Origin of the sequence: Mesorhizobium sp. M8A.F.Ca.ET.057.01.1.1 (assembly GCF_003952565.1) — a bacterium.
Lineage (GTDB): Bacteria > Pseudomonadota > Alphaproteobacteria > Rhizobiales > Rhizobiaceae > Mesorhizobium.
In genome coordinates, this window is the sequence record NZ_CP034454.1 from 5,921,915 (window position 1) to 5,979,585 (window position 57,671).

48 protein-coding genes, 4 pseudogenes and 1 riboswitch (2 of these 53 running past the window's edge) are annotated in these 57,671 nt (G+C 64.1%); of the genes and pseudogenes, 39 read left to right on the forward strand and 13 right to left on the reverse strand.

Annotated features, from left to right (window positions below):
* The 9 genes and pseudogenes from EJ077_RS28070 to EJ077_RS28110 form a co-directional block, all read left to right on the forward strand.
* Nucleotides 1-1,160 carry the 3' portion of an ABC transporter substrate-binding protein gene (locus EJ077_RS28070; RefSeq protein ID WP_208697959.1) on the forward strand. It extends 427 nt beyond the left edge of the window, so only the last 1,160 of its 1,587 coding nucleotides appear in the window; its start codon lies beyond the left edge, outside the window; the stop codon is at nt 1,158-1,160.
* A gap of 16 nt (nt 1,161-1,176) precedes the next feature.
* Entirely contained in the window at nt 1,177-2,136 is a 960-nt protein-coding gene (locus EJ077_RS28075) for an ABC transporter permease (RefSeq protein WP_208697961.1), read from the forward strand.
* A gap of 10 nt (nt 2,137-2,146) precedes the next feature.
* Complete coding sequence (locus EJ077_RS28080; protein WP_208697963.1) at nt 2,147-2,971, forward strand: ABC transporter permease; 825 nt, start codon at nt 2,147-2,149, stop codon at nt 2,969-2,971.
* Nucleotides 2,971-4,624 (forward strand): annotated as a pseudogene (locus EJ077_RS28085) (ABC transporter ATP-binding protein). The gene EJ077_RS28080 and the pseudogene EJ077_RS28085 overlap by 1 nt, the downstream one beginning before the upstream one ends.
* A 120-nt stretch (nt 4,625-4,744) precedes the next feature.
* A pseudogene (locus EJ077_RS28090) lies at nt 4,745-6,333 on the forward strand (ABC transporter substrate-binding protein).
* 83 nt (nt 6,334-6,416) lie between these two features.
* On the forward strand, nt 6,417-7,256 hold the full coding sequence (locus EJ077_RS28095) for an alkaline phosphatase family protein (protein WP_245458570.1): 840 nt from the start codon (nt 6,417-6,419) through the stop codon (nt 7,254-7,256).
* A 255-nt stretch (nt 7,257-7,511) separates the two neighbouring features.
* Entirely contained in the window at nt 7,512-8,078 is a 567-nt protein-coding gene (locus tag EJ077_RS28100; RefSeq protein WP_208697966.1) for a sigma-70 family RNA polymerase sigma factor, read from the forward strand.
* Nucleotides 8,075-8,743: an anti-sigma factor gene (locus EJ077_RS28105; RefSeq protein WP_208697969.1), complete on the forward strand. Its 669-nt coding sequence runs from the start codon at nt 8,075-8,077 to the stop codon at nt 8,741-8,743. Before EJ077_RS28100 ends, EJ077_RS28105 begins: the two co-directional genes overlap by 4 nt.
* A 163-nt stretch (nt 8,744-8,906) precedes the next feature.
* Complete coding sequence (locus EJ077_RS28110; RefSeq protein WP_208697971.1) at nt 8,907-10,295, forward strand: S8 family serine peptidase; 1,389 nt, start codon at nt 8,907-8,909, stop codon at nt 10,293-10,295.
* An 11-nt stretch (nt 10,296-10,306) separates the two neighbouring features.
* Here the strand turns inward: EJ077_RS28110 and EJ077_RS28115 are convergent, their stop codons facing one another.
* Together EJ077_RS28115 and EJ077_RS28120 are read right to left on the reverse strand one after the other, a co-directional pair.
* The gene (locus tag EJ077_RS28115) at nt 10,307-10,801 is read right to left on the reverse strand and encodes a hypothetical protein (protein ID WP_208697973.1); all 495 of its coding nucleotides are present in this window, start codon (nt 10,799-10,801) and stop codon (nt 10,307-10,309) included.
* A 23-nt stretch (nt 10,802-10,824) separates the two neighbouring features.
* Nucleotides 10,825-11,643 (reverse strand): class I SAM-dependent methyltransferase, encoded by an 819-nt coding sequence (locus EJ077_RS28120; protein WP_208697974.1) that lies wholly within the window; start codon nt 11,641-11,643, stop codon nt 10,825-10,827.
* Between the two features lie 79 nt (nt 11,644-11,722).
* On the opposite strand from EJ077_RS28120, the gene EJ077_RS28125 reads away from it, so the two are divergent.
* Complete coding sequence (locus EJ077_RS28125) at nt 11,723-12,631, forward strand: LysR family transcriptional regulator (RefSeq protein WP_208697975.1); 909 nt, start codon at nt 11,723-11,725, stop codon at nt 12,629-12,631.
* Here the strand turns inward: EJ077_RS28125 and EJ077_RS28130 are convergent.
* Nucleotides 12,628-13,650, reverse strand: a complete 1,023-nt coding sequence (locus EJ077_RS28130; RefSeq protein WP_208697976.1) for a substrate-binding domain-containing protein — start codon at nt 13,648-13,650, stop codon at nt 12,628-12,630. The two genes, EJ077_RS28125 and EJ077_RS28130, sit on opposite strands and share 4 nt — an antisense overlap.
* 363 nt (nt 13,651-14,013) lie before the next feature.
* Here EJ077_RS28130 and EJ077_RS28135 point away from each other — a divergent pair.
* The 5 genes and pseudogenes from EJ077_RS28135 to EJ077_RS28155 all read left to right on the forward strand — a co-directional run bounded on the left by EJ077_RS28135 (nt 14,014) and on the right by EJ077_RS28155 (nt 20,519).
* Nucleotides 14,014-15,368: pseudogene (locus EJ077_RS28135) on the forward strand (ABC transporter substrate-binding protein).
* Between the two features lie 170 nt (nt 15,369-15,538).
* Nucleotides 15,539-16,552: a carbohydrate ABC transporter permease gene (locus tag EJ077_RS28140; RefSeq protein ID WP_208697977.1), complete on the forward strand. Its 1,014-nt coding sequence runs from the start codon at nt 15,539-15,541 to the stop codon at nt 16,550-16,552.
* A gap of 1 nt (nt 16,553) precedes the next feature.
* Entirely contained in the window at nt 16,554-17,708 is a 1,155-nt protein-coding gene (locus EJ077_RS28145; RefSeq protein WP_208697978.1) for a carbohydrate ABC transporter permease, read from the forward strand.
* A gap of 4 nt (nt 17,709-17,712) precedes the next feature.
* Nucleotides 17,713-19,377, forward strand: coding sequence for an alpha-glucosidase (locus tag EJ077_RS28150; protein ID WP_208697980.1), 1,665 nt, complete (start codon nt 17,713-17,715; stop codon nt 19,375-19,377).
* A 29-nt stretch (nt 19,378-19,406) separates the two neighbouring features.
* Complete coding sequence (locus tag EJ077_RS28155; protein WP_208697982.1) at nt 19,407-20,519, forward strand: ABC transporter ATP-binding protein; 1,113 nt, start codon at nt 19,407-19,409, stop codon at nt 20,517-20,519.
* 80 nt (nt 20,520-20,599) lie between these two features.
* Here EJ077_RS28155 and EJ077_RS28160 read toward each other — a convergent pair whose 3' ends face one another.
* The 3 genes from EJ077_RS28160 to EJ077_RS28170 all read right to left on the reverse strand — a co-directional run bounded on the left by EJ077_RS28160 (nt 20,600) and on the right by EJ077_RS28170 (nt 21,393).
* Nucleotides 20,600-20,848: a DUF680 domain-containing protein gene (locus EJ077_RS28160; protein WP_208697984.1), complete on the reverse strand. Its 249-nt coding sequence runs from the start codon at nt 20,846-20,848 to the stop codon at nt 20,600-20,602.
* A 65-nt stretch (nt 20,849-20,913) separates the two neighbouring features.
* Nucleotides 20,914-21,120, reverse strand: a complete 207-nt coding sequence (locus EJ077_RS28165) for a DUF680 domain-containing protein (RefSeq protein ID WP_208697986.1) — start codon at nt 21,118-21,120, stop codon at nt 20,914-20,916.
* A gap of 72 nt (nt 21,121-21,192) precedes the next feature.
* Nucleotides 21,193-21,393, reverse strand: coding sequence for a DUF680 domain-containing protein (locus EJ077_RS28170; RefSeq protein WP_208697988.1), 201 nt, complete (start codon nt 21,391-21,393; stop codon nt 21,193-21,195).
* A 493-nt stretch (nt 21,394-21,886) separates the two neighbouring features.
* Nucleotides 21,887-22,089: riboswitch (cobalamin riboswitch) on the forward strand.
* Between the two features lie 114 nt (nt 22,090-22,203).
* On the opposite strand from EJ077_RS28170, the gene EJ077_RS28175 reads away from it, so the two are divergent.
* The 9 genes from EJ077_RS28175 to EJ077_RS28215 all read left to right on the forward strand — a co-directional run bounded on the left by EJ077_RS28175 (nt 22,204) and on the right by EJ077_RS28215 (nt 31,702).
* Nucleotides 22,204-23,451 carry an aromatic ring-hydroxylating oxygenase subunit alpha gene (locus EJ077_RS28175; protein ID WP_208697990.1) on the forward strand — a complete coding sequence of 416 codons (1,248 nt, stop codon included), beginning with the start codon at nt 22,204-22,206 and terminating at the stop codon, nt 23,449-23,451.
* Nucleotides 23,452-23,528: 77 nt separating this feature from the next.
* A complete protein-coding gene (locus EJ077_RS28180; protein WP_208697992.1) occupies nt 23,529-24,626 on the forward strand; it encodes a hybrid-cluster NAD(P)-dependent oxidoreductase in 1,098 nt (365 codons plus the stop codon).
* 140 nt (nt 24,627-24,766) lie between these two features.
* The gene (locus EJ077_RS28185; RefSeq protein WP_208697994.1) at nt 24,767-25,198 is read left to right on the forward strand and encodes a PqqD family protein; all 432 of its coding nucleotides are present in this window, start codon (nt 24,767-24,769) and stop codon (nt 25,196-25,198) included.
* Nucleotides 25,199-25,231: 33 nt separating this feature from the next.
* Nucleotides 25,232-26,263, forward strand: a complete 1,032-nt coding sequence (locus tag EJ077_RS28190; protein WP_245458571.1) for a serine kinase — start codon at nt 25,232-25,234, stop codon at nt 26,261-26,263.
* Nucleotides 26,264-26,276: 13 nt separating this feature from the next.
* Nucleotides 26,277-27,029 (forward strand): glycosyltransferase family 2 protein, encoded by a 753-nt coding sequence (locus EJ077_RS28195; protein WP_208697996.1) that lies wholly within the window; start codon nt 26,277-26,279, stop codon nt 27,027-27,029.
* Between the two features lie 55 nt (nt 27,030-27,084).
* Entirely contained in the window at nt 27,085-27,837 is a 753-nt protein-coding gene (locus EJ077_RS28200; protein ID WP_208697998.1) for a glycosyltransferase family 2 protein, read from the forward strand.
* Entirely contained in the window at nt 27,837-28,514 is a 678-nt protein-coding gene (locus EJ077_RS28205; RefSeq protein WP_208698000.1) for a glycosyltransferase family 2 protein, read from the forward strand. Before EJ077_RS28200 ends, EJ077_RS28205 begins: the two co-directional genes overlap by 1 nt.
* Nucleotides 28,514-29,983 (forward strand): nucleotidyltransferase family protein, encoded by a 1,470-nt coding sequence (locus EJ077_RS28210; RefSeq protein ID WP_208698002.1) that lies wholly within the window; start codon nt 28,514-28,516, stop codon nt 29,981-29,983. The genes EJ077_RS28205 and EJ077_RS28210 overlap by 1 nt, the downstream gene beginning before the upstream one ends.
* Nucleotides 29,984-30,139: 156 nt before the next feature.
* Nucleotides 30,140-31,702, forward strand: a complete 1,563-nt coding sequence (locus EJ077_RS28215) for a hypothetical protein (protein ID WP_208698004.1) — start codon at nt 30,140-30,142, stop codon at nt 31,700-31,702.
* 35 nt (nt 31,703-31,737) lie between these two features.
* On the opposite strand, the gene EJ077_RS28220 is transcribed toward EJ077_RS28215, so the two are convergent.
* The 4 genes and pseudogenes from EJ077_RS28220 to EJ077_RS28235 all read right to left on the reverse strand — a co-directional run bounded on the left by EJ077_RS28220 (nt 31,738) and on the right by EJ077_RS28235 (nt 35,955).
* Nucleotides 31,738-32,961 carry a glycosyltransferase family 87 protein gene (locus EJ077_RS28220; protein WP_208698006.1) on the reverse strand — a complete coding sequence of 408 codons (1,224 nt, stop codon included), beginning with the start codon at nt 32,959-32,961 and terminating at the stop codon, nt 31,738-31,740.
* A 55-nt stretch (nt 32,962-33,016) separates the two neighbouring features.
* On the reverse strand, nt 33,017-33,646 hold the full coding sequence (locus EJ077_RS28225) for an alpha-ketoglutarate-dependent dioxygenase AlkB family protein (protein ID WP_208698008.1): 630 nt from the start codon (nt 33,644-33,646) through the stop codon (nt 33,017-33,019).
* A 181-nt stretch (nt 33,647-33,827) separates the two neighbouring features.
* Nucleotides 33,828-34,253, reverse strand: a pseudogene (gene arfB / locus EJ077_RS28230) (alternative ribosome rescue aminoacyl-tRNA hydrolase ArfB); the annotation flags it as partial.
* Between the two features lie 91 nt (nt 34,254-34,344).
* Entirely contained in the window at nt 34,345-35,955 is a 1,611-nt protein-coding gene (locus EJ077_RS28235; RefSeq protein WP_208698010.1) for a phosphoenolpyruvate carboxykinase, read from the reverse strand.
* Nucleotides 35,956-36,298: 343 nt separating this feature from the next.
* Here EJ077_RS28235 and EJ077_RS28240 point away from each other — a divergent pair, with 343 nt between their 5' ends.
* From EJ077_RS28240 to EJ077_RS28310, 15 genes are all read left to right on the forward strand, one after another.
* Nucleotides 36,299-37,000, forward strand: a complete 702-nt coding sequence (locus EJ077_RS28240; RefSeq protein WP_010912942.1) for a response regulator transcription factor — start codon at nt 36,299-36,301, stop codon at nt 36,998-37,000.
* Between the two features lie 24 nt (nt 37,001-37,024).
* Entirely contained in the window at nt 37,025-38,809 is a 1,785-nt protein-coding gene (locus EJ077_RS28245; protein ID WP_127275653.1) for a sensor histidine kinase, read from the forward strand.
* A 19-nt stretch (nt 38,810-38,828) separates the two neighbouring features.
* Entirely contained in the window at nt 38,829-39,290 is a 462-nt protein-coding gene (locus EJ077_RS28250) for an HPr kinase/phosphorylase (RefSeq protein WP_208698012.1), read from the forward strand.
* Between the two features lie 164 nt (nt 39,291-39,454).
* Nucleotides 39,455-39,856 carry a PTS sugar transporter subunit IIA gene (locus tag EJ077_RS28255; protein WP_010912939.1) on the forward strand — a complete coding sequence of 134 codons (402 nt, stop codon included), beginning with the start codon at nt 39,455-39,457 and terminating at the stop codon, nt 39,854-39,856.
* Entirely contained in the window at nt 39,853-40,149 is a 297-nt protein-coding gene (locus EJ077_RS28260) for an HPr family phosphocarrier protein (RefSeq protein ID WP_127275650.1), read from the forward strand. Before EJ077_RS28255 ends, EJ077_RS28260 begins: the two co-directional genes overlap by 4 nt.
* 172 nt (nt 40,150-40,321) lie before the next feature.
* The gene (gene ahcY / locus EJ077_RS28265) at nt 40,322-41,722 is read left to right on the forward strand and encodes an adenosylhomocysteinase (RefSeq protein WP_208698014.1); all 1,401 of its coding nucleotides are present in this window, start codon (nt 40,322-40,324) and stop codon (nt 41,720-41,722) included.
* A gap of 188 nt (nt 41,723-41,910) precedes the next feature.
* Nucleotides 41,911-44,466, forward strand: a complete 2,556-nt coding sequence (locus tag EJ077_RS28270; protein WP_208698017.1) for a sensor histidine kinase — start codon at nt 41,911-41,913, stop codon at nt 44,464-44,466.
* Nucleotides 44,467-44,474: 8 nt separating this feature from the next.
* Entirely contained in the window at nt 44,475-45,986 is a 1,512-nt protein-coding gene (gene tsaE / locus EJ077_RS28275; RefSeq protein ID WP_208698019.1) for a tRNA (adenosine(37)-N6)-threonylcarbamoyltransferase complex ATPase subunit type 1 TsaE, read from the forward strand.
* Nucleotides 45,987-45,988: 2 nt separating this feature from the next.
* Nucleotides 45,989-46,711: a nucleotidyltransferase family protein gene (locus EJ077_RS28280; RefSeq protein WP_208703149.1), complete on the forward strand. Its 723-nt coding sequence runs from the start codon at nt 45,989-45,991 to the stop codon at nt 46,709-46,711.
* Nucleotides 46,708-49,842 carry a double-strand break repair protein AddB gene (addB, locus tag EJ077_RS28285; protein WP_208698021.1) on the forward strand — a complete coding sequence of 1,045 codons (3,135 nt, stop codon included), beginning with the start codon at nt 46,708-46,710 and terminating at the stop codon, nt 49,840-49,842. Before EJ077_RS28280 ends, addB begins: the two co-directional genes overlap by 4 nt.
* Nucleotides 49,839-53,345, forward strand: coding sequence for a double-strand break repair helicase AddA (gene addA / locus EJ077_RS28290; RefSeq protein ID WP_208698023.1), 3,507 nt, complete (start codon nt 49,839-49,841; stop codon nt 53,343-53,345). Before addB ends, addA begins: the two co-directional genes overlap by 4 nt.
* A 74-nt stretch (nt 53,346-53,419) precedes the next feature.
* Entirely contained in the window at nt 53,420-53,743 is a 324-nt protein-coding gene (gene trxA, locus EJ077_RS28295; RefSeq protein WP_015314366.1) for a thioredoxin, read from the forward strand.
* A 135-nt stretch (nt 53,744-53,878) separates the two neighbouring features.
* The gene (locus EJ077_RS28300; RefSeq protein WP_127873332.1) at nt 53,879-54,160 is read left to right on the forward strand and encodes a cupin domain-containing protein; all 282 of its coding nucleotides are present in this window, start codon (nt 53,879-53,881) and stop codon (nt 54,158-54,160) included.
* 132 nt (nt 54,161-54,292) lie between these two features.
* Nucleotides 54,293-54,541, forward strand: coding sequence for a plasmid stabilization protein (locus EJ077_RS28305; protein ID WP_127280589.1), 249 nt, complete (start codon nt 54,293-54,295; stop codon nt 54,539-54,541).
* On the forward strand, nt 54,538-54,951 hold the full coding sequence (locus tag EJ077_RS28310) for a type II toxin-antitoxin system VapC family toxin (RefSeq protein WP_208698025.1): 414 nt from the start codon (nt 54,538-54,540) through the stop codon (nt 54,949-54,951). The genes EJ077_RS28305 and EJ077_RS28310 overlap by 4 nt, the downstream gene beginning before the upstream one ends.
* 28 nt (nt 54,952-54,979) lie before the next feature.
* Here EJ077_RS28310 and EJ077_RS28315 read toward each other — a convergent pair whose 3' ends face one another.
* The 3 genes from EJ077_RS28315 to trpA all read right to left on the reverse strand — a co-directional run.
* Complete coding sequence (locus EJ077_RS28315) at nt 54,980-56,305, reverse strand: bifunctional folylpolyglutamate synthase/dihydrofolate synthase (RefSeq protein WP_208698027.1); 1,326 nt, start codon at nt 56,303-56,305, stop codon at nt 54,980-54,982.
* 368 nt (nt 56,306-56,673) lie between these two features.
* The gene (accD, locus tag EJ077_RS28320) at nt 56,674-57,600 is read right to left on the reverse strand and encodes an acetyl-CoA carboxylase, carboxyltransferase subunit beta (protein ID WP_208698029.1); all 927 of its coding nucleotides are present in this window, start codon (nt 57,598-57,600) and stop codon (nt 56,674-56,676) included.
* A gap of 48 nt (nt 57,601-57,648) precedes the next feature.
* A protein-coding gene (gene trpA / locus EJ077_RS28325; RefSeq protein ID WP_208698031.1) for a tryptophan synthase subunit alpha crosses the window boundary here: on the reverse strand, nt 57,649-57,671 show its 3' portion. Its footprint extends 817 nt past the window's final position; the window shows 23 of its 840 coding nt (coding positions 818-840); its start codon lies off the right edge, out of view; it ends in the stop codon at nt 57,649-57,651.

Consider the following 57,671-nt stretch of genomic DNA (forward strand, 5'->3'; position numbering starts at 1 on the left):
ATTCGGACGAGAAATCGAAATCCGGCGCGCTCGGCTACATGAAGGGCATCGACACCATCAAGGCCAACGGCAAGGAAGTCGTGCTGACGCTCAAAGAGGCCAATGCCGACCTTCCGTACCTGCTCAGCGACTATCACCTGATCGTCCAGCCGAACGGCGGCAAGGATAAGCCCGATGCGGGCATCTCGGCCGGCCCGTACGTGGTCAAGACCAACGAGCCCGGCGTTCGCCACGGCGGAGAGCGCTTCGCCAATTACTGGCAGGGCGACAAGATGGGCCATGCCGACCAGATCGAGGTCATCGTCATCAACGACGCGACGGCGCGCACGGCAGCGCTGCAGGGCGGCCAGGTCAACATGATCAACCGCGTCGAGCCGAAGATCGTCGACCTGATCAAGCGCGTTCCGGGCGTGACCATCCGCAACCACGCCGGCCCCGGCCACTACGTGTTCATCATGCATTGCAACACGGCGCCGTTCGACAACAACGACCTCCGGATGGCGCTGAAGCTGGCGATCGACCGCGAGGAGATGCTGACCAAGGTGCTGCGCGGCTATGGCTCGCTCGGCAACGACTTCCCGATCAACGCGTCCTATCCGCTGTTCAGCGAGATCGAGCAGCGCAAGTACGATCCCGACAAGGCCAAATTCCACTACAAGAAGTCGGGTCATGACGGCACCGTGCTGCTCAGGACCTCTGACGTCGCCTTCCCGGGCGCGGTCGATGCCTCCCAGCTCTTCCAGCAGAGCGCGGCCAAGGCCGGCATCAAGATCGAGCTCAAGCGCGAGCCCGGCGATGGCTACTGGAACGAGGTCTGGAACAAGCAGCCCTTCTGCGCTTCCTATTGGGGCGGCCGCTCGACGCAGGACCAAATGTACTCGACCGCCTACCTGTCGACCGCCGACTGGAACGACACGCGTTTCAAGCGCCCGGATTTCGACAAGATGGTGCTGGCGGCGCGCGCCGAACTCGACGAGGCCAAGCGCAAGCAGATGTACCACGACATGGCTGTCATGGTGCGCGACGAAGGCGGCCTGATCCTGCCGATGTTCAACCAGTTCATCGACGCCACCGGAGCCAAGGTCGATGGCTGGGTGGACGATCCGCATCAGGAGCTGATGAACGGCTACGCCCTGGCGAAGTGCTGGCTGCAGGCCTGAGTCCGGCTTTGCAGAGATGTCTTCACCCATCCTGAAACTAATCGCCCAGCGCATCGCGCTGGGCGTCCTCCTACTGTTGGCCATCTCGGTCCTGATCTTCGCCGGCACCCAAATCCTGCCCGGCGACGTCGCGCAGGCCATTCTGGGACAATCGGCGACACCGGAGTCGCTCGCCAACCTGCGCGAGCAGCTTGGGCTGAACGACCCCGCCTATATCAGGTACTTCCATTGGCTCGGCGGCGTCTTGACCGGGGACCTCGGCACAGCGATGTCGAGCGGGCAAGATATCGCGACCTCGATCAAGGGCCGGCTGTGGAACACGCTGTTCCTCGCCTTCTGGGCGGCGATCGTGGCCGTGCCGCTGGCAATTATCCTGGGTCTGATCGCCGTGCGCTACCGCAATGGCTGGGTCGACAAGCTGATCTCCGGGCTGGCGCTCGCCTCGACCTCGTTCCCGGAATTCTTCATCGGCTATCTCCTGGTCTATTTCTTCGCCGTGAAATGGCAAATCTTCCCCGCCATCTCGACCGTCTACGAAGGCATGCCTTTCGGCGAACGCATGCAAGCCATCGCACTGCCGGCCACGGCGCTGACGCTGGTGGTGCTAGCGCATATGATGCGCATGACGCGGGCGGCGATTCTCAACGTCATGCAGTCGGCCTATGTCGAAACGGCGGAACTCAAGGGGCTTTCGGCCTTCTCCGTCATCCGCAGGCATGCCTTTCCGAACGCCATCGCGCCGATCATCAATGTCGTCATGCTGAACCTCGCCTATCTCATCGTCGGCGTCGTCGTGGTCGAGGTGATATTCGTCTATCCCGGCATGGGACAGTATCTGGTCGACCACGTCACCAAGCGCGACGTGCCGGTGGTGCAGGCGGTCGGCCTGATCTTCGCCGCCGTTTACATCAGCCTCAACATCATCGCGGACATTGCGGCGATCGTCGCCAATCCGCGTCTCAGACATCCAAAGTGAGGGGGCGGGCATGCTCGATATAAAACGCATCCCCATTCCCGCTCTGATCGGCCTGGTGTTGACCGCCCTGTTCGTGCTGGCGGCGATCTTCGCACCCTGGATTTCGCCACATGACAATGCCGAGATCGTCGGCGACGTCTGGGAACCGATGTCGGCGGCGCATTGGCTTGGCACCGACAATCTCGGCCGCGATCTGTTGTCGCGCATGATCTACGGTGCCCGGATCACCCTGTTCATCGCCGTGCTGGCCACCGCGCTGTCGTTTTCGCTCGGCGCCATACTGGGCTTTTCGGCGGCGGTGTTCGGCGGATGGTTCGACACGATCCTGTCGCGCCTCGTCGATCTTCTGATGTCGATCCCGACACTGATCATGGCCCTGGTCGTGCTCTCCGTGCTGCCGACGAACCTGGTGACGCTGATCCTGGTGATGGGCATTCTCGATTCGACGCGCGTCTATCGCCTGGCGCGCGCGGTCGCCGTCGACATCAACGTCATGGACTATGTCGAAGCCGCCAAGCTGCGCGGCGAAGGCAGCGCCTGGATCATCTTCCGCGAGATCCTGCCCAACGCGCTGTCGCCTCTGGTGTCCGAGCTCGGTCTGCGCTTCATCTACGCCGTGCTGTTCCTGTCGACGCTGTCCTTTCTCGGTCTCGGCGTGCAACCGCCAGACGCCGACTGGGGCGGCATGGTCAAGGAGAACAAGGACGGCATCGTCTTCGGCATCGCCGCCGCGCTCATTCCCGCGGCCGCGATCGCGGCCCTGGCAATCTCGGTCAATCTTGTTGCCGACTGGGTACTGAACCGCACGACGAGCCTGAAGGGAGGACGCGGCTGATGGCAGACGACAAGGCAAAGTCCACCCCTCTGCTCGACATCCGCAATTTGCGCATCGAGGCGACGGTCTATCCGCCTGGTGAGGCGCCGAAGACCATCACGCTGGTCCACGACGTGTCGCTGACGCTGGAGAAGGGCAAGGTGCTCGGCCTGATCGGCGAATCCGGCGCCGGCAAGTCGACGATCGGCCTGTCGTCGATGGGCTATGGCCGTGGCGGCGTGCGCATCACCGGCGGCGAAGTCATTCTCAACGGCCGCGACATCCTGAAAGGCGGCAAGGACGGATTCCGCAAGCTGCGCGGCCGCGAGGTCTGCTATGTCGCGCAATCGGCGGCAGCCGCTTTCAATCCGGCGCACAGGCTGATGGACCAGGTGGTGGAAGCCACGCTGCTGCATGGCACGGCAACCCGCGCGGAGGCCGAGAAGCGGGCTGTCGCGCTGTTCAAGAAGCTCAGCCTGCCCAATCCGGAAACCATCGGCGAACGCTTTCCGCACCAGGTGTCGGGCGGCCAGCTGCAACGCGTCATGACAGCGATGGCGCTGTGCTCCGAACCCGACCTGATCGTCTTCGACGAACCGACCACCGCACTCGACGTGACGACACAGATCGACGTTCTGGCTGCCATCAAGGACGCCATTCGCGACACCCATGTGGCGGCGCTCTACATCACCCACGACCTTGCCGTCGTTGCCCAGGTCTCGGACGAGATCATGGTGCTGCGCCACGGCCGGCTGGTCGAATGGGGGGCACCCGCCAGATCATCAAGGAGCCCCGCCAGGAATACACCAACGCGCTGGTTTCGGTGCACGAGATAGAGCATGCCGAACAGAATCCGGGCGCGACGCCGTTTCTGTCGGTCAAGAACGTAACCGCCGCCTATGGCGGCGGCCAGGTCAAAGTGCTCAAGAACGTTTCGGTCGACATCTATCCGGGCCAGACGCTGGCCGTGGTTGGCGAGTCCGGTTCCGGCAAGTCGACGCTGGCGCGCGCCATCACCGGCCTGTTGCCACCCGAGCAGGGCAATGTGACCTTCGACGGGCGCCCGCTGGCCAACCGGCTTGCCGACCGGCCAAAGGAGGATCTGCGCCAATTGCAGATGATCTACCAGATGGCCGACGTGGCGATGAACCCGCGCCAGACCGTCGGCACCATCATCGGCCGGCCGCTGGAATTCTATTTCGGCATCCGCGGCAGAGAACGCGACCGGCGCGTCGCCGAGCTTCTCGACGAGATCGAGATGGGCAAGGGCTTCGTCGACCGCTATCCGGCCGAGCTTTCGGGGGCCAGAAGCAGCGCGTCTGCATCGCCCGCTCGCTCGCCGCCAAGCCGAAGTTGATCATCTGCGACGAGGTGACATCGGCTCTCGACCCGTTGGTGGCCAACGGCATCCTCAAGCTGCTGCTCAACCTGCAGCAGCACGAAAAGGTGGCCTACCTGTTCATCACCCACGATCTGGCGACGGTGAAGTCGATCGCCGATTCGATCGCGGTGATGTATCGCGGCGAAGTGGTGCGCTACGGCTCCAAGAGCAAGGTGCTCACACCGCCCTTCGACGCCTATACCGACCTGTTGTTGTCGTCCGTTCCGGAAATGGAGATCGGCTGGCTGGAAAAGGCGATCAAGGGGCGGCGCATGGCCAGCGCGGGGAACTAGCCAGCCAGTTGCCGCCAGCGTGGGGAGATGGCGGCCGTCATCCGCATGCAACACTAGGGCGCCACACGTCCTTCGGACGGGCGCCACCGGTGTGACGTTGTTTTCAACAAGGGGTAGGACATGAAGACTGAACTCGACCATCTCGCTGAACTCGCTGGCCAGGGCCGGATATCGCGTCGCGACTTTCTTGGCCGCACAGCGGCGCTTGGCGTGTCCGCCGCGCTGGCAACAACGCTGGCCGGGAAAGCCTTCGCGCAGAGTCCGGTCAAGGGCGGCATCCTCAAGGCCGGCCTGCAGGGCGGTGAATCGACCAACAGCCTCGACCCGGCGCTGAACCTCAGCCAGGTCACCTACAATTTCGGCAAGCAGTGGGGCGAGTTCCTCGTCCGTCTGACGCCGGAAGGTGGCGTGGAAAACCGCATCGCCGAAGAGATCGGAGCCTCGGCCGACGCCAAGACCTGGACGATCAAGGTGCGTGACGGCATCGAGTTCCACAATGGCAAGACCGTTACGGCGGAAGACGTTGCCGCCACGCTGGAGCGCCACGCCGACGAGAAATCGAAGTCCGGTGCGTTGGGCGTGCTGAAGAACATCAAGGCGATCAAGCCGAATGGCAAGGAAGTGGTCGTCACGCTCGGCGATGCGGACGCCGATTTCCCCTATCTGATGGCCGACTACCACCTCGTCATCCAGCCGAATGGCGGCAAGGACAACCCCAATGCCGGCATCAGCGCCGGTCCCTACAAGGTGACTGTCAACCAGCCGGGCGTACGCCATGGCGGCGAGCGTTTCGCCAATTACTGGCGCGGCGACAAGGCCGGCCATGCCGACCAGATCGAAATCGTCGTCATCAACGACGCCACGGCACGGCTTGCGGCGCTGCAGGGGGCCAGGTTCACCTCATCAACCGGGTCGAGCCGAAAGTGGTCGATCTGGTCAAGCGCATCGCCGGCGTCACCATCGAGAACGTGTCAGGGCGCGGCTACTACCCGTTCAACATGTTCTGCGACACGGCTCCCTTCGACAACAACGACCTGCGCATGGCGCTGAAGCTTGCCATGGACCGCGACGAGTTGTTGGAGAAGATCCTGCGCGGCTACGGCTCGGTCGGCAACGATTTCCCGATCAACGAAGCCTATCCGCTGTTTTCCGCCGACATCGAGCAGCGCAAGTTCGATCCGGAAAAGGCCGCGGCCGCCTACAAGAAGTCGGGCCATAGCGGCTCCATCCTGCTGCGTACCTCCGACGTCGCCTTTCCGGGCGCCGTCGATGCGGCCCAACTCTATCAGCAGAGCGCGGCCAAGGCCGGCATCAAGATCGAGATCAAGCGTGAGCCCGGCGACGGCTACTGGTCCGAAGTCTGGAACAAGCAGCCCTTCTCGCTTTCCTACTGGGGCGGGCGCCCGACGCAGGACCAGATGTATTCCACCGGCTACGTCTCGACCGCCGACTGGAACGACACGCGCTTCAAGCGGCCGGAGTTCGACAAGATGCTGTTCACGGCCCGTGCCGAGCTCGACCAGGCCAAGCGCAAGGCGATCTATCACGACATGGCCGTGTTGATGCGCGACGAGGGCGGGTTGATCGTGCCCTTCTTCAACCAGTTCATCGACGCCGCCGCCACCAACAAGATCAGCGGCTTCGTCAAGAACCCGAACGGCGAAATGATGGACGGCTACGCGCTGGGCGAGTGCTGGCTGAACGCCTGACATCCCTCTCATAGTGAAAAGCGCCGCGTGTCCTGACGACACGCGGCGCACTCGTTTCAACAGGCAATCGCATGGAGCAGCCCGTGGCGATCCAATCCAAGCTTCTGCTGGTCATCCTCGACGGCGTTCCCTACCGGAACTGGCGTCGGCTGATGGGCAATCTCGAAGGCTGGGTGCAGTCGGGCGAGGCGCGGGTGTGGAAAATGCGCTCGGTGCTGCCGTCGACCTCGGCCTGCTGCTATGCCTCGATCCACACCGGCGTGTCGCCGCAGGTGCACGGCATCCTGTCCAACGAGAACCGCTTCCGCGTCGGGCAGCCCGACATTTTCTCGGAAGTCAGCAAGGCCGGCGGCAAGACAGGTGCCGTCACCCATTCCTACTGGTCCGAATTCTTCCGCTCCTACCCGTTCGACCTCGTCGAGGACATGGAATATGACGAGCCCGGTGGGCCGATCACGCATGGCCGCTTCCACACCATGACCGGCTACAATCTCAAGAACCAGATGACGCCGAGCGATGTCGACCTGTTCGCGACGCTGACCATGCTCACCCGGCGCCATGGCATCGACTACGGCATCCTGCACACCTGCACGCTGGACTCGATGGGCCATCGTTTCGGCCATGACTGCCACGAGATGGACCATGCCTGCTACGCCATGGACGGCATGCTGGCGGCCTTCCTGCCAGGCTGGATCGAGGCCGGCTACGAGGTCATGGTCACCGCCGACCACGGCCAGACCGACCGTGGCCACCACGGCGGCCATGACGACGAGATGCAGGATTTCGCGCTCTATTATTTCGGCGCCGGCAAGGGACCGCAGGCCGACACGCTGCTCGACCAGTTGCAACTGGCGCCAACGGTTTTGAGCCGGCTTGGCGTGCCGGTACCGGCGACGATGAAGGCAAAGGCTTTTCTCACCTGATCGAGTGGCTGGCCGCCGCCCCTCATCCGCCTGCCGGGCCTGTCCTCCGCTATCGCTCCGGGCGTTCGTTTTTCGAAAAGCCAAGCGGTTGGCTTCTCGTCCGCTACGCGGACCATGCCCCCGTAAACGGGGAGAAGGGTTGCTCTGGCAACCGCCCCGCTCTTCGGTTAGCCTTCGAAAATTCCTTGGCGGAGGATGAACCTTTTTGGACCGATCGGCGACAGAGCAGACAGGAGCCAGGCGGCTCAACCGGCCATGACGGCGACGGCGGAGACCGATCGCGCGCTTGTCGACCGGGTCGCGAAGGGCGACCGGGCTGCCGTGCGGCTCCTGTTCATGCGTCACCACGCGCGGATCTACCGCTTCGTGGCGCGCCAGACGGGATCGGAAATGATGGCTGACGATATCGCGAACGAGGTGTTCCTCGAACTGTGGCGCCAGGCGCCGGGCTTCGAAGGGCGCTCCGAGGTCTCGACATGGCTGCTCGGCATCGCTCGCTTCAAGGCGCTCTCGCTGCTGCGCAAGAAGAAGGAAGACTGGATCGACGACGAGGCCGCCGCCGCGGTGCCCGACAGCGCCGATACGCCCGAGGTCGTCACCATGAAGGAGGACAAGGCCGCCGCCTTGCGCCGCCTCATAGACGCCCTGCCCGAGGAGCACCGCACGGTGATCGACCTCGCCTATTATCAAGGGCAATCGGTGACCGAGATCGCGCAGGTGCTCGACATCCCGGTCGCGACCGTCAAGACCCGGATGTTCTACGCCCGCAAGAAACTCGGCGAAGCCCTGAAGGCCGCCGGTTACGACAGGGGGTGGCCATGAGCGCCGCTGAAAAGATGTCGCGCCGCGACGAAATGGAAACGTTGCTGCCGTTCTACCTGAACGGTTCGCTCGAAGGTTCGGATCTGGAAGCCATCGAGGAATGGCTGGCCAACGATCCCGCGGCAATTGCCGCGCTTGGCGAGGCGGAAGCCGAGTTCTCCGGCACGGCGGCGGCCAACGAGGCGATCCGTCCACCGGCCGATGCGCTCAGCCGCTTCGCCAAGGCGCTGGACGCGGAGGCAGGGCCGGCTCGGTCGCCGGCAAGCGCGTCCTGGCTGGCGCAGGCCTGGGCCCGCTTCATGTCGGTGCCAGTTGGCGTCGCCTGGGCGACGGCCGCGGTCCTGCTGGCCTTGATCGCCGTGCAATCGCTGGTGCAGCCAGGCGGCAAGGGCGGCAATTTCGAGATCGCCGGCACTGAAGACGATCTGGCGAAGATGCCGTTCGCCCTGGTCAAGTTCAAGCCGGACGCCAGGATGGCCGATATTGCCGTCTTCCTCGACGCAAACAAGCTCAAGATCATCGGTGGGCCGACCGCCGACGGCGTCTTCAGGCTCGCCATTCCGGCGACGACCGCCGCCGCCTACGAGAAGGCGCGCGGCCTTATTGCCGCCCAGCCTTTCGCTGAGACTGTGATCGAGGGAAGGAAACCGGCTGATGGCGGCTGAGGCGGTCATTCGATTTGTGGCAATGCCAGAGCGGTTCACCGTTTCGCGAAAACGATGGACCGCTCTATCTTCTTGTTTTGACGCAATTCCCAAGGGAAAGCGCTTTGCGCTTTTCCCGAGAAAACCGCTACGCACTTTTCTTGGAATTGCTTTGGCGGCGGCGATGACAATCGCCGCCGTGCCTGCGTCGGCGCAGACCAACGCCACCAATCCCGACCGGGCGAAAATCGATTGTAGCGACGAGGCCAATGCGACGGCAGCCGACTGCGTCAAGGACGGCGGCGCCAAGGGCGGGTCGGGCGCGGCAGAGGCCGGTGCCGTTTTTCTGCCCGCCCTGATCGTCGACCTCTTCCCCAACCCGGCCGCTCCCCCGGCACCGGTGCCAGCACCACGGCCGGAGCCCGCGGCACCAGCTGGAGGCAACCAGGCCGGCCCGCCGTCGGGCGGAGCGATCGTCTCGCCGACCGATCTCATCGCTGTTCAGCCGCCGCGCGCCGTGACCGGCGAGTTCGTGCCCGACGAGCTGCTGGTGACCGTCGATGGCGATGCCGGCGCCGTGCAGCAGATCGCCGCCTCCTTCGGCCTCGAAGTGCGCTCGCAGCGCCAGTCCCGCCTGCTTGGCACCACGCTGGTGCGCTTCGGCATTCCCGACGGCCGCCCGGTCGGCGTCGTGCTGGCGCAGCTTGCCGCCGACGGCCGCACGCAGCGCCGCGAGCCCAACCATATCTATTCGCTGCAGCAGGCGGCCGGCATCGTCAATTACGCCTTCGACCGCATCGCGCTCGACGCCAAACAGGCCAGCGGCGAAAACGTCCGCGTTGCCGTCATCGATACCGGCATCGACGACAGCAATCCGGCGCTGGCTGGCGTGATCGCCGGACAGTTCGACGCGATGCCCGACGTGCCGATCGAAAAGCGCGACCACGGCACCTCGGTCGACGGGCTGATTGCCGGCGTCGGCGCGCTGGAAGGCATGGCGCCGGGCGCGAAAATCTACCACGCGCGTGCCTTCGAGGGCGGCAAATCGACGATGGACGTCATCCTGTCGGCGCTCGATTGGGCGGCGGACCAGAATGTCAGCATCATCAATATGAGCTTCGTCGGCCCGAAGAACGACCTGCTTGGTACTGCCTGCCGCAATGCCCGCGCGCTCGACATGGTGCTGGTCGCGGCGGCCGGCAACAACGGGCCGAAGGCGCCCTATGGCTACCCGGCCGCCTTTGATGGCGTCATTGCGGTAACGGCCACGGACGCCAAGGACGGATTGATGCCGCAGGCCAATCGCGGCGCCTATGTCTTCATCTCGGCGCCGGGGGTCGAGATGGTGGCGCCGAGCGGCGCCGGCTCGGACGTCGTCACGGGCACCTCGTTTGCCGCGGCAATCGTCAGCGGCGCCATCGCCAACCTCATCCACGCCGCGCCCGACCGCTCGGCCGACGACATCGAGAAGGCGCTTGCGGCGACCGCGAGAGATCTCGGGTCCAAGGGGCGCGACAATGATTTCGGCTACGGCCTGCTCGACACCAAGGCAGCCGAGGCGGCCAAGGAATAGCAGGCGATGGCTCAGGCCGCGCTTTGCCGGGGACGGAGCAGGAACCAGAACGCGGCGATGTGCGTGATCATCAGGAGCGGCACGTAGACGATCGGGATCGCATAGGTGGCGCCGAATTGTTCCGCGTGTGCGGGAAGGCCGGCCTGGATGGCGTGGTAGTAGTCGACGACGAGGTCGACCATTCCGAAGAGGTTGAAGGCGACCACGAATGCCCAGAAGAGCGGCCGAACTCGCACCGTGAGCAATGCCAGCACGGCCAGCACCCCTGTTGCGAAGTCGCCGTAGGCGGCGAAGACGGCGAAGCCGGCAGGCAAGTTGGAACCCACGACGCCCGGGAGGATGAAGACGAGCCCGAAGAAGCGGAAGCTGTGCAGGGTGGCGATGGCGCGTTGCACTGCGACCGGGTCCATTTGCCGGAGCCAGGGCCAGATATACGCGCCGAAGCAAAGCAGCCATGCGACATAGCCCAGAACGAGATGGGTTTGAAATAGGACTTCCGTGGACATCTGACGTCTTCCCGACAGTTGGTTCACACTGCTTCGAATACCGCGGTGAGAATGCCGAGCCGGCCCTCCACGAGATTTCGACCCAGGTTGGTCGTAAGCTCAGCGAAGTCCGGCCCCATCACCACGCCGAGATTTGGCGAAGGCGGCGGCCCCGACGCGCGCAGTTGCGCGAACCACGCTCTGGCGGCCTCGGTGTCGTCTTGCCATGCGAGCATGCGGAAGCCGGCCGCTTCGATCGCCGCGCGCGTCGCGTCGGCTGTCAGGAGGAAGCTCGTCGCCGGCATTCGTGCCCAGGGGAGCGGATAGTGCGGTTCACCCTTCCCCAATGCGACGTCGAAGGTGGCAAACCGGCCGCCTGACTTCAATACGCGCCTGGTCTCGTGATAGAGCCGCACCCGGTTGGAGATGTTCATCGCCACGTGCTGCAAGAGCACGATGTCGAAACGGCCGTCGTCGAACGGAAGCTCCAGTGCATTGGCGTTCTGGAACGACAGCTGCCCGCTCTGTCCCGTGCGTCCGGTCAGATAGCGTGCGGCATCCACGAAAGGCTCGCTGAGGTCCACGCCAGTAACCCGGCAGCCATAGGTCGCAGCCAGAAAGCGCGCCGGCCCGCCGATGCCCGAGCCGACGTCCAGGACCGACATACCGGCGGCGATCCCCGCCAGTTGGGCAAGCTCGGCGGTGGCAGCAAGCCCGCGCGTGTGAAACTGGTCGAGGGTACCCAACTGCTGGGGCGTGAGAAGCTGGTCCGCCGGACCAAGGGCGGCCAGTACGCTCTTCAGCCGCTCAGTCAGGCCGGTCGCGCGATAGTGGTCGCGCACCCCATCGAGTTCATCGGTCATTGCAAGATGTCTCCGTGCTTCGACCTACTACCTAAGCCCGCTTCCATAATTCGACCATCCACTGTAATCACAACGACCTATGAAGCAGAACTACACAGTCCGACATGGTGCGCTGGAGGGCGTCGAGGCGTTCCTGGCTGTCGCCAGGCACCGCAACTTCCGCCGCGCCGCAGCGGATGTCGGCGTGACGCCATCCGCAGTGAGCCAGGCGGTGCGGGCACTGGAAGCGCGCTTGGGCGCTGCGCTGTTCGTCCGCACGACGCGCAGCGTCGGCTTGACCGAGCCCGGTCAGCGGTTCCTTGACCGCGCCGGCCCTGCCTTCGAAGAACTCGTCTCGGCCGGCGAAGCCGCCCGAGATGCCGGCCAGCGGCCGACCGGATTGCTGCGCCTGTCCGTGCCCCGGGCCGTCGTGCCGCTGATCCTGGAGCCGATAATCGCGTCGTTCTGCCGAGCCTATCCCGAGATCGAACTGGAGATCGCCGCGAGCGACGAGATGGTCGATCTCGCGAACGGCGGGTTCGATGCCGGCATCCGCCTCGGCCAATTCGTCGCGCCGGACATGGTCGCGGTGCGGCTGACGCCGCCGTTCAGCTTCGTGGTCGTCGGCAGCCCGGACTATTTCGAGCACCATGGCTATCCCGCGCATGTCGAGGATCTACGCCACCACGCCTGCTTGCGCTTGCGCCGCTCGAACGGCGCCATCGCGCCCTGGTCCTTCGTCGACGGCAACGAAACGATCGAGGCCATCGTCTCAGGCCCGCTGATCGCGCATGACTATCCGACGTTGCTGGGGGCTGCGATGCAAGGCATTGGGTTGGCGCAAACGCCTCGACCCGTTGCCGAGGGTCCGATTGCCCAGGGAAAACTAAAGCCCGTTCTAGAGAGCCTCTCTGCGACGACGCCGGGTGTCTTCCTCTATCATCCTGGCAAGCGCCAGGTCCTGCCGAAGCTGCGCGCCTTCATCGATCATCTCAAATCCGCTGTTTAGGCAGGCGCGCCAGCCACGGACCCCCTGACCACCAGGTCGACCGGCCAGACCTCGCCACGGGCGCCCTCTTCCAGCCCCGATATGCGTGCCGCCAGCCGTTCGGCAATGCGTGCGCCGGCCAGCCGGATCGACGAGCGCGTCGTGGACAGCGGCACGGAAAAATTCTCCGGCTTCAGCCAGGGAAAGACGTCGTCATGGGCAATCAGCGAGACGTCGCCGGGAATGCTGAGCCCGAGATCACGCACCGCGCGCACCACGCCGAGCGCCATGATCAGGCTGGAGCAGGCGATTGCCGTCGGCGCGCCGTCCTGTTCGAGCAGGCGCCGGGTGGCGCGGTAGCCATTCTCCTCGGTCATGACGACGGAGCAGACATGGCGATCGCCCAATGCCAGGCCGGTCGCGGCCAACGCCCGGCGCATGCCGCGCTCGCGATGAATGGCGAAGGTTTCCCCGTCATCGCCGTTGATCAGCGCCAGCCGCCGGTGGCCGAGCTGGACGAGCAGCCGGGCCGCCTCGTGGAAAGCGCCCTCATTGTCGATGTCGAGATAGGGATAGTCGAAATCGAAGCCCTCGCTGCGGCCATGGACGATGAAGGGAATGCCGAGCGTGTTGACCAGCGCCACGCGCCGGTCCTGCGGCCTGGGCGAAGAGATGTAGACGGCGTCGACCTGTCGGTTGGCGACGATACGCCGGTAGGTCGTCTCCTGATCGTCGGCATCAGCCGGCGACAACACGAGGTCGAGTTCGTGCGAGCGGGCATAGTCGCCCAGGCCGGACAGAAATTCGACGAAGTGCGGGTCGATGTCGACGGCCGCACCCGTCGGCAGGACGTAGCCGATCATTCCTGACTTGCCCGTGGCCAGCCGGCGCGCGCTCGGATTGGGGCGATAGCCGTGGCGCTTGGCGGCGTCCATGACGCGCCTGCGGGTTTCCTCGTTGACTTCGGGATAGCCGTTCAGCGCCCGGCTTACCGTGGTCTGCGAAAGCGCCAGCATATGCGCGAGTTGCTTGAGGTTCACGAGAGGCCTCCCGCCTCAAAGCGCTTTTAAGTTGAATCGACCCAAGCGCCATAGAGGCGCCGCCATCTGACCGAGACCATAACCGCGCGAGCTCCAGGTTTGAAACAAAAATTACTGTTGCATCGCCAGAAATGCATGCTGCACCGCACTTTCAACTGGTGAAATTTCGAAAACTAAATCGATTAGGTCGTTATCCCTCTTGACTCCTGACCGATTCAGTGGCGAGATCAAGGCAACCAAAGCGCTTTGGAAGACTCTTCGAAAGGTTGCGGTTCCTTCGCGACTGAGTCACAGTTCCACTGGCGCCGGCGGACGGGATGGAGGTTTCGTCCGAACCTTTAGTGACCACTGGGAGGAATACCGATGAGGAAAGTGCTTTTGCTTGGCGTCGCGTTTGGCGCGCTCGCCCTTAGCCTGCCGGCGCACGCCGAACTGAAGTTCAAGCCGGGCGAGGATTCGAAGTTCCACTGGGCGAATTACGACGACCTCAAGAAAGTCGATCTCAAGGGCGAGACCCTGTCGATCTTCGGACCGTGGCGTGGCGAGGACGAGACGCTTGTGCGTTCGGTACTCGATTATTTCTCCGAAGCCACCGGCGCGGAGGTCAAATATTCCTCGTCCGAGAATTACGAGCAGCAGATCGTCATCGACACCCAGGCCGGCAGCCCGCCCAACATCGCCGTGCTGCCGCAGCCCGGCCTCATCCAGGACCTTGCTTCCAAGGGCGTGCTGACCCCGCTGGGCGACGACGTCGCGGCCTGGGTCAAGGAGAATTACGCCGCCGGCGACTCCTGGGCCAAGCTCGGCACCTACAATGGCAAGGACGGCAAGCCGGGCTTCTATGCCTTTCCCTACAAGATCGACGTCAAGGGTCTGGTCTGGTACTCGCCCGACAATTTCGAGGAAGCCGGCTACAAGGTGCCGAAGACGCAGGAAGAGCTTGCCGAGCTCGAAAAGAAGATCATCGCCGATGGTGGCAAGCCGTGGTGCATCGGGCTTGGCTCGGGCGGCGCGACGGGCTGGCCGGCGACCGACTGGGTCGAGGACATCATGCTGCGCACGCAGCCGCCCGAAGTCTACGACAAGTGGGTGAAGAACGAGATCCCGTTCACCGATGCGGCGGTGGTCAACGCCATCGACATCTTCGGCAAGATCGCCACCGACGACAAGATGGTGGACGGCGGCGCCAAGGCGGTAGCCGCGACCGACTTCCGCGACAGCCCGAAGGGCCTCTTCACCGTGCCGCCGAAGTGCTACATGCACCATCAGGCATCGTTCATCCCCTCCTTCTTCCCGGAGGGCGTGAAGCTCGGCCAGGATGCGGACTTCTTCCCTACCCGCCTTACGCCTCCAAGCCGGAACTGGGAACGCCGCTGGAAGTGGCCGGAACGCTGGTGATGATCACCAAGGATTCCAAGGCGTCGCGCGAATTCATCAAATTCCTGCAGATGCCGCTCGCGCATGAATTGTGGATGGCGCAGAAGAGCTTCGTCACCCCCTTCAAGGGAGCCAACAAGGACGCCTATGGCAGCGATGCGCTGAAGAAGCAGGGCGAGATCCTGGTCGGCGCCACGACGGTGCGCTTCGACGGCTCCGACCTGATGCCCGGCAAGGTCGGCGCCGGCTCGTTCTGGACCGGCATGATCGATCTGGTCGGCGGCAAGTCCGCCCAGGACGTCGCCACCGACATCCAGAAGAGCTGGGACGCTATCAAATAGGCAGGGCGACCTAACACCTTCCGATCCTCCTACTGGATCCGGGCTACCGCCCGGATCCGACCGGCGGTGCTCGCCGGAATCCTTCACGTTTCGATTGTTCCGAATAACTGAAAGTCGGTGCATCCGATCGCCAGCATCGCCTGGCCGATCATGCGCAGGGAGAGGGACCCATGGCGGCTCAGATTTTCTCGGCAATATTCGTCATCATCATCGGCGTCGGCGGCTGTGTCGCCTATTTCTGGGGCGCCAACAAACTGCTCGATTTGATCTTCCCCTCGCGCGGGGTGTCCGGGACGGCCGCCGTCAACAATCTGCGCCGGCAGGGATTGGTGCGGCCCTGGCTTTTCGTGGGTCCGGCGCTGATCATCCTGACCATCTACCTGATCTATCCGGTGATCGCCACGCTGTGGCTGTCTTTCTTCGACCGCGGCGGCACGAGTTTCGTCGGGTTCGCCAACTACGAATGGGCGCTGCGCGATCCGGATCTGCGAAACGCGATCCTGAACAACATCCTGTGGCTGGCGGTGGTGCCGGCGGCCTGCACCTTCCTCGGCCTGATCATCGCCGTGCTCACCGACAAGATATGGTGGGGCACGATCGCCAAGAGCCTGATCTTCCTGCCGCTGGCCATCTCCTTCGTCGGCGCCAGCGTGATCTGGAAGTTCATCTACGAATATCGTGGCGACGGCCAGATCCAGATCGGACTGCTCAACGCCATCATTCAGCATTTCGGCGGCCAGCCGCAGGTCTGGATATCGCTGCCGTTCTGGAACAACTTCTTCCTGATGATCATCCTGATCTGGATCCAGACCGGTTTCGCCATGGTCATCCTGTCCTCGGCGCTGCGCGGCATCCCGGAAGAAACGCTGGAAGCCGCCGTCATAGACGGCGCCAACCCGTTCCAGATCTTCTGGAAGATCATGGTACCGCAGATCTGGGGCACCATCGCGGTGGTGTGGACCACCATCACCATCCTGGTGCTGAAGGTGTTCGACATCGTCTTGACCATGACCAACGGCCAATGGAACAGCCAGGTGCTGGCCAATCTGATGTTCGACTGGATGTTTCGCGGCGGCGGCGACTTCGGCCGCGGCGCGACCATTGCCATCATAATCATGATCGCGGTCATTCCGATCATGATCTGGAACATCCGCCAGGCCAACAAAGAGACGGGAGGGCACTGATATGGCCGTGGCGACCGGAAATTCCTTCGCAAGCCGTTTCGGCGTCCATATCGCGGTGCTCGTCTTCGTGGCGATCTGGACCATCCCCACGCTCGGCATCCTCGTCTCGTCGCTGCGCGACAAGGACCAGATCGTCGCCTCGGGCTGGTGGAATTCGTTCGCCAGTTCCAGCCAGACCGAGGCTGCGCGACTGCCGCCCGCCTCGGCGCAGACCCAGAAGGACGGCAAGTTCGTCCTCGAGGGCAATATCTTCGGCGACGGCGCCAAGCGCAACATCAGTGCCTTCGGCATCAAGGCAGCAGCACCTACACAATATCCGGCCGGCACATCAGCCGACCTGGGTGATGGTGTGACCCTGCAGGTCAATGCCGACGGCAGCTTCGTCATGGCATCGCCCAAGGCCTTCGAAGGCGATCGCGGCCAGCGCGTCTACTACGCCTCATCGGCGCCGCCGAAATTCACCACCGACAACTACCAGACCGTGCTGTTCTCCGAAGGCATCGGCCGCTCCTTCATGAATTCGCTGACGGTCACCATACCGGCGACCGTGATCCCGATCCTGATCGCGGCCTTTGCCGCCTACGCGCTGGCCTGGATGCGGTTTCCCGGACGCGCCTTGCTGATAGCGGTCATCATCGGCCTCCTGGTGGTGCCGCTGCAGATGTCGCTGATCCCGCTGCTCAGGCTCTACAACGGCGTCGGCACTTTCTTCGGGGTGCCGTCCAAGACCTATCTCGGCATCTGGCTGGCGCATACCGGCTTCGGCCTGCCCTTCGCCATCTACCTGTTGCGCAGCTACATCGCCGGCCTGCCGCGCGAGATCATGGAATCAGCCCGCATCGACGGTGCCAGCGATTTCGAGATCTTCGTCAAGATCGTGCTGCCGCTGTCCTTCCCGGTGCTTGCCTCCTTCGCCATCTTCCAATTCCTCTGGGTATGGAACGATCTGCTGGTGGCAATGGTTTTCCTCGGAACAGCGCCCGATCAGATCGTGCTGACCGCCAAGCTCAATGCGCTGCTCGGCTCGCGCGGCGGCAACTGGGAGATCCTGACGACATCGGCCTTCATCACCATCATCGTGCCGCTGATCGTCTTCTTCTCGCTGCAGCGATATTTCGTTCGCGGGCTGCTGGCCGGCTCGGTGAAAGGAGGTTGAGACAATGCAATCGGCTTTGAAGGCGACTTCGAAACCAGACCCCGCCATCGACCGCGACTGGTGGCGGGGCGCGGTGATCTATCAGATCTATCCACGCAGCTATCAGGACTCCAATGGCGACGGCATTGGCGACCTCAAGGGCATCATCGGCAGGCTGCCCTACATTGCCGCCCTTGGCGCGGATGCCATCTGGATCTCGCCTTTCTTCAAATCGCCGATGAAGGATTTCGGCTACGACGTCTCGGATTATTGCGACGTCGACCCGATGTTCGGCACGCTGGCGGATTTCGACGCACTGACGGCGGAAGCGCACCGGCTCGGTCTCAAGGTGATGATCGACGAGGTGCTGTCGCATACCGCCGACATCCATCCCTGGTTCAAGGAAAGCCGCTCGAGCCGCGTCAATCCGAAGGCCGACTGGTATGTCTGGGCGGACGCAAGGCCCGACGGCACGCCGCCCAATAACTGGCTGTCGATCTTCGGCGGCTCGGCCTGGCAATGGGACACCAGCCGCCAGCAATACTACCTGCACAATTTCCTGGCCGAGCAGCCCGACCTCAACTTCCACAACGCGGAAGTCCAGGACGCGCTGCTCGACGTCACCCGCTTCTGGCTGGAGCGCGGCGTCGACGGCTTCAGGCTCGACACGATCAATTTCTACTTCCACAGCCAGGGGCTGGAAAACAACCCGCCGCTGCCGCCGGAAGAGCGAAACGACCAGACCGCACCGGCGGTCAACCCCTACAACTACCAGGACCATATCTACGACAAGAGCCGGCCGGAGAACCTCGCCTTCCTCGAGCGCTTCCGGGCGCTGCTCGACGAGTATCCGGCGACCGCCGCGGTCGGCGAAGTCGGCGATTCGCAGCGCGGGCTGGATGTGGTCGCCGCCTATACCGCGGGCGGCAAGCGCGTGCATATGTGCTATTCCTTCGACTTCCTGGCGCCGGAAAAAATCAGCGCCGCCAAGGTCCGCTCGGTGCTGGAAGCTTTTGGCAAGGTGGCCAGCGACGGCTGGTCGTGCTGGGCGTTTTCCAACCATGACGTGATGCGCCCGGCCTCGCGCTGGGCCGCCGACGAAGCCGACCCGACCGCCTATCTCAAGGTCATTTCGGCGCTGCTGATGTCGCTGCGCGGCTCGGTCTGCATCTACCAGGGCGAAGAACTCGGGCTCGGCGAGGCCGACCTGCGCTTCGAGGACCTGCAGGACCCCTACGGAATCCGCTTCTGGCCGGAATTCAAGGGCCGCGACGGCTGCCGCACGCCCATGGTGTGGGATGGCGGCGCCAGCAATGGCGGCTTCTCCCAGGCAAAGCCCTGGCTGCCGGTGCCGGCCAAGCATCTGTCACAGGCGGTCAACGTGCAGCAGGGTGACGAAACCTCCCTGCTTGAGCATTACCGGCGCTTTCTCGCCTTCCGCCGCGCCCATCCGGCGCTGGCCAAGGGCGAGATCAGCTTCATCGAAAGTCAAGGCGACACCGTCGCCTTCACCCGCCGGGCGGGCAATGAGGAGATCGTCTGCGTCTTCAATCTGGGCGCCGCGCCGGCGAAGGTTGACCTCGGCAACCGAACCCTGCAACCTTTGGCGGGACACGGATTTTCCGGGCAGGCAAGCACCGGTTCGGTCGAACTCGGCGGTTACGGCGCCTGGTTCGGGCGCATAGGCTGAACATCTGAGGAACCACTGGGAGGAAATCAATGGCCGATGTCAATTTGAGACAAGTGAAGAAGTCCTACGGCAATCTCAACATTCTCCACGGCATCGACCTCGACATCAAATCAGGCGAATTCATCGTCTTCGTCGGCCCGTCGGGCTGCGGCAAGTCGACCTTGCTGCGCTCGATCGCCGGGCTTGAGGAAATCACCTCGGGCGAACTCAAGATCGACGGCCAGGTGGTCAACGACGTGCCGCCATCGAAGCGTGGCATCGCCATGGTGTTCCAGTCCTACGCGCTCTATCCGCACATGACCGTTTACGACAACATGGCCTTCTCGATGAAGATCGGCAAGGAAAGCAAGGCCGAGATCGACAAGCGGGTGCGGCAGGCCGCCGAGATCCTGCAGCTGACCAAATATCTCGACCGCCTGCCCAAGGCGATGTCGGGCGGCCAGCGCCAGCGCGTCGCCATCGGCCGCGCCATCGTGCGCAATCCGAAAGTGTTCCTGTTCGACGAACCGCTGTCGAACCTTGACGCGGCACTGCGCGTCGCCACGCGTATCGAGATCGCCAAGCTCAAGGAATCGATGCCCAACACGACCATGATCTACGTCACGCACGACCAGGTCGAGGCAATGACGCTGGCTGACCGCATCGTGGTGCTGAAGGACGGCCACATCGAGCAGGTCGGCACGCCCATGGAGCTCTACAAGAACCCCGGCAACCTGTTCGTCGCTCAGTTCATCGGCTCGCCGGCAATGAACATCCTGCCGGCGACGGTCGACAAGACGGGCGATCCGACCATCATCAGCCATGTCGGCGGCCGCAAGGCAACAGTGCCGATCGCGACGCCTCCCTCGGCAAAGGGAGCGGCGGTCAGCTTCGGCGTGCGGCCGGAAGATCTCGCGATCGCCGGTGGTACGGAGTATCTGTTCGAGGGGACGGTCGATTATGTCGAGCAGCTCGGCGAGGTCCAGCTGGTCTATATCGACATCGGCCGTGCCGACCTGCCGCTGGTGACCAAGCTGCCGGGCAATGTCGAGGTCAGGCGCGGCTCGACGCTGCGGCTGACCGCCAATGCCGGCGACCTTCACATCTTTGATGCGGATGGACGGTCGTTCGCGTTGCACGAAGCGGAAGCAAAAGCCGCCTGAGACCAACCGTGTCTGGACAACGCAAAAAGAGAGCGGCGGGCTGGCCCGCCGCTCTCTTTTTTATACGTCACCACGGCTGGTTAGTTGTTGCCGAAGAGATTGCGGTCTGCGCCCTGAGGTGCGGACTTCTGCACGTCGCCCGACGAATTGAGCAGCTTGTAGACAGGCGAGTCGCTGTTGCGGATCGAACCCGTATGCGACGTATCGACATTGACGGTCGACGAGGCAGTGGGCTGATTGGCGCTGTTAGAGCCATAGTTCTCACTGCCGGCGAAAGCGCTGCCGGAGAGGGCCAGAACGGCGGCGGCAGCAATAAGGATCTTGTTCATTTCAAATACTCCTGATGTCTTGAATTCCACGAGCGGCGGGCAAGCCGCCACTCTCGGACGGGCCGTTACCGGCCGAAGAGGTTGCGATCGCTGCCTTGCTGGGCAGGCGCCTGGGTGGCCGGAGCCGACTTGCCGATCGACGCGGTGTTCGCGTTGTCGGTCGACGTGACCGCCGCCTGGTTGGCGTTGTTCGAACCATAATTCTCGCTGCCAGCAAAGGCGCTGCCGGAGAGGGCCAGGACGGCGGCGGCAGCAATGAGGATCTTGTTCATTTTAGGTACTCCTGAATTTGTGGCATCCACCGGCGCGGCAAGGTCGCCCCGCCGCGAGCCGGGGATCGGCCGTTAGTTGTTGCCGAAGAGGTTGCGGTCGGCGCCCTGGGCAGGTGTCTGGGCAGCCGGCTCCGACTTGCCGGTCGAAGCGGTGTACGAGCTGTCGGTAGTGGCCGCGGGAGTGGCGACGTGCGAACCGTATTGGTCGCTACCAGCGAAGGCGCTGCCGGAAATGGCCAGAACGGCGGCGGCAGTGAGAACAATCTTTTTCATTTTGGGTACTCCAGTATTTTTCCGTCCGTCTAGCGGCGTGTCTTGGGATTAAAATCGCGTCGTTCGGACAGCCCCGATGTGGGAGAGCACCCTTGCCGTTTCCAATCACGAAGTTGTTCAGCGTGGACCATGACTCCACTACTTGAAATTGTACCAGCGCTTTCCACATCTCTTATTTTCTATCGTAATATCAATTGGTTAACTGAAGACGATACCTCGATCACCAACTGTATCGAAGGTTCGGCGTTCACACCGTCCTGCACGCACCGTCAACAGAAACGAACCGTTCGGTTCGATTTTAGAATCTGCTAATAGTCACCTTTTGAAACTGTTAACCCTTTTGCCCCCGGCAAAGGGGGCGAAAACGGCGCCTGCGCGCCAGGCGACAGAATGCGATTCCAACGCCTACGAACCTGTCATGACGATCCAGCATGCGTGTCGCGCCGCATGGATGCGATGTCGCTTTCGTGCCGATGTCGCAAAGCCTGTCGTGATTAGATCAGGCATCTCAGGTGCCGCTGCGTGACGACGGAGCGGAGAATTGGGAAGCCGGTCAGATTCCGGCGCTGCCCCCGCAACGGTGGTGGAGTTCAAGTCGCAACGGGAGACCACTGGGCGAAAGCCTGGGAAGGTGTCGCGATGGTCCGCAAGGACGACTCCAGAGCCCGGAAACCAGCCCGAGATCGCTAGAACTCGACTGATCGCGGTGGGCGGTCAAGAGGCGGATGGTGTTTGTCCGGCTTTGCGCCGATCTGCGTCCAGTCCTTCCTCAATCACCACCAGTTCAGTCCTTGAAAATGGGGACAGGACATGGAAGCGCGCAACGACATGCTGGGGCTCTTGAACAGCCGCAGACAAGGCTTTTCGCTGGAACAGCCCTTTTACACGGACCCGGACTTCTTCAAGCTCGACATGGAGCTGATCTGGTATCGCGACTGGCTGTTCATCGGCCATGATTGCGAATTGCCCAAGCCGGGCAGCTTCATCACCGTGCAGATCGGCGACTATCCGGTCGTGCTGGTGCGCGATCAGCAGGGCAAGATCAACGCCTTCCACAATTCCTGCCGCCATCGCGGCAGCCGCGTCTGCAACACCGACAAGGGCATGGCCGCCAAACTGGTCTGCCCCTATCACCAGTGGACCTACGAGCTGGACGGACGCCTGCTGTTCGCCCGCCAGATGGCCGAGGGGTTCGACAAGAGCCAGTTCGGGCTGAAGCCGATCGCCTGCGAAAGCGTCGCTGGCTATGTTTTCATCTGCCTGGCCAAGGAGCCCGCCGACTTCGCGCCGATGCGGGCGATGATCGAGCCCTATCTCAAGCCGCACCGGCTGAGCGAGGCCAAGATCGCCTTCGAGAGCACGATCATCGAGAAGGGCAACTGGAAGCTGGTCTGGGAAAACAACCGCGAATGCTATCATTGCGCGGGCAATCATCCCGAGCTGTGCAAGACCTTCCCGGAAGCACCGACCGTGACCGGCGTGCAAGGCGCCGACAGCGATCCGGAGATGCTGGCGCACTGGGCGAAGTGCGAAGCTATTGGCCTGCCCAGCAAATTCCGCATCGACCCGGCCGGGCAATATCGCGCCACCCGCGCGCCGCTGCTGCGCGATGCCCAGAGCTACACGATGACCGGCAAGCGGGCGGTGAGGAAGGACCTGTCCGACAGCGTCTCGGCCGACCGCATCGGCACGCTGATGCACTATCACTATCCGACGACCTGGAACCACATCCTCATCGATCACGCGGTCACCTTCCGCGTGCTGCCGGTCAGCGCCACCGAAACGGCGGTGACGACGAAATGGCTGGTGCACAAGGACGCGGTCGAGGGTGTCGACTACGATCTCGCCGAACTCACCCATGTCTGGACCGAGACCAACGACCAGGATCGCCGCATCGTCGAGGAGAACGCCTTCGGTATCCTGTCGCCCGCTTACGAGCCCGGCCCGTATTCGGAGCTGCATGAAGGCGGCGTCATCCAGTTCGTCGACTGGTATGCCCGCTTCATCGGCCCGCGCCTTGCCGAAGGCGGGCGGCCGGCGCTGCGCAGCGTCGCCTAGCGCATGTCGCCCAAAAGTGTGCAGCGGTTTTGGGATCACGACATGCGCAAAATGAAAGGTATGCAGGGATGAATGCCATGACCGACCTTGGCCTCTATCGCCATCTCGACCAGATGGCGCCGTGGAACGACAGGCTGCAGGTGCTGGAAGTGATCGGTGTCAGCGACGAGGCGCCGGACGTCAAGACCTTCACCTTCCGGTCCGACAACCAGACCTGGTTCCGCTACAAGCCGGGCCAGTTCGTGACGCTGGAACTGCCGACGCCGGATGGGCCGCTGATGCGAACCTACACTCTGTCGTCGTCGCCGTCGCGGCCGTTCTCGATCGCGGTGACGGTGAAGGCGCAGGCGGGCAGCATCGGCACACGCTGGATGTTCGATCACCTGACGCCCGGCTCGCACGTCAAGGCCTATGGACCGGGCGGCGACTTTTCACTGCACAGCCATCCGGCGGCGAAATATCTGTTCATCTCGGCCGGCTCCGGCGTGACGCCGATGATGTCGATGCTGCGCTGGCTGAACGACTGTGCACCATGGACCGATGTCGGCTTCGTCAACTGCGCGCGGCGTCCGGAAGAGATCATCTTCCGCAAGGAGCTCGAACTGCTCGGTGGCCACATGCCTGGCCTGTCGCTCGGCTTTATGATCGAGGAGCGGTCGAGCCGCGAGGGCTGGTACGGCCATATGGGCCGCATCGACGCCATCCGACTGCCGCTCCTGGCACCGGATTTCCGCGAACGCGAAATCTTCTGCTGTGGCCCCGATCCCTTCATGCGCGCGGTGCGCGGCATGCTCGAAGCCGCCGGCTTCGACATGGCAAAGTACCATCAGGAAAGCTTTGCCGCGCCGACCGTGGACGAAGTCCCGGCACCCTTTGCCTCTCCGGCCGAAGAAGGCGTCACTGTCCCCGAAGCCACGACGCCGATCCGATTCTCGCTTTCGGATGTCGACGCCGACTGCGTCGCCGGCCAGACCGTTCTGCAGACGGCGCGTGCCTCCGGTGTGCGGATACCGGCGGCCTGCGAATTCGGCCTGTGCGGAACCTGCAAGGTGAAGAAAGTCTCCGGCAGCGTCGAGATGAGCCACAATGGCGGCATCCTCGATCATGAGATCGATGACGGCTTCATCCTGGCCTGTTGTTCCAAGCCATTATCGGCGCTGGAAATCGAGGCTTGATCCAGCCGTCCTTCGACTGATCCCGGAAATGTCGGCGCCTTGCCGGCAAAGGTTACCTTGCCAAGGAACGACCGAAAGTCTACAGGCGTTGTCGGTGCAGGCGCTCCTGCTGGCGGGCAGGGATGTAAAGCGGGGCAACAATGAAGCATGAACCCCATACCTATGCGGTTGCGAGCCGGGATATCGTTTTCGAATCCTTCGATGGCGAAGCCGTGGTGCTCAACCTTGCCAATGGCAAATATTTCGGCTTCTCCGATTCCGGCAGCAAGGTGTGGCTGGTGCTTTCGTCCGGAGTGGACGCCCAGGCTCTGATCGGGCTGGCCGCGGGCGGCTCGACAATAAGCCAGGCCGAACTCGAACACTTCATATCGCAACTGCTCGAACTGGGTTTGCTGGTGCGTTCAGAAGCGGCGGCGCAGCCGCTGCCAGGCGAATTGCAAGCCGAGCTTGCCGCCACCAACGAGCCGCTCAATGTCAGCATCCACGACGACCTCGCGGACCTGATCGTCGTTGATCCCATCCATGAGGTCGAGGAACCCCTTGGCTGGCCGGCGGTCAAGCAGGCTTCCTGACCGGCCGGCCGCAGCCGCGATGGAAGGCGCTTGATGCCGCGCGTCACGCTCGAGACCCTGCCAGACTACGCCCGGTATCTCATCGCCGCCGCTGAAGGCGCGGCCCCGCGCTATCCGACCATCCGGAAGGTTCGCCTGCCCGGGCTCGAACTGACCGTGCATCTGGGTCACGGTGTGCTTGCCGATGCACTGAGCCATGCATTTGTCGAGGCCGGTCACGATCAGCCGGAACCGTCCAAGTGCCGCATCTTCATCGCTCATCCCGGCATCGACGGCATCCCGGAGCCGGCGCGATGGGGCGACGCGCATTTCACCGAGCACGGCTTTGCCAAACGGCTCGCCGAGGCCGGGTTGCGCGGGCACTATTTCCACGACCTGGATTTCTGGCAGATCTACGATCCGCAACGTTGCGTTGGCGTACAGCTGATGGCCACGGCCGATGCCTTTCCGCCCTGGGAGCCGGGGGCACCGCTGCGCGCCTTCCTGCATTGGGAATACGCCTCGCGCGGCATGCGGCTGACCCATGCCGGCACGCTCGGCATCAATGGCAAGGGTATCCTCCTTGCCGGCTCGGGCGGAGCCGGGAAATCCGGCACCGTCGCCGCTGGCCTGATCAACGGACTCGACAGTGTCGGGGACGACTATGTGCTGATCGATCTCGCCGGAGGCGTGACCGCGCGACCCCTTTTCTCGACGCTGAAGCAGGACGCGCAAGGTTTCACGCGGCTGGGCCTGCAAAAGCGGCTAACGGCGCAAGGCCCGCTGAACTGGCAGGGCAAGCACATGTTTCACGTCGATGAGATCGCGCCCAGGCCGGTGCCCGCGATGCTGGACATCGTCGCGCTGATGGTGCCACATATCAGCGGTGGCGGAGCAAGTTCGATCATGCCGGTGTCGCGCAGGGATGCCATGATTGCCTTGGCGCCGTCCGGCATCGCACAATGCCGGGCGAACGCGAAAGCGGCTTTCGCTTCTTCAGCGAATTGGCTCGCCATCTGCCGTGCTTTCGTTTGTCCCTCGGCACCGACCCGGCAGAGATCGCCGGCACGATCGAGGACTTCCTGACACGAGGCGCCCGGTGAAGCTCAGCGTGATCATGCCTGTGTACAATCGCGAGCGCTACGTCGTCCCGGCGCTGCGCTCGTTGATCAGGCAGCGCGCTGACGCCGACTTCGACATCATCGTCATCGACGACGGCTCCACGGACGCCTCGGTGGAGGCCGTACGGTCGACGATGCGCGAGGCGCCCTGCATCCGCCTGTTCCTGCAACCCAATATGGGCGTCGCGAGGGCGCGTAATGCCGGGCTGAGACGGCTGCCGCCGGATGCCGGATTTGTGTCGTTCCTCGATTCCGACGACATCTCGCTTGCCGGGCGCTTCAAGGCGGATCTGGCTTGCTTCGAGGCCGACCCGGGCCTTGACCTGACCTACTCCCTGATGACCCTGGCAGAGCAGATAGACGATGACACGATGGAGCCGGTAGCGGGCAGCCGCACCGTAACGCTGCGCGGAATTTCAATGAGCACCGGCCTGTTCAGGCGGGCGCTTATCGATCGCATAGGCTGTTTCGACGAGGAATTCGATCAGTGCGAGGACACTGACTATCTGCTGCGCATCTTCGAAACGGGTCCGAATTACCGTCTTCTGGAGACCGTCGCGATCTACTACAGGCGCCATGCCGGCAATATCACCAGGAAGCGCGAGGGCCGGCTTCGCGACCACATGCGGGCGATCCACAAATCGATCCGGCGACGCCGGGCGAACCCGTCCCTGCGTGAGATTCCCGGTATTTTCGAGCTCAGGAGCTCGCCCGACTGGCGGGTGTTTTGATGCGGGATATCTCGCGATCAAAACGGGTGGTGCAGCAGCGGCCGCGAGGTCGCGGATGAGGCTGAGCGTGATCATGCCGGTCTACAATCGCGAGGCCTATGTCGGCGCCGCGCTGCGCTCGCTGCTCAGGCAAGGCGACGCCGCCGATCTCGACATCATCGTCATCGACGACGGTTCGACCGATGGCTCGGTCGAGGCCGTGCGCGCGATGATGGATGATCATTCCTGCATCCGGCTGTTCCAGCAAGAGAACATGGGGGTGACGCGGGCGCGCAACAGCGGGCTGAGGCAGCTCAAGCCCGAGGCGGACCTGGTGTCGTTCCTCGATTCGGACGACATCTCGCCAGCCGGGCGCTTCGAGGCCGATGTCGAGCTTTTCCGGGAGAACCCCGATCTCGACCTGACCTATTCGAGGATGATGCTGGTCGACAAGATCGACGATGGGACCTTGGAGCCGACGGCGGACAGCAACAGCATCACGGTTCGCGGCATTCATCTGTCGGCGGCGATCTTCGCGCGCCGGCTCGTCGCGCGCATAGGCGATTTCGATGAGGATTTCGTCCAGGCCGAAGATACCGACTACCTGCTGCGCGGTTTTGAGATCGGTCCCAGATATGTGCTTCCCGACACAGTCGCGCTCTATTACAGACGGCATGCGGGCAACATGACGAGGCAAGAGGACGTCCAGTCGCGGGAATTCCTGCGCGCTATCTATAAATCGATGAAGCGGCGCAAGGCCGACCCGTCGCTGCGGCCGATCGAAGGTATCTTCGAGCTCGACAAACTTTCAGATTGGCGTGCCCTGTGATGGACGGATACGGCGTCGTCATACCGGCCTTCAACGCCAGCGGCACCATCGCCGAGACGCTGCGATCGGTCGCAGCGCAGACGGTGCGGCCGGAGCTGGTGGTGATCGTCGACGACGGATCAACCGACGATCTCGCCGCGGCGATCGGCGGAACAGACCTGCCGCTGCAGTTGCTGCGCCAGGCAAATGCCGGACCGGGCAGCGCCACGACCAGAGGCATCGCCGCGCTCTCGACGCCGTTCATCGCGACGCTCGACGCCGACGACCTTTGGCTGCCGACCAAGATCGAGGATCAGCTTGCATATCTGCGAGGATTGCCTGGCACATCGGGCGTCTTCTGCCATTTGCGAAACTTCCGCAATGACCGGCCCGATGCACCCGAGGACGCGGTCGTACCCGGCTGGTCGCGGACCACGATGCTGATCCGGCGCGAGGTCGCCGAGACCGTCGGACCAGTCGTCGATCCGCCGGGCGGCCGAGGCGAAATGATCGACTGGATCGCGCGGGCACGCGAGGCGGGCCTTGCCTTCGACATGATGGAAGAGGTGCTGGCGCTGCGCCGCATCAGGCCCGGCAGCCTGTCGTACGGACGCGATGCAACGCGCGACCGCGGCTATCTTGAAGTTGCGCGGCTGGCCATGCTGCGACGGGCCCGAAACAAGACCGGCGCGGGCTGATGGCGCGCATCCGCCGCATCAGCCGCCGTTTCCCGGACTATGGCTGGTCCTGGCCGACGGGCGGGCTCGACCAGTTGCTCAAGGCCGCGCTACTTGCCGACGACGACGCGGCCGCCGGTTGCGCGATGGAGTGGCTGAGCGCCAACGACATCGACCTCGTCTCCTTCAGGGAGCATCGGCTGCTGGCCGCCATCTGCGACCGGTTCGGCCGGAAATTGGCCGGCCATTCCGCCTATCCACGTCTTGTCGGCCTGCAAAAGATGCTGTGGACCAAGTCGCGCATGGCGATGCGCGAGGCCGAACCGGCGCTGCAGGCGATGACGGATGCCGGATGCCTGGTGATGCTGATCAAGGGTGCCAGCCGCATTGCCTTGGACGCGTCGGCGCAGCGTGGCCGGGTGGCGCACGACATCGACATATTGGTGCGGCCGCAGGACATGCGAACGGCGTTCGACGTGCTGCGCGACCGCGACTGGCAGATCGCCACCGGGGTGAGCCCGCAATATCTGAGGACAAGACTGGCGTCGTTGCGGTCGATGAACTTCTTCAAGGGCAATTATGGCGACATCGACCTGCACCAGCTTGCCTATGACGGTTCGCAGCAAAGCGACGAGGACGACCAGGCGATCTGGCGGCGGGCGGCGGCGGCCCAATTCAGTGGTGTCGACGTGCTGGTGCCGTCGCCGGCGGACCGCATCGCGCTCGCCATCGCGCATGGCGGGCTCGACGCCCACACGCACAGCGATTGGCTGGTCGATTGCGCAGTGGTCATTCGCATCGGCGACGTCGACTGGGACGTGTTCCTCGACGTTGTCGCCAGGCGTGGCCTTGCCGTTGCAGCGGCGGTGGCGCTCTCCTACCTCGCACTCGAAGTAGGCGTGGCGGCGCCGGACGGGGTGCTGGCGCGCGTGCTGGAGATGGCCGACCGTACAGGCCTTTCGCGCTGGTCGGCCATGCTGCAAGCCAAGCCACGGACCGATTTCGGCAGGCTGGTCTGGTTGTCGCGCGGCTTTGCCAAGCAGTTGCGTCTGCGACGCAAGAGCGGCCGGCTGCGGCAGGAGCCGCCCGCCAGGACATGGCGCGGCAAGCCGGCCCGCCATGGGCCTTCCCCAGCATCGTCGCCATCGGTCTTCTCCCACGTCATACCTTGTCCGCGAACGGTGGGGGACATGATGCTGGACATCACGGTCAGGATCAGCGTTCCAGCGGTCCGGCGCCGTATCGAGATGGAGATCAACGCCGATGACCACCACATCGCGCGCCTACGCGCCATGGCAGTCAGCCGATCCGGTGGGGAACGGGTGCTGCATTTTCGCGGCAAGGTGACGCTTGACGGCAAAGGGGATGCCCTGACACTGGAGGCCCGACCCTCCCGGCAATTCCGCCAATGGGATGACAAGGCGACGGTCGCAGCCTATGGCGCACTGCCTTTCCATCTGATCTCGGCGACGTTTTCGCCGCTGCGCTGAGACAGCTCCATGCTGACAGCAGCGACGGATCGATGCGGTGACGCCGCGCGGACCGCGGCGTCAGGTGGCGTCCGGCCGCCAGGTTAGAACGCCCTTAACCGCTGGCTGCTAGAAACTCCGCCGATACCAGTTGTTCTGGTGATGAAAGCCATTTGCATGAATGCGCCGCTCGTTGCCCGGGGCAAGCTGGCAAGCTTGAAATCCACCAAGGCTACATTTCGGCTTGTCGGGCCGGTTGTCGCAACGCTGTTGATCGCCGTTTATGCGGTCGGCGTCTCGCTCTTCGTGGTGCCGAGCAATGTCGACGTGTCGTGGCTGTTGACGGTTGGCGACCGTGTCCTCAACGGCGAACGCCTTTACGTCGATATCGCCGAGGGCAATCCACCATTTTCGACCTGGCTCTATCTGCCTTTCCTCGCCATGGAGCGCCTGACGGGGCTGTCGGCGGAACTTTGGGTGAGTGTGGGCGTGGCAGCACTCGCGGCGGCTTCCGTCTGCTTTTCGGCTCGCATTCTTGCGCGGACCGACGAGGTTCTGAAGCGGTGCGTCTGGATCATTCCGGCGGCGGTGTTTGTCGTGCTGTTCCTGTTTCCGCCGGATTTCGGCCAGCGCGAGCAGATTGCCGTAATCGCCTTGCTGCCGTGGCTGGCGTTGCTTTCGGCGCGTGACCGAATGGCGGATTTTCGTGCCGGCGGCACCGCCGAACGGATCGTCGCCGGTGTCGGCGCCGCTATCTTCGTGATGATCAAACCACCCTACAGCGTGCTCGCTCTGGCGCTTCCGGTCCTTGTGATCGCGCTCCAGCGACGCTCGCTTCGTCTGCTTTTTACGACGGAGAGTGTGGTCGGCGGTATTCTGACCGTTGCCTATCTGATTGCACTTGCTGTCTTCATGCAGCCCTTCTTCGCCGAGGTGCTGCCGTTGTTGCGTCAGGTCTATCTGCCGATGCGAATGCCGGTCATGGACATGTTGATGCTGTGGCCTATTCCTATGTTCGCGGCCATGGCAGGAGCCACACTGGCGATGGCCTATCCCGACCGGCCTCATCGCGATGCGCGAATACTGCTTCTGGCGGGAGCAGCCTACGTCCCTGCCTTCGTCATCATGGGCAAGGGGTGGACCTATCAGGCACTACCATTCCTGACAGTCGGGGTCCTGGCATTGATGCTGCAATCGGTCCGGCTGAAACCATTGCGAAGCCTGTCTCCGACGGCCATGCTTGGGGCCGCGCTCGGGCTGTTTTCGATCGTGAAATTGGTCGTGGCGCAACAAGGTCTGGCATTCACTCAGCCACGCGGCGATCTCGACGCGGCGGCGGTCGCCGTCACCCGCGTGATTGACCATCCAACCTTCATGTCGATCGGCTCGCGGCTGCAGGCCGGCAACCCGCTCGCCCGGATGACCGGCGCCCGCGTCGTGGCACGCAACCCGTCCGCCTGGATGATCAATGATGCTGGGACCCTTATCCGGTTGGCGCGGGACCCTGCCCAACGGCTGGATCTGGAGACCTTGCGCCAGCAATATACCGCGGCGATCGCCGGCGAACTTGCCGCGAAGCGGCCCGACATCGTTGTCGACGACGGGACAGCGGAGCCGCGTGCGCCAATACCCTTGAGGGACAACATCGCCATCGCCAGGGCCCTGGCGGATTACCGCCCACTGCTTCAGAACGGGTCGGTGACCGTGCTTATCCGCGCCGACGCCAAAGCTCGCCAATAGGTATTACAGCCCAATAGGTATTACAGCCAGGCGTCCTACGACGGCATGTCGATGCCTGGCGTGCCGCCAACCGCGGCCCTGCGCTCGCGGGCTATTATATCGGCAAGCATCCATGCCGACAGGAACAACGGCACCAGCACGCCGATGCCAAGACCGGCATTGTTCACCAGGTGGGCGATTGCCGGGTATAGCCAGACCAGTGCCAGAAAAATCCTCGGCATGGCGTTGCGCGTCGAGAGCAGATAGGCGACGGCAACGGCTAGGCCGATCGTGTCGTAGCTGTAGCCGTAAGGCGTCGCCAGCGTTGCCAGCACGGCGGTGAGAACGACCCGTTCGCGATGCTCGACCCGCCGCCATGGCAACCAGATCCAGATTGCCGTTGCGATCGCGACGACCGTGGCAATGGCTTGCAGCGCATAGGCGGCGGTCAGTCCCAGACCGGACGCACGAGCCAGGAAGAACATGGTCGCCGCATTCGACTGATAGGGCTGCGGGTAGGGAGCCTCGAGGATCGCCGTCATCAGGGGACGGGTCTCGGTCCAGAACAGTGTCCAGACCTGAGAGCCGAGCAGCAGGCCGGTCAGGACGAACAGGGCCGACGACGACAGCGCGGCGGCGACGATGGCGCGCCAGTTGCCGTTCGCCAGCAAGCAGAACGGCACCAGTATGCCGAGATGCGGTTTTACCGTCAGCAGGCCTAACAACAGCCCTGCCAGGACCGGCCGCTTCGGCGCCGCCGCCAATCCGCCGATCAGCAAGGCCGTCGTCAGGGCGCCGTTCTGGCCGAAGGCCGCGTTGATCAGCACGGCCGGACAAACGAGGATGGCTGCTTCGGCCACCTTGCCCAGTTGCAGCGGCCGCATGGCCAGCCAGAGACAAAAGACCGTGCCCAAGGTCCACACGAGATAGGCGGGAAAGATCGGCAGCAGCGCGAGCGGCGCGCCGAAAATCAGGATGCTGGGCGGATAACTCCACTCCTGGTTGGGAAGGTCTGGCGAAAACATCCGACGCAGGGTTGCGCGGTAGCTGTCCATGTCGAACAGGAACGCGACATGCCCGTCGAGCGCCATGCGTCCACCCGCCCACAGATTTGTGAAGTCCCAATAGGGCATTCCGTGGCTGACGACGGACAAGCCGCGCTCGTCGGATGTCCACAGTCCCAGATGGTAGCGCAGGCCGATCAGGATTCCGGTGCACAGCACAAGTGCCGCGAAACGGATATCGGATCGATTGGGGGCAGTCTGGTTGACCGGTGCCATGCGCTGTTTTCCAAGACCCTGTCCGCCTTGATAAGCGACGCGCGTTAAGATCGGCTTATTTGGAGGTCTCGTCGGGCTTCGTCACCCGCCGCAGCGTCAGATTGATCCTGCCGCCGTTCTTGAGCAGCGCCGAGGTCGAAGGGTAGATGCGGTCGACGCCATGGAAGGCAAGACGGCCCTCGCCGCCAAGCACGACGACATCGCCGCTTTTCAGCCTGAACGATTTGGTGGCGCCATCGCGCGTTGTCTGGCCGACCCTGAAGAGACAGTCGTCGCCCAGCGAGACAGAGACGACGGGCGCCGAGAAATCGGCCTCGTCGCGATCCTGATGCAGGCCCATCTTCGCGTCGGGCGTGTAGAAATTGATCAGGCAGGCCTCCGGTGGATTCGCGTACCCCGACACCTGCCGCCACAGGTCGAGCAGGCTGTCGGGAATAGGCGGCCATGGCTCTCCGGTCAGCGGATGCGTCGGCTGGTAGCGATAGCCGCGCTCCTTGTCGGTGACCCAGCCGAGCGAACCGCAATTGGTCATGCGCACGCTCATCTCCTTGCCGGTTCGCGGCATGGCCGGCACGAACAGCGGCGCTTGCTGGACGATGCTCCTCACCTCCTCGACCAGCATCTCCTGGACGGCACGTGACAGATGGGCCGGCATGTGGCGGACGCCTTTGGGCAGAACGAGCATGGACTGGTTCACCTTGCGAATGTTCGGAGCCGCAAGATGCCACCATCACAGGCAGAGGGCGACCCGAAAGCCGTTATCGCTTTTCACTGAAATTGCCCAGGCAGAACGCTCGGTGAATTCGTTTCCCCCAATTAGCCAAAGGCGGTTGACGGGCACGATTGGCGTGGTGCTTAGTCGTCCCCACCCGGCCGCGCAGCTTCTTGATCGTGCCGCGCCCCGCCTTGCTCTTCAGCCGCCGCTCGACCGCGCCTTTCGACGGCCGTGTCTTCTTGCGCGGCGGCGGCGGCGGTTCGGCGGCCTTGGCCACCAGTGCCGTGAGCCTAGCCCGCGCATCGGCTCGGTTCTGTTCCTGGGTGCGGAAGCGTCCGGCCTCGATGACGATGACACCGTCCTTGGTGGCGCGCTGGCCGGCAAGTTTTATGGTCCGCTCGCGCACGCGGTCCGACAGGCCCTCCGCGTTCTGGGCGTCGAAGCGCAGTTGCACCGCCGTCGCCACCTTGTTGACGTTCTGGCCACCGGGGCCGGACGAGCGGATGAAATCCTCGTGCAAGTCGCCCGGGTGGATCACGGCCTCGCCTGAGATGATGATGTCGTCGTCGATCGGCATGCCGCAGTCATGGCGCGGCGGACCGAAAAAGAAAAGGCCCGATCGAAACCGGGCCTTCAATGGTGCCGAGCCGCGACGATGCCTTTGGCGATTACTCCGCCGCTTCCTGCATGCGAGGTGCCGCCCCCAGCACCACGGCGTCGACATGGCTTTCGAATTTCTCGAAATTGACGGCGAACATGCCGACCAGCCTTGCCGCCTGCCGGTCATAAGCCGCCTTGTCCGCCCAGGTTGAGCGCGGGTCGAGAATGGCGCCGTCGACACCCGGCACCGCCACCGGCACCTCGAAGCCGAAATTGGCGTCGGTGAGGAAAGCACCTGCCTTCAGCGAGCCGTCGAGGGCGGCGGCGAGCAGCGCGCGCGTCGCCTTGATCGGCATACGCTTGCCGGTGCCATGGGCGCCGCCGGTCCAGCCGGTGTTGACCAGCCAGCAATCGGCGCCATGGCGGGCGATCAGCTCGCGCAGAAGGTTGCCGTATTCCGACGGATGGCGCGGCATGAACGGCGCGCCGAAACAGGTCGAGAAGGTCGCCTCGGGCTCGGTCACGCCCTTTTCCGTTCCGGCCACCTTGGCCGTGTAGCCGGAGAGGAAATGATACATCGCCTGCGCCGGCGTCAGCTTGGCGATCGGCGGCATCACGCCGAAAGCGTCGGCGGTCAGCATGATAATGTTCTTCGGATGACTGGCGCGCCCGGTCTTCGAGGCATTGGGGATGAAGTCGAGCGGATAGGCACAGCGTGTGTTTTCGGTGAGCCTGCCGTCATTGAAATCCGGCACTGCGTCGGCATCGAGCACGACATTTTCCAGCACCGTGCCAAAACGCTGCGTGGTGGCGAAGATCTCCGGCTCGGCTTCCGCCGACAGCTTGATCGTCTTAGCGTAGCAGCCGCCTTCGAAATTGAAGATGCCGTGCGGGCCCCAGCCATGCTCGTCGTCGCCGATCAATGTGCGCGACGGATCGGCCGACAGCGTCGTCTTGCCGGTGCCCGACAGGCCGAAGAAGATGGCGGCATCGCAGGCCGGTCCTTCATTGGCCGAGCAGTGCATCGGCATCACGCCCTTCTCCGGCAGGAGGTAGTTGAGCATGGTGAACACCGACTTCTTCATCTCGCCCGCATAGGAGGTGCCGCCGATCAGCACGATCTTGCGCGTCAGGTCGACGGCGATCACCGTTTCGGTGCGGCTGCCATGGCGGGCGGGATCGGCGCGGAAGGACGGCAGGTCGATGATCGTCATGCCGGGCACGAACTGTTCGAGTTCGGCCGCGTCGGGACGGATGAGCAGGTTGCGGATGAACAGCGAGTGCCAGGCAAATTCGGTGATCACCCTGGTGGGCAGCTTGAGCTCCTCGTCGGCGCCGCCGACCAGATCCTGCACATAGAGATCCTTGTCCGCGGCGTGGGCCTGGAAATCGGCGAGCAAAACGTCGAATTGGGCCGGCGAAATCGCCTTGTTGTTGTCCCACCAGACGTGCGGCTCGGTGGCGCCGTCGCGAACGACGAACTTGTCCTTGGGCGAGCGACCGGTGTGCTGGCCGGTCTCGGCGACGAGCGCGCCATGGGCGGTCAGCCGGGCTTCACCGCGCCGGATCGCTTCCTCATAGAGGGCGGCCGCGCCGAAATTGTACCGCACCATGCCGGAGGTTTTCAGACCGATACGATCGATCGCGCAGGCAGGATTGCGTTTGCCGACTTCCGACATTGGAGACCCTTCTCAAGATTTGCCGCATCTTTGCCGGCATATTCCCGGCACACCCGCCAAGCAGGCCAGGATGGTCAGAACCAGAAAAGCCAAATGATATCAAATCATTAATCGATTTAAAAATTTGAAAGTTGTTTAAATCGTTTATATATGCGAAAAGTTTCGTGGTTGCCCAAAGGATTGGCGATGTTCGTTCGTCCAATCCGTGTCGAGGTTGGATTGTGGCCGGCGGCACCCCGCGCGTGACAGCGGACAAGGCCTATGCCACATTTTGTACCTAATTTGTCCTGCAAAAGCCCCTTCTCTACGAAAGAAGGGACAGCTCATGAGGGAGCCGCTTGAAATGGCAACAATCGCGCTTGTCGATGACGACCGCAACATTCTGACGTCGGTGTCGATCGCCCTCGAATCCGAGGGGTATCGTGTCGAGACCTACACGGATGGTGCGTCCGCGCTGGAAGGCCTGGCGGCGCGGCCGCCGAATCTCGCCATCCTCGACATCAAGATGCCGCGCATGGATGGCATGGAGCTTCTGCGCCGGATGCGCCAGAAATCCGACCTGCCGGTGATCTTCCTGACCTCCAAGGACGACGAGATCGATGAATTGTTCGGTCTCAAGATGGGCGCCGACGACTTCATCCGCAAACCGTTCTCGCAGCGCCTGCTGGTCGAGCGGGTGCGCGCCGTATTGCGCCGGGCCAGTGCCCGCGAGGCCGCGGCAAAAGCGCCCAGCCAGCAGGCTCGCTCGCTCGAACGCGGCCAGCTCGTCATGGATCAGGAGCGCCATACCTGCACCTGGAAGGGCGAGCCGGTGACGCTCACCGTCACCGAGTTCCTGATCCTGCATTCGCTGGCGCAACGCCCCGGCGTGGTAAAAAGCCGTGATGCGCTGATGGATTCGGCCTATGATGAGCAGGTCTATGTCGACGACCGCACCATCGACAGCCACATCAAGCGGCTGCGCAAAAAGTTCAAGGCCGTCGACGACGACTTCGAAATGATCGAAACCCTTTACGGAGTCGGATACCGGTTCCGCGAAGCGTAAAGCCTAGGCAGGAGCTGCTATTCGATGGCAGTGGAAGCACAACGAAGCAGACCGGCGGCCGCTGCCAGGCGGCCGTCGCGCATCATGCCGTCCTTCGTGTCGAAATTCACGGTGCCGATGCGCCGATTCCTCGGCCACCACATCTTTTCCAGCCTGACGCGGCGTATCCTCTTCCTCAATCTCGCCGGGCTCGCGGTGCTCGTCACCGGCATCCTCTACCTCAACACCTTCCGCGACGGTCTGATCGATGCGCGCGTCGAAAGCCTGATGACGCAGGGCGAGATCATCGCCGGCGCCATCGCGGCGTCGGCGACGGTCGAGACGGATTCGATCAGCATCGACCCGGAAAAGCTGCTTGAGCTGCAGGCCGGCGAAAGCCTGGGACCTGGCTCGGACCAGCTCGACAATCTGGATTTTCCGATCAACCCGGAGCGCGTGGCGCCGGTGCTGCGGCGGCTGATCTCACCGACCCGCACCCGCGCCCGCATCTATGACCGCGACGCCAACCTGCTTCTCGATTCACGCCATCTCTATTCGCGCGGTCAGATCCTGCGCTACGACCTGCCGCCGGTCGAAGAGGAAGAACCCGACCTTGTCGAGCGCGTCCAGAAATTCATCTTCGACTTCTTCCGCAACACCGACCTGCCGGTCTATCACGAGCAGCCGGGCGGCAACGGCGCCGCCTTTCCGGAAGTGGTCAAGGCGCTGACCGGCAGCCCGTCGACCATCGTGCGTGTCTCGGAACAGGGCGAGCAGATCGTCTCGGTGGCGGTCCCGATCCAGCGTTTTCGCGCCGTTCTCGGTGTGCTGATGCTGTCGACCGAAGGCGGCGATATCGACAAGATCGTCGCCGCTGAACGCAAGGCGATCCTGCGCGTCTTCGGCATCGCGGCGCTCGTCACCGCCATCCTGTCGATGCTTTTGGCTTCCACCATCGCCAACCCGCTGCGCCGGCTGTCGGCGGCGGCCGTGCGGGTGCGTCGCGGCGTCAAGAGCCGCGAGGAAATCCCCGACTTTTCCGACCGCCAGGACGAGATCGGCAATCTGTCGATAGCCGTGCGCGACATGACCAACGCGCTCTATGCGCGCATCGAGGCGATCGAAAGTTTCGCCGCCGATGTTTCGCATGAGCTGAAGAACCCGCTGACGTCGCTGCGCAGCGCCGTCGAGACGTTGCCCCTGGCGAAGAATGACACGTCGCGCGCGCGTCTGATGGAGATCATCCAGCATGACGTCAAACGGCTGGACCGCCTCATCACCGACATTTCCGATGCCTCCCGCCTCGACGCCGAACTGGCGCGCGAGGACGCGGGAACCGTCGACCTGAAGAAATTCGTCACCGACCTCGTCGCTGTTTCGCGTGAAACGACGCGCAACAAGAAGGCGGTCGAGATCGAACTCAAAGTTGCCAAGCTGCCGCAGGGCGCCAAGGGCTATGTCGTCGTCGGCCATGACTTGCGCATCGGCCAGGTCATCACCAACCTGATCGAGAACGCCCGCTCCTTCGTGCCCGAGGACCATGGCCACATCAGCCTGTCGCTGGCGCGCGCCGGCAAGTTCAACATCCTGACCGTCGACGACAATGGTCCCGGCATCCGCGCCGACACGATCGACCGTATCTTCGAACGCTTCTACACTGACCGGCCGGCCGGCGAGGCGTTCGGCCAGAATTCGGGGCTTGGCCTGTCGATCTCCAGGCAGATCGTCGAGGCCCATGGCGGCACGCTGACCGCCGAAAACATTCCCGGCACCAAGCCCGGCGAGATCAAGGGCGCACGCTTCGTCGTGACGCTGCCGGCCGAGGGATGACCTTGGCCCTGATATAACCATGCCCGAAGCCGCCGCGCAGCCTGAAAACATCCACGGAACCGCGATCCTGATCGGCGATCGCGGCGTCCTCATCACCGGGCCGTCCGGCGCCGGCAAGACGACACTGGCGCTGACACTCCTGGACCACTGCCGGGCGCGCGCGCTGTTCTCGCGGCTGATCGGCGACGACAGGCTGCTTGCTTCGGCCCACGCCGGGCGGCTGGTCTGCCGCGTGCCGCCGACCATCGCTGGTCTCGCCGAAGTGCCTGGGTTCATGCCGCGCCCGCTGCCATTCGAGCCGGGCGGAGTGATCGACCTGCATGTGCGGCTTGTGCCGAAGGCGGAAATGGCCCGTTTCCAGGAGGAACTCAGTGAGCCGGTCGCAGGCTGCCCGGTGCCGCGTATCGACCTTGCTGAGCGCAACGCCGCCACGGCCTTGCCGGCCGTCATGGCGCGGCTGTCGATCGCGCCTTTTCTATGATCCGCCCTGGGTTTTTTGCTGCAATGCGTCAAAATGGCATGGGCCGGCGCAATTTTGGGCTTGTCAACGGGCCGCGCGTCGACAAGATAGCGCTCCCGCCGCCTGGATTGGCTGGCGAGCATAAAATGCGCCTGTGAAGCGGCGATGACGGGAGCCACCAAAGAATGATCGGACTCGTGCTTGTAACGCACGGTCAACTGGCCACCGAGTTCCGACATGCCGTCGAACATGTCGTCGGGCCACAAGACAATTTCGAAACCGTGGCGATCGGTGCCGACGACGATATGGAGCAGCGTCGCCGGGACATCGTCGACGCGGTCGCCCGTGTCGATACAGGGGCAGGCGTGATTGTGCTGACCGACATGTTCGGCGGCACGCCATCCAACCTTGCCATCTCGGTGATGGAGTCCGGCCGCACCGAAGTGATCGCCGGCATGAACCTGCCGATGCTGATCAAGCTGTCGTCGATCCGCAAGGGCGACAACATGGCGGCGGCGCTCGATGAAGCGCAGGCCGCGGGCCGCAAATACATCAACGTCGCCAGCCAGCTTCTGAGCAGCAAATGAACGCGATATTCCCGGAAAAAGACCAGATCGTCCGGGAGTTTCCGATCGTCAACCAGCGCGGCCTGCATGCGCGCGCCTCGGCGAAATTCGTCCAGCTCGCCAGCGGCTTCAACGCCTCTGTCCATGTCGAGAAGGACGGCGTCCAGGTCGGCGGCACCTCGATCATGGGCCTGATGATGCTGGCCGCCAGCCCGGGATACTCGATCCGCGTCACCGCCAGCGGCCCGGAGGCGCTCGAGGTCATGGACGCGCTGGAGCAGCTCGTCGCCTCCCGTTTCGGCGAAGAGTGCTGACCCGAAATCAGCATTCCGGGACATGCACGAATAAAGATTTCTTTATATCCCATTGTCGTATGAAGCCTGATCTGCTAGTCAGGCCGGCAATTCGCGCCGTTGGAAATGTCTTCCGGCACGGGCGCATCCGCTAACAATTCGCACGCATAACAAATCGCATCGGAGCACTGCCATGACGGGTAGCAAGGACTATGTGGTCGCCGACATCTCGCTTGCCGGCTGGGGCCGCAAGGAACTCGATATCGCCGAGACCGAAATGCCGGGCCTGATGGCCTGCCGGGAGGAATTCGGCGGCAAGAAGCCGCTCAAGGGCGCGCGCATCACCGGTTCGCTGCACATGACCATCCAGACGGCGGTGCTGATCGAGACGCTGAAGGTGCTCGGCGCCGATATCCGCTGGGCTTCCTGCAACATCTTCTCGACCCAGGATCACGCCGCCGCGGCGATTGCCGAGGCCGGCATTCCGGTCTTCGCCGTCAAGGGCGAAAGCCTCGAACAGTACTGGGACTACACCGACAGAATCTTCCAGTGGGCCGATGGCGGCCTCTCCAACATGATCCTCGATGATGGCGGCGACGCGACCATGTACATCCTGATCGGCGCCCGCGCCGAGGCCGGCGAGGACGTGCTGTCCAATCCGCAGAGCGAGGAAGAGGAATACTTCTACGCCCAGGTCAAGAAGCGCCTGAAGGCTTCGCCGGGCTTCTTCACCAAGCAGAAGGCGGCGATCCGCGGCGTCACCGAAGAGACGACGACCGGCGTCAACCGGCTCTACCAGCTGCAGAAGAAGGGCCTGCTGCCCTTCCCCGCCATCAACGTCAACGACTCGGTCACCAAGTCGAAGTTCGACAACAAATATGGCTGCAAGGAATCGCTGGTCGACGGCATCCGCCGCGGCACCGATACGATGATGGCCGGCAAGGTCGCGGTCGTCTGCGGCTATGGCGATGTCGGCAAAGGCTCGTCGGCCTCGCTCAAGGGTGCGGGCGCCCGCGTCAAGGTCACCGAAGTCGACCCGATCTGCGCGCTGCAGGCGGCGATGGACGGTTTTGAAGTGGTCACGCTGGAAGATGCGGCACCGACCGCCGACATCGTCATCACCACCACCGGCAACAAGGATGTCGTCACTCTCGACCATATGCGCTCGATGAAGGACATGGTGATCGTCGGCAACATCGGCCATTTCGACAACGAGATCCAGGTCGCGTCGCTGCGCAATCTGAAATGGACCAATGTCAAGCCGCAGGTCGACATGATCACCTTCCCGGACGGCAAGCGGATGATCCTCCTGTCTGAGGGCCGCCTGCTCAATCTCGGCAACGCCACCGGCCATCCGAGCTTCGTCATGTCGGCGTCCTTCACCAACCAGGTGCTGGCCCAGATCGAGCTCTACACCAAGGGTGAGCAGTACCAGAACCAGGTCTATGTGCTGCCCAAGCATCTCGATGAGAAGGTCGCGCGCCTGCATCTCGACAAGCTCGGCGCCCGGTTGACCGAGCTGTCGGGCGAACAGGCCGCCTATATCGGCGTCACGCCGCAGGGTCCGTTCAAGCCGGAACACTACCGCTATTAACCAAAGCCGAATTTACTACAAGATATTGATGCCGGGCGATTGACTTTTCGCCCGGCTTTATTTTTGCGCCGAATGATTCTTCACGCCGATTCCAGCAGGCGCTATTGTTGTGATTCGCGGGTCCAGGGGCGAGGACCGGCGCACGCGTCAGGGCGGTCTTGCATTCAGGCGGCGAAGAGGACCAAGACATGCCGGGGGAAAACCCGCTTCACGCGGGACAGGCCGTTTCCGGCGGCCACGACGATTCGGGGATCATGGGCTCCGCCGCACACGGCGAGCGCCTTTCCTGGCGCGCCCGTGCGGGATTGCTCCTTGCCGGCTCCGCGCTTGCCTGCCCCTTGGCGGGCGCGGTCGCGCATGCCCAGGCGGCCGGCGCCGCGGTGGCCGGTCTTTCGATCAGCACCGTCGAGGTCATGCAGCTGGCGGTGTTCGTCGGCGTAACGGGTACGGCATTCCTGTCGGCCATCGTTCTTATCCGCGAACGGGCGCGTACCTCGGCGGAGAATGTCGAGCTGAGAAGCCGCGTCGCCGATGTCAGCGCGGCATTGCGGCGTTCGGAAGCACTGCTCAATTTGCGCGACCAGCGCATCGTCGTCTGGGCCTCGGAAAACAAGAAACCCGAACTCATCGGCACATTGCCGACCGAAAGCGGCGCGCCGGAGGAACGGGCCGCGTTCCTCGCCTTTGGCCGCTGGCTGATGCCGCGTTCGGCGGCGGCACTCGAACATGCCGTGGCGGGTTTGCGCGAAAAAGGCAGGCCGTTCGACCTCGTGATCGAATCCCAGGCCGGCGCTCCATTGGAAGTGCATGGCCGCAAGAGCGCGGCCCATGTGCTGGTGCGGTTTGTTTCGCTGTCCGAGACACAGCGCAGCCAGGCCCGGCTCAAGATCGACAACCAGCGGCTCGCTGCCGACCATGACACGATGGTCGGGCTGCTCGAGGCGCTGAAGATGCCGGCATGGCTGCGTGACGAGCATGGCCGCCTGAAATGGGTCAACCGGGCCTATGCAGACGCGGTCGAAGCCGAAAGCGCGGAAGCCGCCGTGCGTGACGCCAAGGAGTTCCTCGGCGGCCAGGCGCGCGAGGCCATCGCCACGCAGCACAAATCGCATCCGGTGTTCGAGCAGTCGCTTTCGACGGTGATCGAAGGGGACCGCCGCGTGTTCGCCGTGACCGACTTTGCCGGCGCCGACGGTTCGGCGGGCCTTGCCTGCGACACCAGCGCCATCGAGGCCATCCGCGGCGAATACGAACGGACCGTGCGCAGCCACGCCGATACGCTCGACCAGCTCAACACCGCGGTCGCCATCTTCGACACCGACGAGAAGCTGCGCTTCTTCAACCAGGCTTTCCAGAAACTGTGGGGGCTCGACAGCGGCTTCCTGCACAGCGCGCCCGACAACGCCCTTTTGCTCGACCGCCTGCGCAGCGAGGGCAAGATCGCCGAACAGCCGGAATGGCGCCGCTGGAAGGAAGGCCTGCTCGGCGCCTACCGTGCCGTCGAGTCGCAGGAACACTGGTGGCATCTGCCCGACGGCAAGACGATCCGTGTCGTCGCCAACCCGCAACCCAAGGGCGGCGTCACCTGGGTGTTCGAGAACCTGACCGAGAAGATGGATCTCGAAAGCCGCTACCGCACCGCTGTTCGGGTCCAGGGCGAAACGCTCGACAATCTGGCGGAAGGCGTCGCGGTGTTCGGCCCCGACGGTCGGCTGCGCCTATCGAACCCGGCCTTCGCCACGCTGTGGGGATTGGACGCGGAAGCCGCCAAGCCCAACGTGCACGTATCGGCCATACGCGAGCTCTCCGACCGGCAAGCGGTCGAGAGCCCCTGGCCCGGCTTCGTCGCCGCCATCACCGGCTTCGACGACGAGCGCCGCGACCGCCACGGCCAGACCGAGCTCAACAACGGCACCGTGCTGCGTTATGCGGTGATTCCGCTGCCCAACGGGCAAGTGATGATGACCTTCGTCGACGTTACCGACAGCGTCCACGTCGAACGCGCGCTCAAGGACAGGAACGAGGCGCTCGAGAAATCGGACCAGCTCAAGAACGAGTTCGTCCAGCATGTGTCCTATGAACTGCGTTCGCCGCTGACCAACATCATCGGCTTCACCGAGCTGCTGTCGCTGCCGACGACCGGCCCGCTGACGCAGAAGCAGCGCGAATATGTCGAGCATGTCGGCTCGTCCTCCTCGGTCCTGCTGACCATCGTCAACGACATACTGGACCTTGCGACCGTCGATGCCGGCATCATGCAGCTCGACATTTCCGAAGTGCATGTCGACCGCACCATCGCGGCCGCCGCCGAGCTGGTCGCCGACCGGCTGGAGGAGCATTCGATCCGGCTCGCGGTCGACGCTGGCGCCGCGCCGAAGACATTCCATGGCGACGAAACCCGCATCCGCCAGATCCTCTACAATCTGCTGAGCAACGCCGCCAATTACGCGCCGGAGGCCAGCACGATCCGGCTGGCCTGCCGCCAGCTGGCGGACGGCGTCGAGTTCTCGGTTCACGACGACGGGCCCGGCATGCCGCCTGATATGCTCGATTCGGTATTCCGCCGCTTCGAGCCGCGCACCAATGGCGGCCGCCGGCGCGGCGCCGGCCTTGGCCTGTCGATCGTCAAGAGTTTTGTCGAACTGCATGGCGGCGCCGTTCGCATCGAAACCGGCAAGGACAAGGGCACGACCGTCATCTGCACCTTTCCCGACATGCCGGGTATCCGCGCAGCGGCCGAGTAGCGCGCTCGATGACGGAACCGGTGCTGGAGCGTTTGCTCGCCGACGAGACCCATACGGCGCGACTGGGCGAGGATCTGGCGCTGGCGCTGCGCGTCGGCGACGTGCTGGCGCTCAAGGGCGATCTCGGCGCCGGCAAGTCGACGCTGGCAAGAGCACTCATCCGAACACTGGCCGACGATGCCGATCTCGAAGTGCCGAGCCCGACCTTCACGCTGGTTCAGAGCTACGACACACGGATCCCGGTCCATCATTTCGATCTCTACCGCCTGTCCTCGGCGGCCGAACTGGACGAGCTCGGCTTCGAGGAAGCAATCGCGCAAGGTGCCGCCCTCATCGAATGGCCGGAACGGGCTGATGGCGCTCTGCCCAAGACGACGGTGCTGATCGAACTCGTCCAGCATGGCGAGGGCCGGCTGGCGCGCCTGTCGGGGCAAGGCGCGACCTTCGACCGTGTGGCGCGCTCGCTGGCCATGCGCGGCTTCCTGGAGAGCGCCGGATGGGGGCAAGCGCGGCGCCGGCATTTCATCGGCGATGCCTCGGCCCGTTCCTACGAGATCGTGTCGCTTGCCGGGGAGGCGCCGCGGGTGCTGATGAATTCGCCGCGGCTGGTGCTCGGCCCTCCCGTGCGCCACGGCAAGCCCTATGCCGTGATCGCCCACACCGCGCAGTCGGTGTCCGCTTTCGTCGCCATCGACCGTGCGCTCCTGGCCGCCGGCGTCGCGGTGCCCAGGATCGACGCGCAGGATCTCGACCTGGGCTTCCTGCTGCTTGAGCATCTGGGCTCGGAAGGTTTCCTCGCCGGCGATGGCGAGCCGGTCACCGAACGTTACGAGGCGGCGGCCGAACTGCTTGCCATGATGCATGGCAAGGCGTGGCCGCACCGCATGGAGGCGGCTCCCGGCGTCGTTCATGACGTGCCGCCCTTCGATCGCGATGCCATGATGATCGAAGCGGACCTGCTGATCGACTGGTATGTGCCGGCGATATCGGGCGGCCAGGCGAGCGACGCGCTGCGTTCCGGCTACCACAGGACATGGAACGCGCTTCTCGACCGGCTGCAAGGCAGCGAATACACCCTGATGCTGCGCGATTTCCATTCACCCAACATCATCTGGCGCGGCGAGCGGTCCGGCCTCGACCGGCTCGGCATCGTCGACGTGCAGGACGCGCTGATCGGTCCCGCCGCCTATGATGTCGCCTCGCTTGCCATGGACGCACGCGTCACCATCCGGCCCGAGATCGAGAAGCGGACGCTCGATGCCTATGTCGCCGCGCGTCATGCGGCGGGCGGCTTCGACGAGGCAGGCTTCATCGAAGCCTACGCAATCATGGCCGCACAACGCAATTCCAAGATTCTCGGCATTTTCGTGCGCCTCGAAAAACGTGACGGCAAACCCTATTATCTCAGGCATCTGCCGCGCATCCGCGATTATCTCAGGCGGGCGCTGTCGCATCCCGCGCTCGCCGAACTGCGGGATTTCTACAGCGCGCACGGGCTGCTGGAGGAACGAGCGCTGTGACAATGAGACCGGACACCGCCATCGTACTTGCCGCGGGGCTTGGCAAGCGGATGCGGCCGATCACCGACACTATCCCCAAACCGCTGGTTCGGATCGCCGGCAAGACGCTGCTCGACTGGGGCCTCGACAGCCTGGCCGCGGCCGGCGTCGGCACAGCGGTGGTCAATGTCCATTATCTTCCCGAACAGATCGTCGCCCATGTCGCCGCGCGCCGCGCGCCGCGCATCGTCATTTCCGATGAAAGCGACCGGCTGCTCGATTCCGCCGGCGGCATCGTCAAGGCGCTGCCGGAACTCGGCCAACAGCCGTTCTACATCCTCAACGCCGATACATTCTGGATCGACCACGGCCCACTCAATCTCGGGCGGCTCGCCCTTGCATGGGACGCGGCGAAAATGGATATTCTGCTGATGCTGGCGGATCTCCATCAGGCGACAGGACATTGTGGCAGCACCGATTTCCTGGTGGCGCCGGACGGCGCGCTGCGGCGTTCGAAAGGCGATCCCGCCGGCCTGATTTATGCTGGCGCCGCAATCATCCACCCGCGCCTGTTCAAGGACGCCCCCGCCGAACCGCATTCGCTCAACGCCTATTTCGACAAGGCGATTGCCGGCGGCCGCCTGTTCGGCATGCCGATGCATGGTCACTGGATAACCGTCGGCACGCCCGACGCCATTCCGCTCGCTGAAGACGCGGTGGCCGGCGCACTCATCGGATCGCAATGAGCGGCTCAAGCCGCGTTTTTTCCATTCCCTCCGGAGCGCCGTTTCTGCCGACGCTGGCCGAGGCGCTGCTTGGCGGCCGGCTTGTCCCCGGGTTTCGTTTCGACGGCGACCCGCTTGCCCTGGCCGACGTCACCATCTATGTGCCGACGCGCCGTGCCGCACGTGCCCTGCGCGGCGTGTTCGTCGACAGCCTGAAGGCGCGTGGCGGCGGCGGTTCGGCGATCCTGCCGGTGATCCGTCCGCTCGGCGAATTCGACGAGGATGAAGCCTTGTTTGAGGCCGAGCCATCGGTGGCCATCGATCTGGCGCCGCCGATCGCCGCCACCGAACGGCTGTTGCTGCTGACGCCGCTGGTGCGGGCGTGGAAACGCCGGTTGCCGGCCCATGTCGCGGCGCTCTTCGCCGAGGAGATCGTTGTGCCTGCCTCCACCGCCGACGCGATTTGGCTGGCGCGAGATCTGGCCGGGCTGATGGACGAGATCGAGACAGAAGGCACCGACTGGGCCAAACTTGCCAGCCTGGTGAGCGGGAACCTTGCTGGATGGTGGCAGGTGACGCTCGAATTCCTCGGCATCGTCACCGATGCCTGGCCGAAATTCCTCGAGGAGAGCGACCGCTCCAATCCGGCCGCGCATCGCAGCGCCCTGATCCGCGCCGAGGCGGCGCGGCTGCGGCGCAATCCGCCCGCCGGTCCGGTCATAGCCGCGGGGTCCACCGGCTCCATCCCCGCCACGGCGGAGCTGCTTGCGACCATCGCCGGCCTCCCCGGCGGCGCCATCGTGCTGCCCGGGCTCGACCAGATGCTGGACGAAGCCTCCTTCCAGGCGCTCGTCGCACCCGCCGCGCGTCCAGCCGTGCTTGGCCATCCGCAATACGGCCTGGCGAAGCTGATCGGCAAGATTGGCGTGCTGCGCGGCGATGTCGAGGAGATCGGTGCGGCCGAGCCGAAGCTCGCGCTCCGGGCGGCCCTTGTCGGCGAGGCGTTGCGGCCGGCCGAGACCACCGAATTGTGGGCGGAGACGCGAAATGGGTTTTCAGCGTCCGATATTGCCGATGCCTTCGCCGACGTGACGCTGCTCGAAGCGGCAAGCGAGCGCGACGAGGCCGTCGCGATCGCCGTCGCGCTCAAGCAGGCAGTGGAAGAACCCGGCCAAAGGGCTGCTCTCGTCACCGGCGACCGCGCGCTGGCACGCCGCGTCAGCGTCGAACTCAAGCGCTTCGGTGTCGTTGCCGACGATTCCGGCGGCACGCCGCTTTCCAACACGCCGGCGGCCAGCCTGCTCAGGCTGGCGCTCGAGGCGGTGTTCAGGCCGGGCGATCCGGTCGGCCTGTTGTCGCTGCTCAAGCATCCCCTGCTCGGCCTCGGCCTGGAACGCGCCGATGTGCGCCACGCGGCGGAACTGGTCGAGCTGGTGGCGCTGCGCGGCGGCACCGGCCGCCCCGACATCGCTTCGCTGCCGGACCTTTTCGAGGCCGGCCTCACCGGGCTCGGCGGTGACAGCCGGCCACCCTTCTGGTTCGCGCGCCTGACCATGCGCTCCATCGAAGGCGCGCGGAATTTGCTTGAAGGTCTCACACAAGCGCTGGCGCCACTTTCGGCCTTTCGCGACCATGCGGAAGCCGGCCTCGCCGCGCTGGTCGAGGCCAGTGTCGTTACCTTGGAGAATCTCGGCCGTTCCGCCGATGGCGGCCTTGGCGAACTCTACGCCGGCGATGCCGGCGAAAAGCTCGCCGAACTATTGCGCGGGCTGGTCGCGGCTTCGGTGCCGCTGTCGTTCGCGGCAATCGAATGGCCTGACGTGATGGAGGCGCTGATCGCGCCCGAGACCGTCAAGCCGGCGCAAGGCACCGACAGGAACATCGCCATCTGGGGCGCGTTGGAAGCCCGGTTGCAGAGTGTCGACACACTGGTCATCGGCGGCCTCAACGAAGGGGTCTGGCCGCGCAAGCCAGAGAGCGACCGCTTCATGTCGCGGCTGATGAAGACCGGCATCGACCTCGAACCGCCGGAGCGGCGCATCGGCCTCGCCGCCCATGATTTCCAGATGGCCATGGGCGCTAGGAAGGTGCTGCTAGCCCGCTCGGCGCGTGCCGGCGACGCGCCCGCCGTGCCGTCACGCTGGCTGCAGCGGCTGCTCACCTTCATCCGCAACGACCAGGCGACGGCGCTGCGCCAGCGCGGCGATGAGCTGCTTGCCTGGGCACGCACGCTCGACACAGGGCCGAAGCGGGATTTCGCGCCGCGGCCGCAGCCGAAACCGCCATTGCCGGTGCGCCCGGGCCATTTCTCGGTCACCGAGATCGAGACGCTGCGCCGCGACCCCTACGCCATCTATGCCCGAAGGATCCTCGGCCTGATGCCTCTCGATCCGCTCATCCGCGATCCGGGCGCGGCCGAGCGTGGCACGCTGTTTCACGCCATCCTGCATCTCTTCTCCTCCGAGGTGGCCGACCCGCGCGCGCCGGACGCGCTGGCCGGGCTCATCGCCGCCGGCCGCGCCTGTTTTGCCGAGGCAGCGCTTCCGGCCGATGTCGAAGCGGTGTGGTGGCCGCGTTTCGAAAAGCTCGCCGCCAACATCATCGAATGGGAGCGCACGCGCGCCGATGCGGTGGTCCAGCGACATGCCGAGGAGAGGGCTGGGAAAACCGTGGTCGGGCAGTCCGGCGTGACGCTGTCCGGTTACGCCGACAGGGTCGATCTGCTGGCAGGCGGCATGGCCGACATTCTGGACTACAAGACGGGTTCCTCGCCTTCCAAGGCGCAGGCGCATACGCTGCTGGCGCCGCAACTGGCGCTGGAAGGCGCGCTGCTGAGGCGAGGCGCGTTCAAGGATCTGGGCGCGCGCGAGCCGTCGCAACTGGCCTTCATCAGGCTGAAGCCGAATGGCGAGGTGTTCGAGGAGTCCATACTCGAACACAACCGCCAGCCACGCACCGCGGCCGATCTCGCCGAAGAGGCCTGGGCGCGGCTGGAAAAGCTGCTGATCCATTATGCCGACCCGGCGACCGGCTATCTGTCGCGCGCGCTGCCGTTTCGCGAGGGCGAAACCGATGGTGACTACGACCATCTCGCCCGCGTGCTCGAATGGTCAGCCGGCGGAGACGCCGGGGACGAGGGCGGAGAGGCATGAAGAAGGCCTATCCGATCCCGACCGACACGGCTTCCAGCCAGGCCCGCGCAGCCGATCCCGGCAATTCCGCCTGGGTGTCGGCCAATGCGGGATCGGGCAAGACCCATGTGCTTGCCCAACGCGTCATCCGGCTGCTGCTCAACGGCACCGATCCATCGAAGATATTGTGCCTGACCTATACGCGCGCCGCCGCCGCCAACATGTCGAACCGGGTTTTTTCCACGCTGTCGGAGTGGACCGCCCTCGGTGACGCCGAGTTGGCCGCGAAGGTCGAGGCGCTGGAGGGGCGTCATCCCGATCGCGACACCATGCGCAGAGCCCGCCGCCTGTTCGCCGAGGCGCTGGAAACGCCTGGCGGGCTGAAGATCCAGACAATCCACGCTTTCTGCGAATCCGTGCTGCATCAATTCCCGCTGGAAGCCAATATCCCCGCCCATTTCGAGATGCTCGACAGCCAGATGGAGGCCTCGCTTTTTGCCGCCGCGCGCCGCGAGATGATCTCGGCTGCCGGCGACAGGAATTTAGCCGAGGCCTTCGCCGCTGTGCTGGAACGTGGGGGCGAGGCCGGCCTCGACGCCCTGCTCGGCGAGATCGTGCGCAAGCGCGATGGGTTGCGCGATTTCCTCGATGCTGTCGGGCGCGACGGCTTCCAGCCCTTGTTCGATGAGTTCCATTTCCGCCCCGGCCAGACCGCCGAAGGCATAGCGGCGTCGATATGGCCGCTGCCCGGCTTCCTGCCGGACTATTTTGCCGGCTTTGTCCAGGCAGCCGAAGCGACCGACGCCAGATCGGTGCTGAACAACATCCTGCCCTATGCACGCCAGGCTTTCGCCGAGGTCGATCCCGTTCGCCGGCTGCAACTCTTGGCAAGAGCCTTCCTCAAGACCGATGGCGATCCCTATGATCCGGCGAAGGCCTTCAAGAAGGCGCTGACCGACCGGCTGCCGGACCTGGCCGAGCGCTATCTCTCGGCGGCCGGCGCCATCATGGAGATCGTGGACCGGCTGGCGCTGTTCCGGATGCTGGAGGGCACACGCGCGGCCTTGACCATCGCCGACTGGCTGATCGCGCGCTACGAAGTGTTGAAACGCAGCCGCGGCTTTCTCGACTTCAATGATCTGATCACCCGCACGGTGAACCTTCTGGCGCGGCCCGATGCCGGCCCATGGGTGCAGTACAAGCTCGACCAGGGCATCGACCACATCCTGCTCGACGAGGCGCAGGACACCAGCCCGGATCAATGGGAAGTGGTGAAGCGGCTGGCGGAGGAATTCTTTGCCGGCTTTGGCGCTCGCGACCGGGTCCACCGCACGGTCTTTGCCGTCGGCGACGAGAAACAGTCGATTTATTCCTTCCAGGGTGCCGCCCCGGACTCCTTCGCCGACAGCCGGCTGTTGTTCGCCGGGCGGGTGCGCGATGCCGAGGCATCCTTCGCCGACCTCAAGCTGACCTGGTCGTTCCGCTCCACGGACGATGTGCTGGCCGCCGTCGACCGCGTCTTTGCCGATCCGACCGTACGCCGCGGCATCAGCCACGACTCCGATCCGCTGAACCACAAGGCGATCCGCACCGATGCGCCGGGCTATGTCGAGCTGTGGCCGTCGATCGGTGCCGAGGCCGTCGACGAGCCCGACGACTGGACGCAAGCGATCGACCATGCCCATGCGCCGGCGGTGCGCGTCGCCGAGAATGTCGCGGCCACCATTGCCGGGTGGATCGGCACGGGCGAAATCATCGAGGGCCGTGGCAAGCGGCTGCGGCCGGGCGACGTGCTGGTGCTGGTGCGCAAGCGCGATAGCTTCGTCCACGCGCTGACCCGCGCGCTCAAGCGTCGCGACATTCCGGTCGCTGGCGCCGACCGGCTGAGCTTGCCCGGCCATATCGCGGTCAAGGATCTGATCGCGCTCGGCCATCTGCTGATCCAGCCGCAGGACGACCTGTCGCTCGCCGCCGTCCTGCGCAGCCCGATCTTCGACCTGCAGGAGGAGAGGCTGTTCACGCTCGCCGCGCAGAGGCCGCCCGGCGTGTCGCTGGCGACATCGCTGCGCCAGCAAGCCGGCGAAAGCGAAGCGCTCGCGGTGATCGTCGCGCAGCTCGACGCCTGGGCTGACGAGGCCGCCTTCAAGCCGGTGTTCGAGTTCTATGCCGCCCTGCTGGCGCGCGATGGCGTGCGGCGCAAGATGGTCGCCCGGCTCGGGCCGGAAGCCGGCGATATTCTCGATGAATTCCTGAGCTTCTGCCTTGCGGACGAGCGGACCGGTCTGCCCGGGCTGGAAGCCTTCCTGTCGACGCTGGAAAACGCCGGCCCGGAGATCAAGCGCGAGATGGATCAGACCCGCGACGAGGTCCGGGTCATGACCGTGCACGCCGCCAAGGGCCTGGAGGCGCCGGTGGTGTTCCTGGTCGATGGTGGTTCCGCCCCGTTCAGCGACCAGCATTTGCCGCGCCTGATGCCTTTCGAGGGATCGGGCAGGCATTGGGACGGCAAGGGCTATCTCTGGCGCTCGGCGAGCGACGTCGCCAACGGCTTTTCGAAAACGGCGGCTGCTCGCGCCCGCGAACTCGCCGACGACGAATACCGCCGGCTGCTTTACGTTGGCATGACGCGTGCCGAGGACCGGCTGATCGTCTGCGGCTATCATGGCAAGCGGGCGCCGAACACCGGCACCTGGCATTCGATCGTCAGCCGCGCGCTGATCGGCGCGCCGGAAAGCGAACAGCGTCCGCACCCCGCCGGCGGCGAGCCGGTGCATCGTTTCCATGTCACCAACTTGCCGCCGGTCGCGCCAGGCGTCAGTGAACAGGCGCGGCAGGCCGATGCTTTCAGCCCGTTGCCGGCGACCCTGTTCCGGCCCTTGCCGCCTTTCGAGGACCTGCCGCGTCCGTTGTCGCCATCGGGCGCCTCGGCGCTGATCGAGGAAGGCAAGGAAGCGGTTGTCGACAAGGCTTCGCCGGTGCTGGACGCCGATGCCGAGCCGGGTTTTGCCGTGATGCGCGGGCTCGCTTTGCACAAACTGCTGCAGATGCTGCCCGGCATTGCCGAGAGCGGCCGCCAAAGTGCGGCGGAGCGTTACCTCTCGCGAACCGGTGCGGGGTGGCCGCAAGCCGAGCGTGAAAAGGCCCTGGCATCGGTCATGGCCATCCTTGCGGATCCCGGCCTCGGTCAACTGTTCGCGCCCTCGTCACGTGCCGAGGTCGCGATCATGGGCAGCCTGGAGGTCAGGGGCAAAATCCGCTCCATCTCCGGCAAGATCGACCGGCTGGCGGTGACGCCGGATACGGTCTCGGTCGTCGACTACAAGACCAACCGGCCCGCACCCGCCTCCCTGGCCGAAGTCCCGCCGGCCTATCTGCTTCAGCTTGCGCTCTATCGCGCCCTGCTGCAGCCGCTTTATCCCGGGCGGGAAATCAAGGCGGCCCTGCTGTTCACCGAAGCGCCGAGGCTGATCGAGCTCCCGGCCCGCGCCATGGACGACGCCCTTGCCCGACTCACGGGAGCGTGACACAAGAACTGCTTGAAGAAGGGCGCGGCAACCACCACATTTGGTGGGACGAAAAATTTCGAAAGGATTTCCGCATGACCACCGTCAAGGTCGACAAGAACAATTTCCAGGCCGATGTGCTCAATGCCCAGGTACCGGTCGTGGTTGATTTCTGGGCGGAGTGGTGCGGCCCCTGCAAGATGATCGCACCGGCACTTGAGGACATCGCCACTGAACTCGGCGCCAAGGTCAAGATCGCCAAGCTCAACATCGACGAGAATCCCGAGCTTGCCGCCCAGTTTGGCGTGCGCTCGATCCCGACGCTGATGATCTTCAAGGGCGGCGAAGTGGCCGACATCAAGGTTGGCGCCGCGCCCAAGACCGCGCTGTCGCATTGGGTCAATGGCAATCTCGCCTGATACCATCTGAATTCGAAGCATTGAGCCCGGCCATCGCGCCGGGCTTTTTGTTGGCGCCATCAGTGCGCCGCTCTGGCACTCACGTCGGGGGCCCTCCATGTCTTTTGTTGGCGGCAGAAGCACGGAGAGAGAAAAATGACCGGATCCGCCAAGGCTACTGTCTTCATCGACAATGAGCGCGTCATCGTCACCGAATACCGCTTCCAGCCGGGCGATAACACCGGCTGGCATCGCCACGGCCACGACTATGTCGTGGTGCCGCTGATGGACGGCAAGCTGAAGCTGGTCACCAAGGACGGCGAGACCTTCGCCGAGATGAAGAAAGGTTCCCCCTATTTCCGCAAGGAGGGCGTCGAACACGACGTCATCAGCGCCAATGACGGCGAGTACGCTTTTATCGAGATCGAGCTGAAATAGGGCCGTTCGCTCGCCGATAGTTACACCGGGAAATTCATCGACTGATCGGCACGCTGTGCTGGCATGCCATCCCCTGCCATCTTGATGGCAGATGCTGGTGGGTCTATATCTCTTTCCAAACGGGAGTTTGACATGGCTGAACCACAGCTCTCAGTCCGCAGCGCAAAAGCACGCGACCTGGCTCACAGACTTGCTCGTCGCGAAAATCGTTCGATAGCCGATGTGGTCGAACGTGCGCTTGAATCATACGAAATCCGTGAAGCGGGCCGCGAACCCGCATCAACCTTCTATGCCAGCCTGATCGCGAGCGCCGGCGTCGACATCGATCTGGAGGAAGTTATTCACGAAGCTCGCCAAGTTCATTCAGGGCTTGAGCTTTGATTTTCGTCGATACCAACGTAATTTCGGAGACCCTCAAGAAGACGCCGAACCCGGCCGTGCTGGCGTGGCTCGTCCGCAACGACGCCGAACTGGCCCTTCCCACGGTAACGATCGCGGAAATTGCCTTTGGCATTCAAAAGATACGGCCCGATGAGCGTGCCGATCGGCTGGAGCAGGGACTTTCCCGATGGCGCCATCGATTTGCCGACCGGATTTTTGGGCTGACGGAAGAGGCGGCCTTGGCTTACGGCGAGATTATGGGGGCCGCGACGCGCCAAGGTCGCGGCATGTCAGCGCCCGATGGCATGATCGCAGCGATAGCGCGCGTGAATGGAGGCCGGTTGGCGACACGCAATCTCAGCGACTTTGGCGCCACCGGCCTCGAGATGGTCTCGCCGTGGGACTTCTGAATCGGGCAAGGCGCACATTGTCAGCGTATCAAGTCGGCGGCGTGCCGTTTTCAGCCAGCACCGCACCGGCCAGATAGAGGGACCCGCCAATCAGAATGCGCGGCGGCGGGCCGTCCCAGGTGTCGCGCAGCAGCATGAGCGCGCTGGCGACGGAGCTCACCGGTTCGGCCGTCAGCCCGGCTTCCGTGGCGCGGATCGCCAGTTCGTCGTTCGGCACGCCGGCATCGCTCTGGCTCACTGGCACCGTGTAGACATGCCTGACCAAGCCGTTGAAGGCGCGGAAATAGCCGCTCTGGTCCTTGGTGTTGATCATGCCTGAAATAAGGAACAGCGGGCGCGGGTTCTTTTCTTCCTGCTCGGCCAGCGCTTCGGCGACGACCACGCCGGCGCCCGGATTGTGGCCGCCGTCGAGCCAGATGTCGGCGCCCTTCGGCGCCATGTCCGCCAGCCTGCCCTGCACCAGCTTCTGCATGCGGCCGGGCCAGGCGACGTTGGTCATCGCCTTCTCGGCGGCGCGGTGGCTGATCTCGAAGCCGGCGGCCTTGACCGCGGCGATCGCGGCGGCGGCATTGGCGAACTGGTGGCGACCGGGCAGGCGCGGCGACGGCAGGTCCATCAAGCCATCATCGTCCTGGTAGACCATGCGGCCGTTTTCCTCGAAAGCGAGAAAATCCTGGCCATAGACGAGGGTCGGGCATTCCAGCCGCTCGGCGGTGTCGATCAGCACCTGCAGCGCCGTCTCGCTTTCCTGGGCGCCGATGACCACGGGACAGCCGCGTTTCATGATGCCGGCCTTTTCGGCGGCGATCAGCTCGACACGGTCGCCGAGATAGGCCTCGTGGTCCATCGACACCGGCATGATCACCGACACGGCCGGCCGCGCGATGACATTGGTGGCGTCGAAGCGGCCGCCAAGACCGACCTCGACAATGGCGGCATCGGCCGAATGTTCCGAAAACAGGATGAAGGTGACGGCGGTGAGAATTTCGAACACGGTGATCTTCTGGCCTGCATTGGCCTTGGCGACGCGGGCGATGGCCTCGGCGAAGATATCGTCGTCGACCAGCCTGCCGCCGCCCTCGGCGGCCAGCCTGTAGCGCTCGTGCCAGCTGACCAGATGCGGCGAAGTGTGGACGTGGACGAGCCGGCCGGAAGCTTCCAGCAGCGCCCGCGAGAAGGCGGCGCAGGAACCCTTGCCGTTGGTGCCGGCAATGTGGATGACCGGCGGCAGCAGATCCTGCGGATTGCCCAGCCGCTCCAGCAGCCGCGTGATGCGGTCGAGCGAAAGGTCGAAGCCTTTCGGGTGAAGCGCCATCAGGGCTTCGATTTCGCGGTCGGCGGCAAGCGTCGTCATAACGACAGGCCCTCAAAAGACTTGTGTTGGCGCATCAGGTTTCGTCTGCCATGAAGACGGAGCGACGCCTTCGTCATCCTAGGGCGAAGCAAGGAGCGTAGCGACGCGGCGCAGACCCTAGGATCCATTCCGTGACCTTCACCGAAAAGACGCAGCGGCCCAGAAGGCCTTGCCTCTCTGTCCCAGCGTCCTGTCAATACGTCCACTCAAGCGCCTCTACAGTTTCACAGCAACTAGAGCCGTGGCGCAGTTCGCAGGTCACGGCATGGATCCTAGGGTCTCCGCGACGGAGCTACGCTCCTGCTTCGCCCTAGGATGACGAAGGCGCGCGCCGTGCGCAATTGTGCACGGCGGCGCTTGGTGTCGCGTCAGGCCTGCGGCCGGGCTTCGGTCGCAACCACCGCCGGTGGAAGGATTTCCGGCTCGAGCGGCTTCTGCTCCTCCGGCATCTTGAGGAGCATCTTCAACAGCCGCGCGATGGTCTGGCGCAGCTCAAGCCGCGACACCACCATGTCGACCATGCCGTGCTCCATCAGATATTCGGAGCGCTGGAAGCCGTCCGGCAATTTCTCGCGGATGGTCTGCTCGATGACACGCGGCCCGGCAAAACCGATCAGCGCGCCGGGCTCGGCAATGTGCACGTCGCCCAGCATGGCGTAGGAGGCGGTGACGCCGCCGGTGGTCGGGTTGGTCAGCACGACAATATAAGGCAGGCCGGCTTCCTTCAGCCGGTCGACGCCGACCGTGGTGCGCGGCAATTGCATGAGGGACAAAATACCTTCCTGCATGCGGGCGCCGCCGGAAGCGGCGAACAGGATCAGCGGCCGCTTGCGCTGCAAGGCGACCTCGAAGCCATGTACGATGGCATCGCCCGCCGCCATGCCGAGCGAACCGCCCATGAAGGCGAAATCCTGCACCGTCACCACCACCGGCAGGCCCTCGACGGTCCCCAGCGCATTGATGATGGCGTCGTCCAGGCCGGTCTTGGCCTTGGCGTCCTTCAGCCGGTCGACATAGCGCTTCTCGTCGCGGAACTTCAGCGGATCCTGCATGACCTTGGGATTGTCCAGGGTCTCGTACTTGCCGTCATCGAAGAAGAATTTCAGCCGCTCCTTGGCCGAGATCTTCATGTGATGGCCGGAGGACGGGATGACGAACTGGTTGGATTCCAGGTCCTTGTGGAACACCATCTCGCCGGTCTCGGGATCCTTGATCCAAAGATTCTCGGGCATGTCGGTGCGCCGGCCGAGCATCGAGTTGATCTTCGGGCGAACGTAATTGGTGATCCAGTTCATCGCTTCGGCTCCTGTCCTGACGAAGAGTTGGGTAAAGACGTAGGAAAACTATTCGGCAGCAGCAAGGCGGG

Coding starts and splice junctions, on each gene's coding strand:
- EJ077_RS28075 (WP_208697961.1), top strand. CDS start 1,177: ATGTCTTCACCCATCCTGAAACTAATCGCCCAGCGCATCGCGCTGGGC.
- EJ077_RS28080 (WP_208697963.1), top strand. CDS start 2,147: ATGCTCGATATAAAACGCATCCCCATTCCCGCTCTGATCGGCCTGGTG.
- EJ077_RS28100 (WP_208697966.1), top strand. CDS start 7,512: ATGACGGCGACGGCGGAGACCGATCGCGCGCTTGTCGACCGGGTCGCG.
- EJ077_RS28105 (WP_208697969.1), top strand. CDS start 8,075: ATGAGCGCCGCTGAAAAGATGTCGCGCCGCGACGAAATGGAAACGTTG.
- EJ077_RS28110 (WP_208697971.1), top strand. CDS start 8,907: ATGACAATCGCCGCCGTGCCTGCGTCGGCGCAGACCAACGCCACCAAT.
- EJ077_RS28115 (WP_208697973.1), bottom strand. CDS start 10,801: ATGTCCACGGAAGTCCTATTTCAAACCCATCTCGTTCTGGGCTATGTC.
- EJ077_RS28120 (WP_208697974.1), bottom strand. CDS start 11,643: ATGACCGATGAACTCGATGGGGTGCGCGACCACTATCGCGCGACCGGC.
- EJ077_RS28125 (WP_208697975.1), top strand. CDS start 11,723: ATGAAGCAGAACTACACAGTCCGACATGGTGCGCTGGAGGGCGTCGAG.
- EJ077_RS28140 (WP_208697977.1), top strand. CDS start 15,539: ATGGCGGCTCAGATTTTCTCGGCAATATTCGTCATCATCATCGGCGTC.
- EJ077_RS28145 (WP_208697978.1), top strand. CDS start 16,554: ATGGCCGTGGCGACCGGAAATTCCTTCGCAAGCCGTTTCGGCGTCCAT.
- EJ077_RS28150 (WP_208697980.1), top strand. CDS start 17,713: ATGCAATCGGCTTTGAAGGCGACTTCGAAACCAGACCCCGCCATCGAC.
- EJ077_RS28155 (WP_208697982.1), top strand. CDS start 19,407: ATGGCCGATGTCAATTTGAGACAAGTGAAGAAGTCCTACGGCAATCTC.
- EJ077_RS28160 (WP_208697984.1), bottom strand. CDS start 20,848: ATGAACAAGATCCTTATTGCTGCCGCCGCCGTTCTGGCCCTCTCCGGC.
- EJ077_RS28165 (WP_208697986.1), bottom strand. CDS start 21,120: ATGAACAAGATCCTCATTGCTGCCGCCGCCGTCCTGGCCCTCTCCGGC.
- EJ077_RS28170 (WP_208697988.1), bottom strand. CDS start 21,393: ATGAAAAAGATTGTTCTCACTGCCGCCGCCGTTCTGGCCATTTCCGGC.
- EJ077_RS28175 (WP_208697990.1), top strand. CDS start 22,204: ATGGAAGCGCGCAACGACATGCTGGGGCTCTTGAACAGCCGCAGACAA.
- EJ077_RS28180 (WP_208697992.1), top strand. CDS start 23,529: ATGACCGACCTTGGCCTCTATCGCCATCTCGACCAGATGGCGCCGTGG.
- EJ077_RS28185 (WP_208697994.1), top strand. CDS start 24,767: ATGAAGCATGAACCCCATACCTATGCGGTTGCGAGCCGGGATATCGTT.
- EJ077_RS28190 (WP_245458571.1), top strand. CDS start 25,232: ATGCCGCGCGTCACGCTCGAGACCCTGCCAGACTACGCCCGGTATCTC.
- EJ077_RS28200 (WP_208697998.1), top strand. CDS start 27,085: ATGAGGCTGAGCGTGATCATGCCGGTCTACAATCGCGAGGCCTATGTC.
- EJ077_RS28205 (WP_208698000.1), top strand. CDS start 27,837: ATGGACGGATACGGCGTCGTCATACCGGCCTTCAACGCCAGCGGCACC.
- EJ077_RS28210 (WP_208698002.1), top strand. CDS start 28,514: ATGGCGCGCATCCGCCGCATCAGCCGCCGTTTCCCGGACTATGGCTGG.
- EJ077_RS28215 (WP_208698004.1), top strand. CDS start 30,140: ATGAATGCGCCGCTCGTTGCCCGGGGCAAGCTGGCAAGCTTGAAATCC.
- EJ077_RS28220 (WP_208698006.1), bottom strand. CDS start 32,961: ATGGCACCGGTCAACCAGACTGCCCCCAATCGATCCGATATCCGTTTC.
- EJ077_RS28225 (WP_208698008.1), bottom strand. CDS start 33,646: ATGCTCGTTCTGCCCAAAGGCGTCCGCCACATGCCGGCCCATCTGTCA.
- EJ077_RS28235 (WP_208698010.1), bottom strand. CDS start 35,955: ATGTCGGAAGTCGGCAAACGCAATCCTGCCTGCGCGATCGATCGTATC.
- EJ077_RS28240 (WP_010912942.1), top strand. CDS start 36,299: ATGGCAACAATCGCGCTTGTCGATGACGACCGCAACATTCTGACGTCG.
- EJ077_RS28245 (WP_127275653.1), top strand. CDS start 37,025: ATGGCAGTGGAAGCACAACGAAGCAGACCGGCGGCCGCTGCCAGGCGG.
- EJ077_RS28250 (WP_208698012.1), top strand. CDS start 38,829: ATGCCCGAAGCCGCCGCGCAGCCTGAAAACATCCACGGAACCGCGATC.
- EJ077_RS28255 (WP_010912939.1), top strand. CDS start 39,455: ATGATCGGACTCGTGCTTGTAACGCACGGTCAACTGGCCACCGAGTTC.
- EJ077_RS28260 (WP_127275650.1), top strand. CDS start 39,853: ATGAACGCGATATTCCCGGAAAAAGACCAGATCGTCCGGGAGTTTCCG.
- ahcY (WP_208698014.1), top strand. CDS start 40,322: ATGACGGGTAGCAAGGACTATGTGGTCGCCGACATCTCGCTTGCCGGC.
- EJ077_RS28270 (WP_208698017.1), top strand. CDS start 41,911: ATGCCGGGGGAAAACCCGCTTCACGCGGGACAGGCCGTTTCCGGCGGC.
- tsaE (WP_208698019.1), top strand. CDS start 44,475: ATGACGGAACCGGTGCTGGAGCGTTTGCTCGCCGACGAGACCCATACG.
- EJ077_RS28280 (WP_208703149.1), top strand. CDS start 45,989: ATGAGACCGGACACCGCCATCGTACTTGCCGCGGGGCTTGGCAAGCGG.
- addB (WP_208698021.1), top strand. CDS start 46,708: ATGAGCGGCTCAAGCCGCGTTTTTTCCATTCCCTCCGGAGCGCCGTTT.
- addA (WP_208698023.1), top strand. CDS start 49,839: ATGAAGAAGGCCTATCCGATCCCGACCGACACGGCTTCCAGCCAGGCC.
- trxA (WP_015314366.1), top strand. CDS start 53,420: ATGACCACCGTCAAGGTCGACAAGAACAATTTCCAGGCCGATGTGCTC.
- EJ077_RS28300 (WP_127873332.1), top strand. CDS start 53,879: ATGACCGGATCCGCCAAGGCTACTGTCTTCATCGACAATGAGCGCGTC.
- EJ077_RS28305 (WP_127280589.1), top strand. CDS start 54,293: ATGGCTGAACCACAGCTCTCAGTCCGCAGCGCAAAAGCACGCGACCTG.
- EJ077_RS28315 (WP_208698027.1), bottom strand. CDS start 56,305: ATGACGACGCTTGCCGCCGACCGCGAAATCGAAGCCCTGATGGCGCTT.
- accD (WP_208698029.1), bottom strand. CDS start 57,600: ATGAACTGGATCACCAATTACGTTCGCCCGAAGATCAACTCGATGCTC.